We start from the raw sequence: 56223 nt of genomic DNA on the forward strand, positions 1-56223 counted from the left end.
CGGCATCGACGAGGTCGGGCGGCGCCGCTCGGCGCATCAGGCTCCGCAGGTCGACGTGGTCGCCCAGCGCTTCGTCGGCTGACCCGGCTCGCCGGGCCGCGCGTCCGTCAGCGGTTCTTCGGGGGCCTGTTGGTCTGCGCCCGGCGCGCCTCTTCCTTCTCCTTCACGCGGACGGCCTCGCGCTGCACCTCCGCGTAGTTCTCGCGTTCGGCCTTCAGCCAGTCCGGTTCCTCGGCGGACAGCGCGTCGATCTCGGCCTGCGTCATCGAGTCGGACACGTCGTTGCGCGCCAGTGCGGTGTTGGTGACGCCGAGTTTGCGCGCCACGACGTCGCGGGGGAACGGCCCCGCCGTCCACAGATCGCTCAACCACTGCGGCGGATTCTGGCGCAGAGCCTCGAGGTCGCCTCGCGTGATGGGCTGGGAGCGGAACTCCTCCGGCGCCGCCGGCAGGAAGATCCCGAGCTTGGCAGCAGCCGTCAGAGGCTTCATCGTCTGGGCGTTCAGGTCCTGGCTCACCGCGCCAGCGTAGCGCCCGCACGGCCGACCACGGCCGACCACGGCCGAGCGCAGCGGGAAGTCTGCCGAGCGCAGCGGGAAGTCGGCCGAGCGCAGCGGGGACTACGCTGGCCCGGTGAACGATGTGACCGTCCTGCGCTGGTACATCGAGGTCGCCGAGACGCTCGCGTTCGGGCGCGCGGCGAAGGCGCTGAACATCTCCCGGCTCCGACTGAGTGCCGCGGTCAAGGAACTCCAGGACGAGGTCGGCGAACCCCTGTTCGTTCCGGGCGACGGGCCCACCGAACTCACCGAGGCCGGACGGGCTCTGCTCGACCGGGCCCGCGACATCGTGGCGGAGGACGATCGCCGCCGCGCCGAGGAGGCTGCGGCAGCGCCGGCGCGGCCGACGCTGCGGGTCGGTTTCGTTCCGGGAGTGACAGTCACGAAATGGACCCGGATCTGGGCGGATCGCCACCCCGGCACCGACCTGCAGACGGTCGTCGTCGAGGAGTCGGACCAGCTCCACGCGCTGCGGACGGGTGTGGTCGACATGTGCTTCGTGCGGGAGCCCGCCGAGCGGGAGGGGCTGCACTGCGTCCCGCTGTACTCCGAGGTCGCCGTCGTGGTGGTGCCCAAGGACCATCCGGCCGCGGCCTACGACGCCGTCACGCTCGGTGATCTCGAGGGCGAGTCGCTGCAGGACGGCTCCGACCGATCCGAGGCGACGCTGCCGACGACGCTCGAGATGGTGGCCGCAGGTGTCGGCCCGGTGCTCGTGCCGCACTCGTTGGCCCGACTGCACAGTCGCAAGGACCTGCTCTACCGGCCCGTCACCGACGCGGACCCCACCCGGATCTTCCTGGCCTGGCCCACATCGGTCGCCGCACCCGAGGAGGGAACACTCGACCTGCCGCAGGAGTTCCTGGGGGTGGTGCGCGGACGGGCCGCGCACAGCTCGCGTACCGAGTCCGAACGCGGGACACCGCCGAGGAAGAAGAAGAAGGCAGCTGCTCCGGGGCCGGCCGCCAAGCGAAGTCAGGTGCCCCGCCGACGACGCTGACATACTGTCGCCGTCGTGACGAGTGGAAAGGCGGGTTCGTGAGCGACCCAGCTCCCCGAAGTTCGGCCGGCGCGAGCAAGCCGGCCATCCTCACCGTGGACGACGATCCCGGGGTGTCCCGCGCCGTCGCCCGCGATCTGCGGCGCAAGTACGGCGAGAAGTACCGCATCATCCGGGCGGAGTCCGGCGAGTCCGCCCTGGAGGCGTTGCGAGAGATCGCGTTGCGCGGTGACCAGGTCGCGGTATTGCTCGCGGACTACCGCATGCCGTCGATGAGCGGTCTCGAGTTCCTCGAGCACGCCATGGACATCTTCCCGTTCGCGCGCCGCGTGCTCCTCACGGCGTACGCGGACACCGACGCCGCCATCGAGGCGATCAATGTAGTCGACCTCGACTACTACCTGCTCAAGCCGTGGGATCCGCCGGAGGAGAAGCTGTACCCGGTGGTGGACACGCTGCTCGACGCGTGGCACGCCGCCGACATCCGGCCCATCCTGGAGACCAAGATCATCGCGGGTCGGTGGGCGTCTCGATCGTCGGAGATGCGCGAGTTCCTCGCCCGCAACCGGCTGCCGTACCGGTGGTTCCTCGCGGACGAGCCCGAGGGAGCGCGTCTGTTGGCGGCGGCGGGTCACGACGATCGCACGCTGCCGGTGGTGGTGTGCGCGGACGGGTCGTGTCTGCTCGACCCCACCGACACCGAGTTGGCCGAGTACTTCGGTCTGGGCACCACGCCGACGGAGGACTTCTACGACCTCGTCGTCGTGGGCGGCGGGCCCGCCGGCCTGGGCGCGGCCGTCTACGGCGCGTCCGAGGGTCTCCGGACGGTCCTCGTCGAGCGCACCGCGACGGGTGGGCAGGCGGGCCAGAGCTCGCGCATCGAGAACTACCTCGGTTTCCCGGACGGGGTGTCCGGCGCACAGCTGGCCGAGCGTGCACGTCGGCAGGCCGAGAAGTTCGGCGCCGAACTCGTCACCACCCGCGAGGTCGCGGGTGTCGAGGTCGACGGGCCGGCGCGCGTGGTGCGTCTGACCGACGGCAGTGCGATCGCCGCGCACTCGATCATCCTCGCCACGGGTGTCTCCTATCGACGGCATCCGGCGCCGGGGGTCGACGAGTTCGCCGGTCGCGGCGTCTTCTACGGCTCCGCGGTCACCGAGGCGGTCGGCTGTACCGATCAGGACGTGTACATCGTGGGCGGCGCGAACTCCGCCGGTCAGGCAGCGATGTACCTGTCCAAGTGGGCGCGGTCGGTGACCATCGTGGTGCGCGCCGAGTCGCTGGAGGCCTCCATGTCGTACTACCTCGTGCAGCAGATCGAGAAGAATCCCGTCATCTCCGTCCGCCCCTGCACCGAGGTGACCGCCGCGCACGGCGACGGCCACCTCGAACAGATCACCCTGCGCGACAAGGTCTCCGGCGACGAGGAGACCGTCGACACGGGCTACCTGTTCCTCTTCATCGGGGCGGCGCCGCGGACCGAGTGGCTGGACGGCGTGGTGGTGCGCGACCGCCACGGCTTCGTCGTCTCGGGTCAGGACCTCACGGTCGACGGGGCCCGCCCGCCGGGCTGGTCGGTCGACCGCGCACCGCACCATCTCGAGACCAGCGTGCCCGGCATCTTCGCGGCGGGCGACGTGCGCGCGGACTCCGCCAAGCGCGTCGCGTCGGCCGTCGGTGAGGGTGCGATGGCCGTCATGCTCGTCCACCGCTATCTCGCCCAACCCTGACCACCGCACGCGTCCCGGAAGCTGGATCATCATGACCGAACTCGACTGCAGCACCGAGGAACTGAAGACGCTGTTCCTCTTCGAGTCGCTCGACGACGAGCAGCTCGAGCAACTGTGTGCCAACGGGCACGTGGAGATGATCGAGGCCGGTCCCGTGTTCGCGGAGGGCGACGACGCCACGTGCTTCTACGTGCTCCTCGACGGGGAACTGGTGCTGACCAAGATGTCCGGCGGCGAGAAGATCGAGGTGAACCGCACGTCGTCGCGGGGCGTCTACGCGGGTGCGTGGCAGGCGTACCTCGGGGACCGCGCCCCGCAGAAGTACATGTCGGGCATGGACGTGACGCGTCCGTCCCGGTTCTTCGTGCTCGACGCCGAGCGGTTCGGAGACCTGGTTCGAGAGTGGTTCCCCATGGCGGTCCACATGCTCGAGGGACTGTTCTTCGGTCAGCAGAGCAGCAAGCAGGTCATCGACCAGCGGGAGCGGTTGCTGGCGCTGGGGTCGCTGTCGGCCGGTCTGACACATGAGCTGAACAACCCGGCCGCCGCGGCGGTCCGTGCGACGGCGGCGCTGCGGGACCGGGTGTCGCACATGCGCCGCAAACTCGGCGTCATCGCGTCGGGCGTCTACGACACCGACTCCCTGACGGGTCTGATCCGCCTGCAGGACGAGGCTGCCGAACTGGTGGGCAAGGCGCCGGAGCTCACTCCCATGGAGGCCTCCGACCGGGAGGACGCGCTGGGGGAGTGGTTCGAGGACCACGGCATCTCCGACGGGTGGGACCTCGCCCCGACCTTCGTGCAGGCCGGCATCGAGGCCGACTGGCTCGAGCGCGTCGCCGCGGACACGGGGGCGGAGCTTCTCGAGAGCACGATCCGCTGGCTGAACTACACCATCGAGACCGAACTGCTCATGAACGAGATCTCCGACTCCACCACACGGGTGTCGACGCTGGTCAACGCCGCGAAGCAGTACTCGCAGATGGACCGTGCGCCGTTCCAGAAGGTGGATCTGCGAGTCCTCCTCAAGAGCACCCTGGTGATGCTCGGCCGCAAGATCGGCGACGACATCACGGTGGTCAAGGACTTCGACCCGGCGCTGCCTCCCGTCGCGGCGTACGCCGCGGAGCTCAACCAGGTGTGGACCAACCTCATCGACAACGCCGTACAGGCCATGGACGGCCGAGGAACGCTCACTCTGCGCACCGCGCGGGAGAACGACACGGCCCTCATCGAGATCGGGGACACCGGCCCGGGCGTTCCCGAGGCGATCCGGTCCCGCATCTTCGAACCGTTCTTCACCACCAAGCCCGTGGGCGAGGGCACCGGTCTGGGCCTCGACATCTCGTGGCGGATCGTGGTGAAGAAGCACGGCGGCGACCTACGGTTGCTGTCGGAGCCGGGAGACACCCGGTTCCAGGTACGGATACCGATCGACGGCCCGGCCGGGGCGCCCATGCCGATCGCAGAGGAGGAAGTCGGATGAGCACGAACGGAATCGACACCGCGGTACCGCCCAGCGGCACGGGCTGCGTGGAGTGCGACGCCACCGACGGGTGGTGGGTGCACCTGCGTCGGTGCGCTCAGTGCGGCCACGTCGGATGCTGTGACTCCTCACCGTCGCAGCACGCGAGTGCCCATGCCGCGACCAGCGGTCATCCCGTCGTGCAGTCGTTCGAACCCGGGGAGACGTGGTTCTGGAACTACGTCACCGAGGAGGGCTTCGACGGTCCCGAACTTGCTGCGCCGCAGCATCATCCGATGGACCAGACGGTGCCCGGACCGTCGTCTCGGGTCCCCTGGGACTGGCAGCGCCACGTCCGCTGAACCCAACATCGAATCGTTATGGAGTTACCCGCCGGTAGGGACGAGCGGGCGGTAAGGTCTGCGGTGCATTGCACGATGCATTCTCTCGCACAGCCTCAGGAGCCGTCCGTGTCGTTCATCCCCACCTCGTCCTTCTTCTCCAACGCCACGCGCTCGGATCGAAGTTCCTCTCGTGCAACGCGATTCGGCGCAGCCGTCGCGGTCGGCGCCACCATCGCCGCAGGGGCGATCCTCGGTACCGGGGTGGCGTCCGCGGCTCCGGTCACCTGCGTGTCCCCGCCCGCGGCCAACGACATCCAGGTGAGCGACACGGCCAGCTGCGGAGCCAAGGCCACCGGCGCCGGCGTCGCCACGTCGTCGGCGTCCGAGAGCGGTACCGCGGTCAGCGTCGCCGACGGCGGGCGCTCGACGTCGAACGCCACCGGCTTCGGCACCGCGCTGAGTGCCGTTCTGGGAGCTGGTACCTCGTACTCGTACTCCCTCGGTGGCGGCATCTCGCAGTCCTTCGCCACGAACGGAGCCACCTCCGTCGCCATCGCCGGGTACGGCGGCGGCGCGACGGCCAGCACGGTCACGGGCGTGAACTGCGCCGGTCTCAACTCCTTCGCTCTCGACCTCTCCACCGGGCGGTCCTGCATCGCCGGTCTGTAACCGTCGTGAACGCCACCGTCCTGGCGGTGCTCTGCGCCGTCGGGGCGGCGGTGTGCATCGCTGTCGGTACCGTCGTCCGCCAGCGGTCGGCGGCGTCGATTCCCGACGAGTCCGTCGGTCGGCTGGGACCCATCACCACGCTGATCCGCGAGCCGCTGTGGTGGATCGGCACGGTCGTCGGCATCGGCGGCTACGGCCTGCAGGCGGCGGCGTTGGGGCTCGGATCCCTTCTCCTGGTGCAGCCGCTCCTCGTGTTGTCCCTGCTGTTCGCGCTGCCGCTGGGTGCTCGGTTCTCCGGCCGCACCGTGTCGGCGAAGGACTGGCTGTGGGCTGCCGCGCTGACGGCGGCCATCGCGGTCCTCGTCGTCGTGGGCGATCCGCGGCCCGGCGTGGAACGCGCCGAGACGCGGCACTGGGTCGTCGTTCTCTGCGTCGGAATCCCGTTCGTTCTCGCCTGTGTTCTCGGCGCGCGCAGCGGCTCCCGGTCCCGGCGCGCCCTGCTGCTGGGACTGGCCGGCGGTGCGCTGTTCGGCGTCGCGGCCGTGCTGACGAAGAGTGTCGTCCACCTCGCCGGACGCGGACCGCAGCCGCTGCTGACCTCGTTCGAGCCGTACGCGCTCGTGGCCGTGGCCGTGGTCGCGATCTCGCTGCAGCAGTCGGCCTTCCAGGTGGGTGCGTTGCAGGCCTCTCTGCCCGCGACGACCGTGATGGAACCGATGGTCGCGTCGCTGCTGGGATTCGTCGTGCTGGGCGAGTACCTCGACGCCGATCGTGAGGTCACGGTGGTGCTGGTCGCCGCCCTGATTCTCGTGGTGGTCTCGGCGGTGGCCCTGGCCCGGTCCGCGGGCGCGGCCGAGAACGTCGAACCCGCCCATCCTGCCCCGAACCCGTAGCGGCACTAGGCTCGTCGCATGAGTCCGATCGGTGGGGTGCTGTTCGACATCGACGGTGTGCTCATGACCAGTTGGCGTCCCGTGCCCGGGGCCGCGGAGACGGTGAGCACGCTGCGCAGCAACGACGTGGCGTGCGCGTTCCTGACCAACACCACGTCGAAGACGCGGGAGCAGATCTCCGACGCGCTCACCGATGCGGGCATCGAGGTGCACGCCGACGAGATCGTCACCGCGGCCACTCTCACCGCCGACCACCTGCGGACGCGGTACCCCGGTGCACGGTGCGTCCTCCTCAACAGCGGCCGGATCGCCGACGATCTGCCCGGCGTGGAGTGGGTCGACAGCGATCCGGACGTGGTGGTGCTCGGCGGCGCCGGCGAGCAGTTCACCCACGAGGCGCTCAGCCGGGTCTACGACTGGATGTGTCAGGGCGTGCCCGTCGTCGCGATGCACCGCAGCCTCATGTGGACCACGGCCGAGGGGCTGCGCATCGACACGGGCATGTATCTGACGGGCATGGAATCGGCGTCCGGCCGCACGGCGACGGCCGTCGGCAAGCCGGCGCCGCTCGGTTTCCAGACGTCGGCGGAACGCATGGGCGTCGATCCGGACCTGGTGGTGATGGTCGGGGACGATCTCGACAACGACGTGCTCGCCGCCCAGGTCGTCGGCATGCGCGGCATGTTGGTCCGCACGGGCAAGTTCCGTCAGGAACGCCTCGACCGGCACGCACGCGACCAGTACGCGATGCAACCGGCGTTCGTCGTCGACTCCGTCGCGGACCTGCCGGCGGTGCTGGAGATCGGTCGGTAGTGGTCCTGCGGCCGGGATCCGAGTTCGCGGGGTTCCGCGTCGAGAGACTGCTCGGTCACGGCGGCACCGCCGAGGTGTATCTCGCCCGACGTGGATCGGCACCGCCGGAGACCCTGAAGATCCTGCGTGCGGACGCCCCGCGGGACGCGTTCGCGGCCGAGGTGCGGATCGGGGCCCTGCTGCAGCACCCGAACATCGTCGCGGCGCACGATCACGGCGAGTTCCGCGGGCGGCCGTGGATGTCGATGCCCCACGTCGACGGGTACAGCGCCGCCCGCCTCGTCGCGCGCGGACAGATCCCACTGGACGTCCACCGAGCCGCCCGCATCGTCGACGGCGTGGCGAGAGCCCTCGATCACGCGCACGGGCTCGGGATCGTCCACCGGGACGTCAAGCCGGCCAACGTCCTGCTCGCGAGTGTCGCCGATGCGGACACCCGGGAGCAGGTTCTGCTGTCCGACTGGGGAATCGCGCGGCTGACGACCTCGCCGACACCGCTGGTGTCGGACGACGGGATGGTGCTGACATCGATCGGCTACGCGGCACCCGAACTGCTGCGGGGCGGCACGCTCACCGCCCGCACCGACATCTACGCGCTCGGTGCCACCCTCGTCGAACTGCTCACGGGACGGCCGCCGTTCCCGCTGGCCACTCCGTTCGCCGTCATGGACGCCCAGCTGAGGCGGACCCCGCCGTCCGTCAGCTCGCGTCGGGCCGACCTGCCGACCCGCCTCGACGCCGTCGTGCAGCGCGCGCTGGCCAAGGAGCCGCCGGACCGGTTCGCGTCGTGCCACGACCTGAGCGTGGCGGTGGCGCGGGCCCTGAGGGACCACACGCCACCTGAGCCCGGCCGGCCTCCGGCCTCCCCGCCACCTGAGCCCGGCCGGCCCTGGTACCGACGTCGCTAGTCGCTCGGCGTCTCGGGATCCGTCGGCCGGTTCGCGACGACGGGGTACTTGCCCGTGTAGCCCATCCGCTCCTCGGCGACGCTGAGGACGCGGGCCCGGACGAGGAACCAGCCGCCGATGAGCATCGGCACGATGACGACGAGTGTGGCGACGGTCCACGTCCCGATCGGCGCGTCGAGCGCCATGAGCACCAGCACCGCAGCGAGGAACGCGAGCGTCGCGTAGCTCGTGTACGGCGCCCCGAAGAGCCGGAACGACGGCCGTTCGAGGATGCCCTTGCGGCTCCACCGGTAGAGCTGCAGCTGGCAGAGCACAATGGTCGCCCACGAGGCGATGATGCCGAGGGCCGACATGTTGAGCACGATCTCGAACGCCTCGCCGGGCTTGAACGCGTTGAGCGCCACGCCGAGCAGTGTCAGGGCGCCGGTGAGCAGGATGCCGCCGTAGGGGACACCGTTCCGGCTCATCCGCGCCGTGAACGACGGCGCGCTGCCGTTCATCGCCATCGACCGCAGGATGCGGCCCGTCGAGTACAGCCCGGCGTTGAGGCTGGACAGCGCCGCGGTGACCACGACGATGTTCATGATCGTCCCGGCGCCGTCGACGCCGATGCGGGAGAAGAACGTGACGAAGGGGCTCTCCCCGGCCCGGTAGGTCGTGTACGGCAACAGCAGCGCCAGCAGGATCAGCGATCCCACGTAGAACACCGCGATGCGGAAGATGACGGAGTTGATGGCCCGCGGCATGACCTTCGCCGGGTTCTCGGTCTCTCCGGCCGCGGTCCCGACCAGCTCGACGGCCGCGTAGGCGAAGACGACACCCGACGTGACGATGACCAGCGGCCACGCCCCGGTGGGGAAGAGGCCGCCGTTGCCCGAGATGACGCCGAAGCCGGTCGACTGGCCGTCGACGTCGAAACGACCGGCGAGGAAGACGGTGCCGACGACCAGGAAGGTCACCAGCGCCGCGACCTTGATCATGGCCGCCCAGAACTCCATCTCGCCGAACCACTTCACCGACACCAGGTTCACGGCGAGCACGATGGCCAGTGCGATCAGGGCGATGGTCCATTGCGGGATGCCCTTGAAGGCGCCCCAGTAGTGCATGTACGTCGCGACGGCCGTGACGTCGACGATCGCCGTCATCGCCCAGTTGAGGAAGTACATCCACCCGGCCGCGTAGGCGGCCTTCTCGCCGTAGAACTCGCGGGCGTAGGAGACGAACGATCCGGAGGACGGGCGGTGGAGCACCAGCTCGCCGAGCGCTCGGAGGATGAAGAAGACGAAGACGCCGCAGACGGCGTAGATGATGAACAGGCCCGGGCCCGCGGACTCGAGGCGGCCGCCCGCGCCGAGGAACAGGCCGGTGCCGATCGCGCCGCCGATGGCGATCATCTGCAGTTGCCGAGGCTTCAGGCCCTTGTCGTAGCCCTCCTCCTCGTGTGCCATCGCCGAGTTGTCGTAACCGGTGTCGACTGCATCGGACACGATGTGGTCCTTTCGTCCGCAGGGGTGGGCGGGTGTATATGTCCGATTCGCGTGGATTCTGTTGTGGCGCGCGACAACTGGTCGCGTCACACATTCTTCTCACGCGTGAGTCGGTCGTCGTTCCGGCACGTGAACACCGTGTGAATCGCGACCGCTCGACGACGACCTTGCACTCGACCACCTCGACTGCTAGAAATCTGGTTGGCACTCGCGTACTGTGAGTGCCAGGTCGAAGAGGTGAGATCGGGAATCATCGACACCCCTGGTCGTCCGTCGCGGGCACCGACTCGGCCGGATGTGGAAAGGGAGCGACCCACCCGCGGTCGCTTCGTGTGTCACCCCCAATCCGGAGGATCACTTCGCAATGGCCAAGATCATCGCGTTCGACGAAGAGGCACGCCGTGGCCTCGAACGGGGCTTGAACAGCCTCGCCGACGCAGTCAAGGTGACGTTGGGCCCCAAGGGTCGCAACGTCGTACTCGAGAAGAAGTGGGGCGCCCCCACGATCACCAACGATGGTGTGTCCATCGCCAAGGAGATCGAGCTGGAGGACCCGTACGAGAAGATCGGCGCAGAGCTGGTCAAAGAGGTCGCCAAGAAGACCGACGACGTCGCAGGTGACGGCACCACCACCGCGACCGTTCTCGCTCAGGCACTCGTCCGCGAAGGCCTGCGCAACGTCGCAGCCGGCGCGAACCCGCTCGGCCTCAAGCGCGGCATCGAGGCAGCCGTCGCCGCTGTCACCGAGTCCCTGCTGAAGTCCGCCAAGGAGATCGACACCAAGGAGCAGATCGCTGCGACCGCTGGTATCTCCGCAGGCGACGCGTCCATCGGCGAGCTCATCGCCGAGGCCATGGACAAGGTCGGCAAGGAAGGCGTCATCACGGTCGAGGAGTCCAACACCTTCGGCCTGCAGCTCGAGCTCACCGAGGGCATGCGCTTCGACAAGGGCTACATCTCGGGATACTTCGTCACCGACGCCGAGCGTCAGGAAGCCGTCCTCGAAGACGCGTACATCCTGCTCGTCAGCTCGAAGGTCTCCACCGTCAAGGACCTGCTGCCCCTGCTGGAGAAGGTCATCCAGTCCGGCAAGCCGCTCCTGATCATCGCCGAGGACGTCGAGGGCGAAGCGCTCTCCACCCTCGTCGTGAACAAGATCCGTGGCACCTTCAAGTCCGTCGCCGTCAAGGCACCGGGCTTCGGTGACCGTCGCAAGGCGCAGCTCGCCGACATCGCCATCCTCACCGGTGGCGAGGTCATCAGCGAAGAGGTCGGCCTCTCCCTCGAGGGTGCCGGACTCGAGCTGCTCGGCCAGGCTCGCAAGGTCGTCGTGACCAAGGACGAGACCACCATCATCGAGGGCTCCGGCGACGCCGACGCCATCGCGGGTCGTGTCTCGCAGATCCGTTCCGAGATCGAGAACTCCGACTCGGACTACGACCGTGAGAAGCTGCAGGAGCGCCTGGCCAAGCTGGCCGGTGGCGTTGCAGTCATCAAGGCCGGTGCCGCCACCGAGGTCGAGCTCAAGGAGCGCAAGCACCGCATCGAAGATGCCGTGCGCAACGCCAAGGCAGCTGTCGAGGAGGGCATCGTCGCCGGCGGTGGCGTCGCGCTGCTGCAGTCGGCTCCCGCACTCGAGAACCTCAACCTCACGGGCGACGAGGCCACCGGCGCGAACATCGTTCGCGTCGCCCTCGAGGCACCGCTGAAGCAGATCGCGTTCAACGCCGGCCTCGAGCCCGGCGTCGTCGCGGAGAAGGTGCGCAACCTCCCCCTCGGCCACGGCCTCAACGCCGCGACCAACGAGTACGAGGACCTGCTCGCCGCCGGCATCAACGACCCGGTCAAGGTCACCCGCTCGGCACTGCAGAACGCAGCGTCGATCGCGGCTCTGTTCCTCACCACCGAGGCCGTCGTCGCCGACAAGCCGGAGAAGGCCGGAGCGCCCGCGGGCGATCCGACCGGCGGCATGGGCGGCATGGACTTCTGAGTCCCGCTCCCTGATCGCACGAGAGCCGGTCACCCTCACGGGTGGCCGGCTCTCGGCGTTCCGCGGTGAGTTCCGGCGCCCCGTCGAGTCGGTATCGGTATGACGAGACTGCTGTTCGTCCACGGCGCCGGCGGCGAGGACGACGACGAGCCACTGGCGGAGGAGTTCGGCGCGCTGCTCGGCGCGACGGTCGACATGCCCCGCATCCCGAGCGACGACATGAGCGTCGAGGCGTGGGCGAGACCGATACGCCGCGGCCTCGAGGCGAGTCCCGACGTCGTGATCGCCCACTCCTTCGGCGCCACCGTCCTGCTGCACGTGCTCGCTTCGGTCCCGGTTCCCGCCGCCACGTTGCTCGCGATGCCCGACTGGAGTGCCGCGGGCTGGGACGTCCACCAGTACGAGTGGCCGACCGTCCCGCCGGAGGTCTCCCTGACGCTGCACCACTGCCGCGACGACGACGTGGTCCCCTTCTCGCACCTGGCACTGGCCTCCGCGCGGCTCCCGGGCGCTCGGGTGGTCGAGCACCAGCGGGGTGGGCACCAGTTCGAGGGTGCCGTCGGGGAGGTGGTGGCGTCGATGCGGCTGTAGCCACACGATCGTCGACGATTCCGCGCATCCGCAGAATCACCGGTGATCGTGTGTGCTCACCCTCGCGCGAGCGATCGTCGTCGGCGTACCGTCTGAACGATCTCGTCCGCGACTGCAGCCACGCTCGCCTTCACCGTGGCAGCGGAGTACCGCAGAACCAGCCAGTCGTCCAACACCAGTGCGTTCTGTCGGCGACGATCGCTGGTGAAGACGTCTGCAGCCGTGTGGAACTCACGCCCATCGATCTCCACCACCACGCGAGCTCGCCGATCCACCAGATCTCCGTAGTACGGGCCGACCTTGCCATTGATCTCCAGGTGCATGTTGCGGGCGGTGAGAGCTCGCGCCACCATGCGCTCGGGTTCGGACAGTGTGTGCGGGCAGGCTCGACGCAACTGGTCACGCAGCATCCGCATGCCGGTCATCCCCTTCGCCTTGTCGCACAGCTGAGCCAGGGAACGCCAGCTCACCGCTCGTGAGAGCGCACTGTCGATCACCTCTTCGAACTGCGGCCGGGTCAACGTGCCGGCGACGTCGAGGATCGCGTGTTCGAGGGACACGACAGGTATGTCCCCCAACCATCTGACGTTCGTCAGAGCCCGGCGATGAACACGCACCCAGTTCGGGCCACCCGCGTACCCCGTCGGCGGCACCGTCACGTGGACCATGGAGGGTTCCGCGGGCAGCAGCCCCCAGATCCAGGCTGCGGTGTCGTGACTTGCGACGGCGTGCGGTTTCCACAGTCGGACCGCCGCACACCTGTCCTCGTACGTGGGTGGTTCGGTGGAGTACACGCCGGGCAGCAGTCGGTGCAGTTCGCCGCGCGCTGCTCTGCGATCGACGGTCGCGCCGCTGATGCCCCCGGCGATCAGCTGTCGTCTGGTGTGGACTCCCATCGGCCGAGTGTGAGTTGCTCGCGTGCTGTCGAGGTCTGGCGGTGGTCCGCGCCTGTTGACGAAGCGCTCGTTCGTGCACAACGAGATCCACCACCTTGCGTGTGGAGCCACACGATGATGATCGATGTCGCGGTTCTGCACAATCGAGGGCGATTCCGACGACTCAGCCTCAGCGCCCGGGAACGTAGTGCCGCGGGTTCTGCCGACGACCCGCGGGCGGGAGGTTGCGGTCCGGGGTCTCGACCAGCGGGGCGGTAGGGGGGATCCGGCCGGCGGCGCGGTCCAGTCCGGCGCGCGCACGCGGATGCTTGCGCCGCCGCGCCGGCACGGCCCGGAACGCCACGTTCACCAGGAAACCCAGCCGCCGCAGCCAGCGCTCGTCCCGATCGGTCCAGGTGTAGCCCAGCAGGTCTCGGACCGCCGGGTCGTAGAGCCCGACGGTGATGCGCCGGAAGGTGCGGTCGACGACCGGGCGCATCCGGGCCCACAGCCACTCGGGTAGTGGCAGGAACGGTGGCACCGGCACGGACGACATGTCGAGGACCAGGCGCGCGGCCGGGGTGTCCTCCAGAACGGTGCGGCACATCCGGTCCCAGTACGCCTGGAAGTCGGACCACGTCTCGGGCACGGGGCGCATGCTCATGCCGTACAGGCCGTACCACCGTCGGTGCTCGTCGAACAGTTGCTCTCGCTCGGCCTCGGTGATGCCGCCCATGAAGTACTCGGCGGTGCGCATGGTGCCCACGAAGAACGTGGCGTGCGCCCAGTAGAAGATGTCGGGATCGAGGGCGTGGTAGGGCCGCCCGTGAGCATCGAGACCGCTGATGTCGTTGTGGTAGCGCCTGATTCGTTCCGCGGTCTCGGGTGCGCGGTCACCGTCGAACACGACGCCGCCGATGGGATAGAGCGAGCGCATGACGCGCTCCCAGCGCTCGACCTCGAACGTCGAGTGCTCGCTGACGGCCGCGCCGAGACCCGGGTGCATGTTCTGCATCGAGCCGGCCCACGGTCCCTGCAGGATCCCGCGCCAGTCCCCGAACCATCGCCAGGTGAGGGAGTCGGGGCCGAGCGTTTGACTACGCATGTTGTCACCGTAGAGTCGAGCGAGCACGGCAGTCAACAGTGAGGTGTCATCGACGTGACCACGCTCGAGGCGCGACGCGAGCAGCGGCGCGCGGCACTGCTCACGGCCGGGATCGATCTGCTGGGAGCGGTCGGTGGTCCCGCTGTGAGTGTGCGGGCGGTGTGCTCGCGGGCGTCGTTGACCGAGCGCTACTTCTACGAGAACTTCGGCGACCGTGACTCGTTCGTCCGCACGGTGTACACCGCGGTGGCCGAGGAGGGGCGCGATGCACTGGTCCGCGCGGTGGGTCAGGCCCGCCGCCCGGAGGAGCGCGCACGCCGCGCCGTCACCGCGTTCGTCGAGCTCATGATCGACCGTCCCGAACACGGCCGAGTGCTGTTGTCGGCGCCGTTCGCCGATCCGGCGCTGAGTACCTGGGGGCGGCGCACCATGCCGATCTTCGTCGCGCTCATCGGCGACAACCTGCCCGCCGAGTCGAACGACGTCGACCGCCTGCTGACTGCGACCGGTGTCGTCGGGTCGCTGACCGCCCTGTTCACGGCGTACCTCGACGGCGAGATCGAGGTGGAACGGCAGCACTTCGTCGACCACTGCACGGCCGTGGTGCTGTCTGCGAGCAACCGACGCACGGCATGATGGCGGGCATGGAGCTGGTGCGCGCAGGAGTGCTCGACGTGGGCGTCGAGCGGTACGGAGACCCGAGCGGCCCGTCGGTCGTGTTGCTGCACGGGTTCCCGTACGACACCCGGTCCTACGACGACGTCGCCCGACTGCTGGCCGACACGGGTGCCGACGTGGTGGTGCCGTACCTGCGCGGCTTCGGGCCCACGCGGTTCGTCGAGGACTCCACGATGCGGTCGGGAGAGCAGGCCGCGTTGGCGCACGATCTGCACGACCTCATCGGGGCGATGGCACTCGACCGTCCGATCGTCGCCGGCTACGACTGGGGTGGCCGCGCGGCGTGCGCGGTGGCGGCGCTGTGGCCCGAGTCGGTGTCGGGTCTGGTCAGCGTGTCCGGCTACCTGGTGCAGGACATCGAGGCTGCCGTGACGACGCCGGCACCGCCGCACCTCGAGAAGCGGTACTGGTACCAGTACTACCTGCACTCGGAGCGCGGCCGCGCCGGCCTCGCTGCCTACCGCGCCGAGATCGCGCAGACGTTGTGGACCGACTGGTCGCCGACGTGGCGGTTCGGAGACTCCGAATTCGCCGCCACCGCAGCATCGTTCGACAACCCGGACTTCGTCGACGTCGCGGTGCACTCGTATCGACACCGGTACGGACTCGCGGCGGGGGACCCGCGGTACGCGGCCACGCAGGACGCGCTCGCCGGGCAGCCGTCGATCACGGTGCCGACCGTCGTCCTCGATCCGACGGAGGACACGGTCGCCGCCCTGTACGGATCGCCCGACCACGGCGCGCACTTCACGGATCTCGTCGACGTGCGTGCGGTCGACGCCGGCCACAACCCGCCGCAGGAACTGCCGGGGGTGTTCGCCGACGCCGTCCGCACGCTCGCCGAGATCGTGGACGCGCGGAACTAGACCGCGAGTTCGCCGAGCTCCGACCAGTCGGTGCCCTCCACCTCGGTGCTGACGATCTTCGGAGTCTCCTGCAGGTACGGCGGGAGATCCTTCTGCGCCTGCTTGAAGTGGTCCGACTGCACGTGTGTCGCACCGGCATCCGGGTCGCGGAAGGCCTCGACGAGGACGTACTCGGTGGGATCGTCGAGTGTGCGCGACCAGAAGTACCAGAGGCATCCCTCCTCCGCCTGGCAGGCCTCGGTGAAGGCTCGCGAGATCTCGGGCCAGTCGTCCGCGTGCTCTGCCTTCACTCGGAACTTGGCGGTGATGAAGATCAAGGGGTGCTCCTTCGCTCGTACGAACTCCGACGTGTTCCTGTGTACCCCCTCGGGCCGCACTAGTATCGCGTCATGGCAGCCACGTCACCGGCGATCGAACTCGAGGTCAGCGGACGCACGGTGCGGGTGTCCAACCCCGACCGCGTGTACTTCCCGGCGAGCGGAGCCACCAAGCGTGATCTCGTCGAGTACTACCTGTCTGTCGGCGACGGCATCGTGCGCGCGCTGCGGGAGCGGCCCTGCATGATGCACCGGTTCCCCGACGGTCTCGCCGGGGAGAAGGTGCACCAGAAGCGGTTGCCGAAAGGCGCTCCGGACTGGATGGAGACGGTGCGGGTCACCTTCCCGCGCTACAACCGCACCGCGGACGAACTCTGCGTCACCGAGCTGGCGCACGTGATCTGGGCCGTGCAGATGTCGACGGTGGAGTTCCATCCGTGGAACAGCCGGCGCGCCGACGTGGAGAGTCCGGACGAGTGGCGCATCGATCTGGATCCGATGCCGGACTGCTCCTTCGACCGGGTGCGCCGGGTGGCGGCGGTGACGCGCGAGGTGCTCGACGAACTCGGTGCCGTCGGGTGGCCGAAGACGTCGGGCGGCAACGGGTTGCACGTGTACGTGCGTATCGCGCCGGAGCAGGGCTTCGCCGATGTCCGCAGGGCCGCACTGGCGTTCGCTCGGGAAGTGGAGCGGCGCGCGCCGGACGACGTGACCACGACGTGGTGGCGCAAGGACCGCGACCCGACGAAGTTGTTCGTCGACTACAACCAGAACGCCCGCGACCACACCATCGCGAGCGCGTACTCCGTGCGCGGCAATCAGGACGCGACGGTGTCGACGCCGATCACGTGGGACGAGATCGTCGACGTGGAGCCGCGAGACCTCACCATGTACACCGTGCCGTCCCGATTCGCGGATCTCGGTGATCTGCACGCAGGAATCGACGATGCCGTGTACTCGATCGCCCCGCTGATCGAGTGGGCCGAGCGCGACGAGCGGGCGGGGCTCACCGAACCGGAGGAGTGACCGGATCGTTCCCTGTGGCCCGTGTGTTCTCACAACACGCAGCGGAGGTGAGATGTAGTTCGAGCGAATGATTTGGAGCCGGAAACCGGCACAGGGTCTTTTTCTGTGGCAGAATACGTGCAAATCGTACAAAGCAGCGCGTTCGGTCCACCCCGTCGGCGGGGCCCGACACGGACGCGCGGCCTGCCAGTGAGGAATGCTCATGCACTGCCGTCTCTGCGGATCCGCCGACCTCGAGAGTGTCCTCGACCTGGGCGCGACACCGCCGTGCGAATCGTTCCTCACCGCAGCGCAGCTCGACGATCCGGAGCCCACCTTCCCCCTGCACCTGCGTCTCTGCCGAGAGTGCCTGCTGTTGCAGATTCCGGCTCTCGTGTCGCCGGCCGAGACGTTCACCGAGTACGCGTACTTCTCGTCGTTCTCGAGCAGCTGGGTCGACCATGCCCGGACGTTCGTGCAGGAGTCCGTGCGCCGCCTGGATCTGTCCGACGAGTCGTTCGTGGTCGAGGTGGCGAGCAACGACGGCTATCTCCTGCAGCACGTCGTGGACGCCGGAATCCGCTGCCTCGGTATCGAGCCGAGCGTGAACGTCGGTGCGGCAGCGCGTGAGTCCGGTGTTCCGACGGAGACAGCGTTCCTCGATCCGACGACCGCGGCGCAGGTGCGTGCCGCGCACGGGCCGGCGGACCTCGTCGTCGCGAACAACGTGTACGCCCACATCCCGGACGTCGCGGGATTCACCGAGGGGCTGCGCACGCTGGTGTCGGACCACGGCATGGTCAGCATCGAGGTGCACCACGCCCTCCACCTGGTGGCCGACGCACAGTTCGACACGGTCTACCACGAGCACTTCCAGTACTGGACGGTCCTGACGGCGACGAGGGCGCTCGCCCGAGGCGACCTGACCGTCGTGGACGTCGAGGAACTGTCCACCCACGGTGGTTCCATCCGGATCTGGGCGACACCGTCCGCGAACGCCGGCCCGCCCAGCGAGCGCACCCTCGACCTGCTCGCGGCCGAGCAGCGCGCGGGGCTGCATCACGTGGTCGGCTATCGCGGGCTCGAGAAGGCGGCGCGCGGGGTCCGAGCGACGTTGCTCGAGTTCCTCCTCGACTGTCGCCGGCGGGGTGAACGCGTGGTCGGATACGGCGCGCCGGGCAAGGGCAACACCCTGCTCAACTACTGCGGCATCCGAACGGACCTGGTGGAGTACACCGTCGATCGCAATCCCTACAAGCACGGTCGGTTCACACCGGGGACGCGAATCCCGGTGCACCATCCCGATCGCATCGCGGCGGATCGTCCGGACGTGGTCCTGGTCCTGCCGTGGAATCTCGAGAGCGAGCTCACCGAGCAGCTGAGCTACGTCGCCGAGTGGGGTGGGCGCGTTGTGTTCCCACTCCCCGTTCTCCACACCGCCGACATCGGGCGGCTCGACACATCGGAGGCTCTGGCATGAAGGTCGTACTGTTCTGTGGCGGTTACGGAATGCGCATGCGCAACGACCGCAACGACGACATCCCGAAGCCCTTGCAGATGGTCGGGCCCCGTCCGCTCCTCTGGCACATCATGAAGTACTACGCACACTACGGCCACAAGGACTTCGTGCTGTGCCTCGGCTACGGCGCGGCAGCGATCAAGCAGTTCTTCCTGGACTATCACGAGGAGCAGTCCAACGACTTCGTCATGCGCGACGGCAAGGTCGAGTTGCTGAGCACGGACATGAGCGACTGGTCGATCACGTTCGTGGACACCGGCGTCGAGTCGCCCATCGGCGAGAGGTTGCGGCGCGTCCGTGACCACCTTGACGGCGATCCGTACTTCCTCGCCAACTACTCGGACGTGTTGACCGACGCCCCGCTGGACACGATGATCGAGCGTTATCACGAGTCGGGCGCCGTGGCGTCCATGCTGGTGGTGCCGCCGCAGTCGAGCTTCCACTGCGTGGACGTGTCGGAGGCCGGCGAGATCAAGGACATCGTTCCGGTGAGCCGCTTTCCCATCTGGGAGAACGGCGGGTACTTCGTGCTCAGTCAGGAGGTCTTCGACCACATTCCGGAGGGGGGCGATCTGGTCGGCGATGCGTGTATGACACTGGCGGGCCGCGGGGAACTGTTCGGATACCGGCACGAGGGATTCTGGAAGCCGGCCGACACCTTCAAGGAGCGTGCGGAACTCGACAACGACTACGGGCGCGGCATTCGCCCGTGGGCGGTGTGGGAGGGCGATCGGAATCGACCGCCACTGTCGAGCGTCGTCGCGTGATTGGCCTGTCCCCCAGCCGTATCCGCTCGGTGGCGGTGCTCGGGGCGCATCCGGACGACATCGCCATCGGCGCCGGAGGAACGCTCCTCGACCTCACCCGTGGGGGAGATGTCGAGGTGCACGCTCTGGTGTTGTCGGGCGGCGGCACCGAGCGGGAAGCCGAGGAGCGAAAGGCACTGTCGGACTTCTGTTCGGACGGACCGGTGTCGCTCACCGTGCTCGACGTGCCGGACGGCCGCTCCCCTGATCACTGGAGCGCGGTGAAGAACGGACTCGAACAGTTCCGGCGTACGTGCGAGCCCGACGTCGTACTCGCACCGCAGCGGCGCGACGCGCACCAGGATCACCGCCTGCTGGCGGAGCTGGTTCCCACCGTCTTTCGCGACCATCTGGTGCTGGGCTACGAGATCGTCAAGTGGGAGTCCGATCTTCCGACACCCGGTCTCTATTATCCGCTCGCCGACGACGTGGCGGTGCACAAGGCGGAGCTGCTGTCGCGGCACTACCCCTCGCAGCATCACCACGACTGGTACGACTCCGAGACCTTTCTCGGGCTGGCGCGCGTGCGAGGGGTGCAGTGCCGCAGCAGATATGCCGAGGCGTTCGTCGTGGAGAAGATACTCCTGCACACGGAGAACCTGCGGTCGGACCGTCCGGCACCGCAGACGAAAGGGTCGTGAACAGCATGCGTGTACTCGTCACCGGACACCAGGGATACCTCGGTACCGTCATGGTTCCGCTCCTGCAGGAGCGTGGTCACACCGTGGTGGGGCTCGACAGCGGCCTGTTCGCGGACTGCGTTCTCGGTGACGCACCCGCGGATCCGGTCACCCTGGCCACGGATCTGCGCGACGTCGTAGCCGCCGATCTCACGGGTGTCGACGCGGTGGTGCACCTCGCCGCACTGTCGAACGATCCGCTCGGCACGCTGGCGCCGGAGATCACGCACGACATCAATCACCATGCCTCCGTGCGTCTCGCACGTGCCGCGAAGGATGCGGGGGTGGGCCGGTTCCTGTACGCGTCCACCTGTTCGGTCTACGGCGCCGCCGGTCAGGACGCGGTCACGGAGGACGCGGTGCTGAGGCCCCTCACCCCCTACGCCTTGAGCAAGGTGCGCGTCGAGGACGACGTCGCGGCCATGGCGGACGACAGCTTCGCGCCGGTGTTCCTCCGCAACGCGACGGCCTTCGGCTACTCACCGCGGCTGCGGGCGGACATCGTGGTCAACGATCTCACGGCGTCGGCGTTCCTCACCGGACGCATCGTCGTCAAGTCCGACGGCACGCCGTGGCGACCCCTCGTGCACGCGCGAGACATCGCGTACGCCTTCGCGGCCGCGCTCGAGGCGCCGGTCGACCGAATTCGGAACCGGGCGTTGAACATCGGCACCGAGGCGAACAACGTGACGGTGCGCGACATCGCCGAGACGGTCGCCGACGTGACGGGTGCCGAGGTGGTGGTCACCGGAGAATACGGCGCCGACCCGCGGTCTTACCGCGTCGACTTCTCCGCGGCGCGAGAGGTGTTGCCCGCCTTCGTCCCCGAGTGGAGTGTCCGAGCCGGCGCTGAAGAGCTGGTCGCCGCATACGCCCGCCACGGTCTCACCGCGGACGCACTGGCGCAGCGCTTCACGCGTCTGGCCCGCGTCACCGAGCTCCAGCGGACCGGCGCGATCGACGAGAACCTCCGCAGGACGCGGGTGGGTGTCGGCAGTGCGTGAGAGATCACCCGCCGGCGACGAGGTCGCGCCAGGACCGCGCTGCCGCGTCCCGGTCGCTCACGATGCTCGGCGTCCCGCGCCAGCGGATCGCCAGATCCGCGTCGTCCCAGCGGACGCCCACGTCCTCGGAGGGTTCGTGCGGACGGTCGATCCGGTAGCACACGTCTGCGGTCTCGCCCAGGGTGAGGAAGCCGTGCAGGAAGCCGGGGGGCACGAACAGGTGCGCGCACTCCACGTCGTCGAGCACGACGTCGAACCACTGACCGAAGGTGGGCGACTCCGTTCTGGTGTCCACCAGGACGTCCTGGACGGCGCCGCGGGCGCACCGCACCAACTTGGCCTCGCCTCGGCCTCCTCGCCCGTGCAGGCCACGCAGAACGCCGCCGGCGGAACGGGACTGGGAGTCCTGACGGAAATCAGCGGCTCTCGTGGACAGGGTCGTGTGCTCGGCGATCGCCGCGTCGAAGATCTCGGTGTCGAAGGTCCTCGTGAAGAAACCCCGATCGTCGCGATGCGGGGTGGGCAGGAAGAGCAGGACGTCTCGCAGAGGTGTGGTCTCGACGCGCATGAGTCCAGTGTCGCCGACGGGTGCTCCCCGCGTACGACGAGCCGGAGAATCTCATGAGTTCGTGCAGAGCCTGCGCCTCGGCGACGGTGTCCACGGTGCTCGATCTCGGTCTCGTGCCGGCCGCGGACAGTTTCCCGACGGCCGAGTCCTCTCCCGAGGGCGACGAGATGCATGCTCTCGCGATGGGCCTGTGCACGACGTGCGGCCTGGCACAGCTCCTGGACGACGACACCCGCGCGAATGAGCCGCGTGGAGTGGAGCCGGAGGCGTTGACGCGAGCCGCTTCTCGGGCGATGGACGAGATCGTGCGACGCGGGTGGCTCCCCGACGGCGCCGTGGTCCGCGAGTACGGAAGCCCCCACGGTGGGTCCTGGATCCCCGACGTGAGATCCCGTGGCGTCGCGGATGCCGTTCCGGCCGTGGCGGGTTCGCGCTCCGCCGACCTCGTCGTCGACGGTTTCGGGCTGATGCACGAGCCGGACCAGGCGGCCGCTCTGCGTGAACGTCGGGCGCTGCTCGGCGACGGCGGCGTACTGGTGCTGCAGGTCCACTCCTTCATGACCATCGTGCGGGATCGCCAGTGGACGGCGCTCCGCCACGGACACTTCGCCTACTGGTCGTCGACCGCGCTCGAGACCGCTCTGTGGGCAGCGGGTCTGATGCCCACCGGGTGTTGGGAGTCGGACCTCTACGGCGGGACTCTCCTGGTCTCGGCGATGCGCGACGACTCGGTGCGCCTCCCGGTGTGGGAGGACGACCTCGTGACGGCACGGCGCGTGCGGGAAGCCGAGGCTGCCGCCGCCGTCACCGATCCCACCGTCGTGTCGTCCCTCGGAGCAGCCGCCGTCGCCGAGGTCGAGGCGGTGCGGGCGAGACTCGGCGCGTCGTCTCGCGCGGGTGTGACGCTCGCCGCGTACGGAGCGGCGTCGCGCGCGGTCGCTCTGTTCGCGATGGCGGGGGTGACCACGGAGACGGTCGGCGCGGTCGTCGATGCGTCCCCGGCGAAATGGGGCCGCCGCATGCCGGGTACGGACGTTCCCATCGTCGGCCCGGAATGGCTGTACACCCATCGTCCCGACCGTGTGGTGGTGACCGTCCCGGATCTCCTCCCGGAAGTCGCTGCGGCACATCCGGAGATGTCGTTCGTCGATCTCGACTCGGCCACGGAAGGACTCCGCTCATGACCGCTCCGCTCTCGGTGTGCATCCCGGCCTACGAGGCCGCGCGCACCCTGGAGACCACACTGGCCTCCGTCCTGGACCAGGACGAGGACATGGAGGTCCTGGTGCTCGACAACGCGAGCACCGACGCGACCGGCGACATCGCCCGCTCCTTCCGCGACGAGCGCGTCCGGATCGTGCGGAACGACCGGGTGCTCGCCATCGGGGACAACTGGAACGCGGCCGTGCGGGCCTCGACGGGCCGGCTCGTCAAGGTGGTGTGCGCCGACGACGTGCTCCGTCCCGGTGCGCTGGCGGGACAGCAGGCCGTACTGGACGATCCCGGGATCGCGGTGGTCTCGTCCAAGTTCGAGGTGATCGACGAGCAGGGGTCGGTGAAGGAGACCGGGCTCGGCCTCCCCGGCCTGCTCGGTCGACGCCCGGGCAAGGACCTCGCGGGCATCATCGTGCGCCGCGGTCCCGCCGAGTTCGGGCCGACCGCGGCCACCACCTTCCGCAGGGATCTGTTCGACCGGGTCGGCGGTTTCCGCGGCGACCTGGTGTTCCCGATGGACGTCGATCTATTCGCTCGCATGGGCGCTCACGGGGACTTCCACGGCGTCTCCACCATCGACGCAGCGTGGCGCGACTCGACCTTCAACCTGTGCAGCCGGACGTCGAGCTACAGCAAGCTCAGCGAGTCGGTCCGGCTGCATCACCGTCTCGCACGCGAACTCCCGGCTCTGGTCTCCACCGGCGACGTCCTCGCCGGAGACGGACGCATTCTCGGCGCCGTGCTCACCCGGTTACGTGCGCGAGCCGGCGACGTGGCCGACCGCCTCCTGCGGCGCTGATGCTGCGGCTCGCCCGAGACGTCCTGCTCGTGGGCTTCGGCACCTACGGTCAGTTCCTCGTCACGCTCGTCACCCTGCCGCTGACAGCCCGGCTGCTCGGAACCGAAGGAGTCGGGCTCGTCGCGGTGGGGATGTCGGCGTACTTCCTCGGCTCGGTTCTCGTCGATCTCGGTGCCACGCAGTACTTCGCTGCGCGCGTCGACGACCCCGACATCACGCAGGTGCGTGGCGCGTATGCGGTGGTGCGGTGCGGCCTCTTCGCCGTGCTCGCCGTCGCGGCGCTGGTCGGGTGGGCCGCCGGTGTGGACGGGGCCGCCCGGATGATCCTGCTCGGGGCGGTCGCCGGGGGTGTCTGGTCACTGTCGGAGGACTGGCTGCTGATCGGTCGTGGCCGCTTCGGTGCCTCCACCGCGTACCAGGCCGCCGGACGTGTGGCATACCTGGTGGCGCTGGTCGTTCTGCTGCCGCAGTTCCCGTCGCCCGAGGTCGCGCTGGCCTGTCTGGGCGGTTCGTCCATCGTGACCGTGATCGCCACCGGCGTGGACGCCGACCGGCACTTCGGACGCCTCGTTCCCTCGTGGCGAGTCGGTGACACTCTGAGAACGGCGGCACCGGTGCTCGCGTCGCGGCTCCTGCTGACCGGCTACGGACAGGGCGGCGCGGCGGCGTACTCCACGGTGCTCGACGCGGTCTCCCTGGGCCTGTTCTCGGCCGCGGACCGGCTGGTCCGAGCGGGACAGTCGGTTCTCGATCCGATCGGGTTCGCGCTGCTCCCGCGGATGACCCGAATTCGGGACGGCCAGGCCTTCCGGGCGCGGACGATGCAGGGTGCGGCGGGGTGTCTCGCACTCGCGGTCGTCGCCGCGGCAGGGCTGACGCTCGTGGCCCCCCTGGTGATCCGCATCGTCTACGGCACCGAGTTCGCCGAGGCGACCGACCTGTTGCGCATCCTCGCCTGGATCCTCCCAGCCACCACGCTCACGTCCTACGTCACCACCGCCGTGCTGCCGGCGCAGGGTCGGACGTCCACGGTCCTCGGCGGCGCCGTCCTCGGCGTCATCCTCGCGGCGTCGGCTCTGCTGATCACCTCGGTCACCGGATCGGTCGTGACCATGGTCGTCGGGGTGCTCGTCTCCGAGTGGGCGGTGGCGCTGTGGTTCGTCGCCACGACCGCGCGGACCGTCCTGCGGCGCGAGGCGGACCACCCTGACGTCACCCGTCCCTCCCACGACGACCGCCGAGAGGCCACGCGATGACACACGAGAGATCCTCGGAACTCCAGGAACGTCTGCACCGCCTCGTCCCCGGTGGAAGCCACACGTACGCACGGGGTTCGGATCAGTACCCGGAGCACCTCACCCCGATCCTCACGCACGGCGTCGGCGCCCGTGTGTGGGACGTCGACGACAACGAGTACGTCGAGTACGGGAGTGGTCTGCGCTCGGTCACACTGGGACACGGGTACCGTCCCGTGGTCGACGCCGTGGCGGACGCGGTCGCCAGGGGAACCAACTTCTCGAGGCCGACCGAGCTCGAAGTGCTCGCGGCGGAGGACTTCCTGAGGACCGTTCCCACCGCGGAGATGGTGAAGTTCGCGAAGAACGGCTCCGATGCGACCACCGCGGCCGTCCGCCTGTCGCGCGCGGTCACCGGCCGTACCGAGATCGCGGTCTGTGCGCAGCCCTTCTTCTCGGTCGACGACTGGTTCATCGGGACGACGGAGATGAACGCGGGAATCCCGCACGGCGCGGTGCATCGGTTCCCGTTCGACGACACCCCTGCGCTGGAACGGATCCTGGCCGATCACGACATCGCGTGCGTCGTCATGGAGGCAGCCGGTGCGCTGGCCGAACCGTCACCGGGGTATCTCGAGGCCGTCCGCGCAGCCTGTGATCGACACGGGACCGTTCTCGTGTTCGACGAGATGATCACCGGGTTCCGATGGTCGTCCGCGGGTGCGCAGGGTGTGTACGGCGTGACTCCCGATCTGTCGTGTTGGGGCAAGGCCATGGGCAACGGACTCCCGCTGTCCGCGCTCGCCGGCCGCCGCGATCTGATGGAACTCGGCGGTCTGCGCACGGACTCCGACCGAGTCTTCCTGCTGTCGACGACGCACGGACCGGAGACGACGGGGCTCGCCGCGTTTCGTGCCGTCGTCCGGGCGTACGAGACGGAGGACCCCGTGGGCGCCATGGAGCGCGCCGGCGCCCGGTTGCGTGACGCCGTGACCGAGGTGGCATTCGATGCCGGTGTCGGGGAACACCTTCGGGTCCTCGGACGCCCCAGCTGCCTGGTGTTCGCCACCGCGGATGCCGACGGGGTTCCCTCGCAGTCCTACCGGACTCTCTTCCTGCAGGAGATGCTGTCCCGCGGTGTCCTCGGTCAGTCGTTCGTCGTGTCCGCGGCGCACACGGACTCGGACATCGACCACACGGTCGATGCTGTGCGGGAGGCGGTCCTCGTCTACCGGAAGGCCCTCGAGGCGGGCACCACCGAGGGGCTTCTCCGAGGCCGACCGGTGGCACCGGCTCTGCGTCGGCTCGCGGCACCACGGAGGCTGCCCGATCTCAGACGGTCCCACCTCGAGACGTAGTCAGGATCTCACGCGCCGCTCGCCGGCCAGAGCGCACGGCCCCGTCGAGGTAGCCGGGCCAGCGATCGGCGAGATCCGTTCCTGCCCAGTGCACGCGGTCCGCGGTCAGGTCCTGATGGTGGAAGACGCCTCCGTACGGCGGGATCGCGGTGGGCGCCCCACCCAGCCAGGGTTGCGCCGACCAGGTGATGTCGTCGACACGACGAGGTGACCGCGCCCGAGGGCCGAACAGCCGCACCAGCTCGGCGACGACGATGTCACGGCGATCGGTGCGGGAGAACAGGTCTGCGGCGGCTCGACCGCCACTGAAGGCGACCAGGATGCCGGGCGAGTCCCCTCCGGCGTTGCCGTCGACGATCATCTGGACCGGGCCGTCGACGTCGAGTGCCGTTCCGGTGAGTCCGTTCTCGCGCCACCACGGACTGTCGTACACGACGATGGTCTTCGCGTACTCGCCCATGCGGGAGGTGCGCATCCGGTCCCCGAGTCCGGCGGGGAGCGCGCCGTCGATGTCGGCGGCGCGGGGGAGGGGAACCGCGAGAACCACCGAGGATGCGCGGACTGTGCCGTCCGCGGTGACCACGTCGACTCCGGAGGTGTCCGGCCGGATCGCGATGACGGGTCGAGACGTCTCCGGCGGGGCGGAGAGGTGCTGTGCCACTGCTGATATCAGCGATGCGGTGCCGCCCACGAAGTAGCGTTCCTGCGCTCCGTCACGCACCTCGGCGATCGCCCGCAGGCTGCCGGCCGCGCGCAGGTACTCGAGTGCGGCTCGGGCGGGGACCTCGTCCGGGTCGGCGCCGAAGATCAACCGGAAGAAGCACGTGAGGATGTCGCGGCCGTAGGCGGAGGGAAACATCCGACGCGCGAGAACGTCGGACATCTCGTGATCTCCGGGCCGCCAGGTCGACAGCAGCGGCACCGTGCGGTCGACGGCGCGGACCGCCAGGTCGAGTCGCGCGATACCCGAACCGACGGGGAGCCACTCGCGAACGGGGATGCGCGGCACCTGCCCGTGATATCGGTGGACGCGGCCGGCGGCAGCGAACACTTCGTCCGCACCGCGTCGCCGTCGCGGTTCGGGAGCCGTGTCGACACCGAACTCGGCGGCGAGTGCGCGCACCGCGGTCTGGTCTCCACCGATCCAGTGGGCGCCGTGATCGACGTGGTGACCTTCGGTGTCGACGGTGAGAACCTTGCCGCCGATCCGGTCGGCGGCCTCGAGGACGATGACCGAGCGCCCCGCCCTGGTCAGGTCGAGTGCTGCCACCAACCCGCTGAGCCCCGCCCCGATCACGACCACGTCCCCCGACATATGCCCACCCTACGGGTGGGCATATGTCCTCAGGTCACATCGTGCGTGTCAGCCTCTCCGCCAACAACTTCGCGAACGACGCCGGGTCGTCCAGCTCGCCACCCTCGGCGAGCAGGGCTGTGCCGTAGAGCAGCTTGGCGGTCTCGGCCAGCGCCATCTCGTCCTTCTTCTCCGCATGGGCCTTCTCCAGCGCGGTGACCAGCGCGTGGTCCGGGTTGAGCTCGAGGATGCGCTTGGTCTTGGGGACCGGCTGGCCGGAGGCGCGGTACATCTTCTCGAGCTGCGGGCTCAGGGAGAAGTCGTCGCCCACGATGCACGCGGGTGAGGTGGTCAGGCGTGAGGACAGGCGGACCTCCTTCACGTCGTCGGACAGCGTCTCGGCCATCCACGAGGTGAGGTCGGCGAACTGCGCCTTTCGTGCGTCCTTCTCCTCGGTCTCCGCCTCGTCGTCACCCAGGTCCACGGCACCCTTCGCGATGGAGCGGAACGGCTTCCCGTCGAACTCGGGGACGGACCCGGTCCACATCTCGTCGACGGCGTCGGTGAGGATCAGCACCTCGAGCCCCTTGGCGGTGAACGCCTCCATGTGCGGAGAGTTCTCCACCTGCTGACGCGACTCACCGGTCATGTAGTAGATCGCGTCCTGGCCGTCCTTCATGCGAGAGACATACTCCGCCAACGTGGTCGGCTTCTCGTCGCTCTGCGTCGTTGCGAAGGACGACAGCCCGAGGATGGTCTCCTGGTTGTCGTGGTCGGACAGCAGCCCTTCTTTGAGGGCACGGCCGAACTCGGTCCAGAACGTGCTGTACTTCTCCGGCTCGTTCGCCTGGAGATCCTTGACTGTGCTCAGCACCTTCTTGGTCAGGCGGCGACGGATGGCGCGGATCTGGCGGTCCTGCTGCAGGATCTCGCGAGAGACGTTCAGCGACAGATCGGCTGCGTCGACGACACCCTTGACGAAGCGCAGGTACTCGGGCACGAGTTCCTCGCAGTCGTCCATGATGAAGACGCGCTTGACGTACAGCTGGATACCGATCTTCGATTCGCGCATGAACAGGTCGAACGGCGCACGCGACGGAATGAACAGCAGCGCTTGGTATTCGAAGGTGCCCTCGGCCTTCATGGGAATGACCTCGAGCGGCTCGTCCCATGCATGGCTGACGTGGCGGTAGAACTCGGTGTACTCGTCCTCTGAGACGTCGTCCTTCGACCGCGTCCAGAGCGCCTTCATCGAGTTGACGGTCTCGTCCTCGAGCACCGTCGTGGCGTCGTCGCCCTCGCCGGTGGTCTTCTCGACCTGCATACGGATGGGCCATGCGATGAAGTCGGAGTAGCGCTTGACCAGCTCGCGGATCTTGTGCTCGGACGTGTAGTCGTAGAGGTGATCCTCGTCGTCGGCCGGCTTCAGGTGCAGGGTCACGGCGCTGCCCTGAGGCGCGTCGGACACCTCCTCGATGGTGTACGTGCCCTCACCGCTGGACTCCCAGCGCGTCGCGGTGTCCTCACCCGCGCGCCGGGTCACGAGGGTGACCTTGTCGGCCACCATGAACGTGGAGTAGAAGCCGATGCCGAACTGGCCGATGAGCTCCTCGGACGCGGCCGCGTCCTTCGCTTCCTTCAGCTTCGCGCGGACCTCGGCGGTGCCCGACTTCGCGAGCGTGCCGATGAGATCGACGACCTCGTCGCGCGACATGCCGATGCCGTTGTCCCGCACGGTGAGGGTGCGGGTTTCCTTGTCGATCTCCAGGTCGATGTGAAGATCGGAGGTGTCGGCGCCGAGATCCTTGTTCTGGAACGACTCGAGTCGCAGCTTGTCCAGCGCGTCCGACGAGTTGGACACCAACTCGCGGAGGAACGAGTCCTTGTTGGAGTAGACCGAGTGGATCATCAGATCCAACAGCTGCCGGGTCTCGGCCTGGAACTGCATTTCTTCGACGTGCGCGGTCACGTGACTCCCCTGATCGAAACAAGTGCCTGGTGGACCCTCGTATTTTACGGCAACCGTGCCTGCGTTCCCGCATGCCTCTTCCCCCGTAACAGTCCGCACGGTACGGTTTTCGAAGGCCGGGGCTCTCCCATCGGAAGGTGTGTGTCATGGTGCGAATCGGACTACGGCGAGTGGTCGGTGGAGTGCTCGCCGCCGGAGCCGTCACGGCGGGATCGGTGCTGGCAGGGGCGGGAACCGCCTCCGCGGAGCCGACCTACGTCGGGCCGCTGTACTACGAGGTGGTGCCGGGGATCTTCCCCACGTGTCCGGACGTCGCTGCTGCGGAGCGCGCCAAGGGCACCACGATCCTGGTCGACTGCATTCGCTGGTTCGGACCTCAGCGTGGTTTCTCGCTGACTCCGTACCAACTCATCGCCGGCATCGCACCCCTCGACGGCAGTTAGCCGGCTCGTGTCCTGATCGTGACGTGAGTACAGGTAACGACGCCACGAAAGAGACCGATGGGTATGTCAGAGGGGGCGGCGACCGGCCGGCTCCGGACAGGAGTCGACATGTCGTTCTCGATGAGCACACGGGCCGCCGTCGCGGCCGCCCTGGTCGCCGGCGCCGCGGTGCTGGGGGCATGTTCGGCTCCGGACCAGGTGACGTCGGCGACGGCGGTTCCGGCGCCCGCTGACACCTCAATCGTGACGCCGACGGGGACATCGGTCGTTGCGCCGACGGGAACACCGGTCACGGCCCCGATCGAGCCGCCCACCGGTGCCGCGTCGGATCAGCCCGACGCCGAGGAACCGTCGGCCGAGCAGCCGCAGTCCACCGTGCGATCAGGAGAGTCGGCAGGGTCGGCGGACGCACTCCCGCGTCCGGGGTCGCAGGAGGTGTCGGTGGATCCCGAGCTCTTCCGCGACAGTGGCGGGGCGGGTGAGGGGTACTACTTCCGGACACCGTCGGGGAACGTGTCGTGCGGGCTCTTCCCGAACGGAACCTCGGTCGGATTCCTGGGATGCCAGGCCGTGTCCAGTGTCGCTCCCGACGAGGGCGAGGTCTGCTCGAACGGTGCCACCAGCAGGTACGCCGTCCGCGTGGAGAGCACCGGGCCGATCCACTACTGCACGAATCAGGGCTATTTCACCGGCTCGGAGAACATCCGCACACTGCAGTACGGCGAGGTGATCAACACGGGGCAGAGCTTCTGCGTCTCTCGGGAGGACGGAGTCGCGTGCGCCCGCGTCGGCTCGAACGCGTTCTTCCTCTCCCGTGACGAGAACACCACCCTGCGGTGACCTCGGTCAGCGGTGGTCGATCGTCGTGCGTATCCGCGTCGTCGACGGGGCCGCGGGTGTGGACCCGAATCCGAACCGCACCGGCGGCTCCACCGGCGACAGGTGTCCCAAATCGTCGCCCTTCCACGATGCCGTCGCGCCGACGATGCTGCGCTGCCCTCGCGCTCCGTAGTATTCGCGCCGCCCACCGCCGGCGGTGCCCCTGGTCCGCACGCCGCGCATCACGACCCGCGCGATCGGGTCGCTCACCGTACAGAACCAGGGTGCGGTGACCACCGACGTCGGTGCGAGGGTGAGCAGTCGACCCAGCAGGGTCGGGCCGCCGATCTGGAACGACACCTCGAGATCACCCGCGGAGACGCCGACTCGGTCACCTCGGCGGTGATACGAGACGTCGGTGATGGTCGTCGTGTCGAAGTGGTAGGTCGCGGTGACGAACTCGCGGACCGCGTCGGACGGTGCCAGCAGAAGGCGCTCGCCGTCCGCGAACTCGACCATGACATCGGTGAAGTCGCCCAGCGGCGACGACGTCCAGTGGCCGACGACGATCCTGGTTCCGCTGGAGGTCCCGAGACCGGCGATGTCGCCGTCGAAGATCGATCGTGTCACCGGCTCGACAGTAGCGTCGACGCGGCACTGTGAGGCGATCGAGGTTCGGGGGAGCCCCCGACTGGGCATCATGGAGGCATGGCTGACACTGCGACATCCGAATCCGGCGGGGCTCCGACCATCTTCGTGCTCTTCGGGGCGACGGGAGACCTTGCCAAGCGCATGGTGCTGCCGGCGTTCTACGAACTTGCGCAGGAAGGACTGCTGCCCGAGCAGTGGGCGTTGGTGGGCAACGGTCGAGGTGAGAAGACCGACGACGAGTTCCGCGAGCACATCCGCGCGGCGCTCGAGGAGTTCGGTCCCGGGGAGGGTGTCGACAGCATCGACGAGAAGGTGTGGTCGTCGTTCGCGGACCGTGTTCGCTTCGCGGGCAACGGATTCACCGCCGACGATCCGGGTGACCTGCCGTCGGTCATCGGAGACGTGAAGGACGAGCTGGGCGGCGACGTGCAGCTCGTGCACTACATCGCGCTGCCGCCCTCGACCTTCATCGACTACACCGAGGCGCTCGGCGCACACGATCTCGCCGAGGGCGCGCGGGTGGTCTACGAGAAGCCGTTCGGCACGTCGCAGGAGAACTTCGAGAAGCTCGACGAGGCGGTCCATGCCATCGTCGACGAGAAGCAGGTCTATCGGATCGACCACTTCCTCGGCAAGGAGAACACCCAGAACCTGCACATCCTGCGCTTCGCGAACGGGATGATCGAGGGGATCTGGAACCGGGAACACGTGGAGCAGGTGCAGATCGACGTGCCGGAGACGCTGGACATCGACGACCGTGCCGAGTTCTACGACGCCACGGGTGCCGTGCTCGACATGTTGGTGACGCACCTGTTCCAGGTCGCGGCGGAGGTGGCCATGGAGCCCCCACTCAGCCTCGGTGCGGACGACCTGCAGACTGCCCGCGAGTCGGTCATCGCGGCGTTCCGCCCGCTCGACACGTCCGAGGTGGTCCTCGGTCAGTACCGCGGCTACCAGGACGTCGAGGGGATCGCGGACGATTCGTCGACCGACACGTTCGTCGCCGCACGCATGTGGGTCGACACCGACCGGTGGCGCGACGTTCCCTTCGTCCTGCGCACCGGCAAGATGCTGGGAACCAGCACGCAGCGGGTGTCGCTGGTGTTCCGTCGCCCCGAGGGACCGGTGAAGCACCTGCCGGCCGACGGCGCCGTGCTGACGTTCGACCTGTCGGGCGACGGCCGAGTGGACATCGCCATGACGGTCAAGGAGCCCGGCCCCGGCGAGGACCTCGGGATCGGTCGGATGTCGCTCGACCTGTCGACGGTGTCGGACGCCGAGCCGCTGTCGCCCTATTCACGACTCATTCTCGACGTACTCGACGGTGACCGGTCGTTGTTCACCCGTCCCGACGGACTGGCTCACGTGTGGGAGGTCGCCGCACCGTTGTTGACCTCTCCGCCGGCCGTGCTCCCGTACGAGCCCGGCTCGATGGGACCCGAGGCAGCGAACGACTTGGCCTCTCCCTGTGGTTGGTTGGTGACCGGAGGCAAGTGACCGAACTCGCGATGGTCATGCTCGGGGAACGAGCATGACCATCGCGAGGTAGAGCAGGGCGACGGTGCCGAACGAGACGAGGGCGCCGACCACGGTGAGGGCGCGCACCAGGCTGGGATCCCATCCGGTGTACGCGGCGACACCGCCGCAGACCCCGGCGATCCAGGCGTCGTCTCGGCTTCGCGTCAGCTGCGTGGTGTGGTTCGGGTTCGGGTGGACGGTGGAGTTGCTCTCGTGGAATGTCATGTCTCCATCCTGAGTTCCGCCCGGGCGCTGCACCATCGGTGACCACCCCGAGACGTACCCTGAAACTCCGCCTGTCACGGCATCTGCTGTTCACCCCGTGATCACCGTCCCGTCTCCGGCGGCTCGTAGGTTCCTGGCGTGACCGCTCTCGATGACTTCGCCCTGTCCCGGATCGTGGACCTCTCGGACACCTCGTCGTTCAGCGTGCGGGACGACGACGACGACGACCCCGTGTTGCTGACCGGTGACGGAGTCCCGGTGGACACCTGGCGCCAGGCGTACCCGTACGACGAACGGATGCCGCGCGCGGAATACGAAGGTACGAAACGTCTTCTGCAGATCGAGTTGCTGAAGCTGCAGATGTGGATCAAGGAGACCGGTGGCCGCCACGTCATCGTCTTCGAAGGTCGCGACGCCGCCGGCAAGGGCGGCACGATCAAGCGCTTCATGGAGCATCTCAACCCTCGCGGTGCGCGGGTGGTGGCACTCGAGAAGCCGTCGCCACGCGAGTCGACGGAGTGGTACTTCCAGAGGTACGTCACCCACCTACCGGCTGCCGGAGAGCTGGTCCTGTTCGACCGCTCCTGGTACAACCGGGCCGGCGTGGAACGTGTGATGGGATTCTGCAGCGACGAGCAGTATCACCGATTCCTGCACCAGGCACCGTTGTTCGAGCAGATGCTCGTCGACGACGGAGTGCAGCTGACCAAGTTCTGGTTCTCGGTGTCCCAGCTCGAACAGCGGACGCGCTTCGCCATCCGCCAGGTCGATCCGGTACGGCAGTGGAAGCTCTCGCCCATGGACCTCGCCTCCCTGGACAAGTGGGACGCGTACACGAGGGCCAAGGAGGACATGATCCGGTTCACCCACACCGATCACGCCCCCTGGACGACGGTGAAGAGCAACGACAAGAAACGCGCCCGCCTCGAGGCGATGCGCTTCGTGCTGAACAGCTTCGACTACTCGAACAAGGACCACGAGGTGGTGGGGCGCCCGGATCCGTCCATCGTCGGACTTGCGGAACCGGACACCGACTGACCTAGCGGGTACCGCCCCCGAGCGTCCGCCACAGGAACGTGTACGCCAGCGCGGACTTGAATGCGGCCTGCGCGTTGTCGGCCGCACCGCCGTGGCCGCCCTCGATGTTCTCGTAGTAGGAGACGTCGTACCCGTACTCCTCGAGGAGGGCGTCCATCTTGCGCGCGTGCCCGGGGTGCACACGGTCGTCCCTCGTCGACGTCGTGATGAGGATCGGCGGATACACACCGATCGAGTTCCCCGGCGGTGAGACGTTCTGGTACGGGCTGTACTCGGAGATGAAGGCCCACTCGTCGGGATCGTCGGGATCTCCGTACTCGGCCATCCACGACGCCCCGGCCAGCAGGCGGTGATACCGCTTCATGTCCAGGAGCGGCACCTGACACACGATGGCGCCGAACGACTCCGGGTACTTGGTGAGCATGATGCCCATGAGCAGGCCGCCGTTGCTGCCGCCCTGCGCGCCCAACTGGTCCGGGGTGGTGATGCCGCGCTCCACCAGATCGCTCGCGACCGCCGCGAAGTCCTCGTGCACCTTGTGTCGACCGGACTTCAGCACCTCGGTGTGCCACGACGGCCCGTACTCGCCGCCGCCGCGGATGTTCGCCACCACGTAGGTACCGCCCCGAGCCAGCCAGGCCGCGCCGACCACGCCGCTGTAGGAGGGGGTGAGTGAGACCTCGAAACCGCCGTATCCGTAGAGGAGGGTGGGGCCTGCGGCCGTCGGACGGTCCTGCGTTCCGGGGTTCCGTACGACGAAGTAGGGCACGCGTGTGCCGTCGAGTGAGGTGGCGAAGTACTGCTCGACCGCGAGGCCCGTGGTGTCGAAGAACGCGGGAGCGGACTTCAGGGCCTCGGGTTCGGTCCCGACGGTGCCCACCAGAAGAGTGGACGGAGTGAGGTGGCCGCTCGCGTCGAGGAAGTATTCGTCACCGCCGAACTCGGGGTCGGTGCCGATGACGGTGACGTCGACGGCGTCCGGGAGCCCCTGCAGGCGTTCGGAGGTGACCGTGTCGCCCAGCGTCACCACGTGCACGCTGGAGCGGACGTCCTCGAGCAGCACCATCAGCAGATGGTTCTCGGTCCACGCGTACTGGTGCAGCGACGTGCGGGCGTCGGGAGCGAAGACGACGACCAGATCCCTTGCACCGGAGAGGAACTCGTCGATCTTCGCGGCCACCAGCGACCCTGCGGCGTACTCGGTGCCGTCGACGGTCCATGCGGTCGTCAGGCGAACGGTCAACCAGTTCTCGTGCAGGGACACCGAGGCATCGGTGGGCACGTCGAGGACCGTGGTCGATCCGTCGTCGTGAAGAATGGAGGTGACGGCATTGAAGAAGTCGGTGGCGCGCTGGACCAGGCTGCGCTCGAAGCCGGGCGTCGCATCGTGCGAGGCGGACACCGCGACGTCGGTCTGCTCACCCTCGTACACGACGGGAGCCTCTGCGAGAGGAGTTCCACGGAGCCACCGGTGTGCGCGCCGGGGGTACCCGGAATCGGTGAGCGACCCGGGTCCGAGATCCGTGCCGACGAAGACCGTGTCCGCGTCGATCCAGTCGATGTCCGTCTTGGCCTCGGGGACGACGAAGCCACCCTCGTCGGGTGCGACGAAGGAGCGGGACGTGAGCGAGTACTCGCGGATCACCGATGCGTCCGCGCCGCCGCGCGACAGGGAGATCAGCGCGCGGTCGAACGACGGACGGAGCACCTGCGCGCTCTTCCACACCCAGTTCTCGCCCTCGGCCTCGGCGAGAGCATCGAGATCGATGATGACGTCCCAGGCGGGACTGTCCTTCCGGTACTCCTTCATGGTGGTGCGCCGCCACAGCCCGCGGGGGTGCGACGCGTCCTTCCAGAAGTTGTAGAGGTGGTCGCCGCGCTTGCGCGCGTACGGGATGCGCGCGTCGGTGTCGAGAATGCTCCGGATGTCGGTCTCGAGCGTCCGGAACTCGTCGTTCGCGGTGAACTCGTCGACCGTGCGCTCGTTACGGGCACGCACCCACTCGAGGGCGGCGTCGCCGGTCACGTCTTCGAGCCACTCGTACTTGTCGGTCACACGCACCATTCTGCCCGTGGGGCGACACCGCCGCCGCGTGCGGAAACAGCGCGTGGAGGAATCGTAGTGGCATCAAAACAAGATCACGGTATGTTTATAGGGTAGTATCATGCCACAAAGGACGGAAAGAGTCCGTATTCGGTCGGGGAGACCATCACAGGGAGTGGATGATGACCGTGTCGATCCAGAGCGACGGCGTCGGAGCCGTGACGAACCACGATGTGGCGGGCCACGGTGTGACGGGTTCCAGGAGCCGTGTCCACGGCACCTCGGCTCGGGGAACCGACTACGCCGGCGTGCACGTCGTGTACCTCGGTCACCGATCGGCGGTGGTCACGGCAGCGATGCGCCTGATCCTGCCCGGCGCCGAGGTGACCTTCGTCGAGGCGGATCGTCTGCACGAGCTGTCCGTCGACGGTGAGGCGATCGTCCTGATGGACGGGTCGCACGACCCGGCCGACGTCCCCGCTCTCCTCGAGGCCGCGGCGCGCCGCAGTGTCGGCATGGTGGTGGGATCGCGCAGCACGACGGGTGGTCGAGACGGATCGTCCGCGCTGCGTCGCGTGGGCACGAGAGTGGCGAACGCGCTGATCCGGCACACCGCAGACCTGCCGCTGCGCGATGTCACCTCCAGCTTCCGCGTGTACACGGGCGACGCCTGGCGATCTATCGACGGCGCCGCGGCGCTTCGCGGAGGTCTCCTCCCGTCCCTCGTCACCTCCGCCCACGCCGTGCACCATCAGCGCTGGATCATTGCCGAGGTGCCGGTGAGCACGCGGCCGCTGTCGGGCACTGCGCGACCGAACGTCGGATCACTCCTGCGCACGGTCGTCGTTCTCGCGAGGCGCCGCCGGGCCTAGAGTCGTCCGGGTGACCGAACCCGACACCGAGGTGCGCTCTCAGCAGGGGCTGGACCGCATCGTGTTCTTCTCCGACGCGGTGGTGGCGATCGCCATCACGCTCGTCGTGCTCCCCCTCGTGGACAGTGCCCGGGACACCCCGGAGGGTGCGGGAGCGTTCCTGCGGGAGAACGGCTACGCACTCGTGGCCGCGGGCATCAGTTTCGCGGTCATCGCGGGGTTCTGGCGCGATCATCACGCGCTCTTCACTCGTGTCACGGGGTACGACGATGTCGTCGTGCGGCTCAACCTCCTGTGGCTCGCCGGCATCGTACTTATGCCCGTGGCGACCGTGCTGGAGGTCGCGGCTCCCCACGGGGACCCGTTGTCGGTGGGGCTGTACCTCGGGGTCATCGCCGTGACCATGATCGTGTCCCGTCTCCTCGCAGCACGCGTGCGCGCTGCGGGCTTCCTGCGTGGAGATCTGCGTCCCGGCGCGCGCGGCGCGGCGGTGCCCTGGGTTCCGGTCGTTCTGTTCCTGGTGGTCTCCGCGGTGGCGCTGCTCGTCCCGTCGGTGGGCCTCTACGCACTGCTCGCGATGCTGTTCGCCCCGTTGCTCTCTCGCGCGCTGGCCGGGGGTGCGCGGTGACAGCGCTGTGGGAGCAGCACACCTGCCTGCCGCTGTACGCGGACACCGACATCACCGAACTGGCGCGGTACGAGGCGGGGAGTTACCTCTCCGTCAACGTCGGCTACTCGCCCCACACGAAGGCGTCGGCGACGGAGTTGGCCACGACGTGGAGTGCGCGGGCACTCGCGGACGGTCGCTTCCTTCCGGCCCGGAGCGTGGCCGACATCGACGAGGCCCGACGACGGGGACTGCGTGCCCTCGCCTTCGACCTCGAGGACTCCGCTCCTCTGGACGGCGACCTCGACAACGTGCGCTACTTCGTCGAACTGGGCGTGCGCTCGATGCTGCCCACCTACAACCATGCGAACGCCGCGGGATGCGGATGCCTCGACGCCGTCGACACGGGTCTCACCGCCCACGGACGCGACCTGATCCGGGCGATGAACGAGGCGGGCATGGCAGCGGACGGGTCGCACTGTTCCCGGCGGACGGGGCTCGACATCGCCGCGACGACGTCCCGGCCGATGATCTACAGTCACTCCAATTTCGCTGCGCTGTGGGAACATCCGCGGAACATCACCGACGAGCAGGCGCGTGCGTGCGCCGACACCGGCGGCGTGGTCGGCATCAACGGGGTGGGCATCTTCCTCGGCGTCAACGAACCCGAACGTCGCGCGGATCGGGTGCGCGCCATGGCCGACCACGTCGAGTACGGAGTCGACCTTGTCGGGATCGATCACATCGGTGTCGGCAGCGACTACTCCTTCGACCACGAGGACTTCAACACCGAGTTGGCACTCCACCCCGAGGCGTTCTCCGAGGAGTACACGAGATACGGGGCACTACAATGGGTTCCGCCCGAGGACACCCACACGCTCCCGGCCGTGCTCGCCGAGCGCGGCTGGGACGAGAGTGCGGTGGCAGCTGTGTTCGGCGGCAACTTCCGCCGCGTGGCCGACGCCGTGTGGACCTGACGCCGGCTGGACCCGACCCTGTCAGGCGGGCGTCAGGCGGAAGATCGGAAACTGTCGCCCCTCCGCCGTCGTCGTGTACTCGAGGAAGCCGGGGGACGCCGAGGTGAACTTCGCCCAGTGAGTCTCCCATTCGTCGTCGGGCACCTCGGTGACGTCGACGGCGATGGTGCGTACGGTCGCGTCGTCGCCGGGGACCTCCATGTCGATGCGTGGGTGAGCCCGGAGGTTGTGCACCCATGCGGGATCCTTCACCGCCCCCGCCGCGGAGCCCACCACCAACCAGGTGCCGTTCTCGGAGATCGCGAAGAGCGGGTTGAGCCGCACCTCGCCGCTGCGTGCACCGATCGAGTGCAGCACCACGAGGTTGTCGCCGAACCCGGCTGTCGCCACGTGTCCACCGTTGTCGCGGAACTCCGCGATGACCATCGAGTTGAAGTCGCTCATGGTGGTCATTCTGGTGTCCTCGTCGTCGCGACGACCATCGATCCGGAATAACGATTCGACACACCCGTTGCACCAGAGGAGCGGGGCGCCCGCGGGTGGCTTCACCCACCCCGTCCTGGGGTACTCCGCGCACACGAGCACGAACTCGGATCACGAACAACGAACAGGAGTTCACGCACATGAGCCACGTTCCTTCCCTCTCCCTCAACGACGGCCGGTCCATCCCCCAGCTGGGTTTCGGCGTCTTTCAGATCGAGCCGAAGAAGACCGCCGATGCCGTCCGCACCGCGATCGAGGTGGGCTACCGCCACCTGGACACCGCGCAGATGTACGGCAACGAGAAGGAGACCGGCCAGGGAGTGAAGGACTCGGGCGTCTCCCGTGACGACGTCTGGATCACCAGCAAGCTGAACAACGGCTTCCACCGCCCCGACGACGCCCGTCGCTCGTTCGACGAGACACTCGAGAAGTTGGGCACCGACTACATCGACCTGTTCCTCATCCACTGGCCGCTGCCGACGCAGTACGACGGTGACTACGTCTCCACCTGGAAGGTGCTCGAGGAGTTCACGAAGGACGGACGGGCGCGCAGCATCGGTGTCTCGAACTTCCAGGTGCCGCACCTCGAGAAGTTGGCGCAGGAGACCGAGACCGTCCCGTCGGTCAACCAGATCGAGGTCCACCCGTACTTCTCGAACTACCAGGTGCGCGCGTACGGCGCGGAGCACGGCATCGCCACCGAGGCGTGGTCACCCATCGCGCAGGGCAAGGTTCTCGGTGACCCCGAGCTCGAGCGCATCGCGAAGGACGTCGGCAAGACCACCGCGCAGGTCACCCTCCGCTGGCACATCCAGCGCGGCGACATCATCTTCCCGAAGTCGGTCACGCGCGAGCGCGTCGAGGCGAACTTCGACATCTTCGACTTCGAACTCGACGACCGTCAGATCGCCGACATCTCGGCGCTGGACAAGGGTGAGGACGGCCGCACCGGCCCGAACCCCGACACGTTCGACATGATCCCCGACTGAGTAGAGCCGCTGAAATAAAGACACGAAAGGTCCGGTTACCAGCCAGTAGCCGGACCTTTCGATGTGTGTCCGGATCGACGGGACTAAGGTGGACAACCGTGACCTCACACTATGACGTCGTCGTTCTCGGAGCCGGACCCGGTGGGTACGTCGCAGCCATCCGCGCGGCGCAGCTGGGCCTGAAAACCGCCATCATCGAGCAGAAGTACTGGGGCGGTGTCTGCCTCAACGTGGGCTGCATCCCGTCCAAGGCTCTGCTGCGCAACGCCGAACTGGCGCACCTGTTCACCAAGGAAGCCAAGCAGTTCGGCATCTCCGGTGACGTGTCGTTCGACTTCGGCGCTGCCTACGATCGCAGCCGCAAGGTCGCGGACGGTCGCGTCAAGGGCATCCACTTCCTGATGAAGAAGAACAAGATCGACCAGCTCGACGGCAAGGGGTCGTTCACCGACGCCAACACCATCGAGGTGGAGTTGACGAAGGGTGGCAGTGAGACCGTCACCTTCGACAACGCGATCATCTCCACCGGCAGCACCACGAAGCTGCTGCCCGGAACGTCGCTGAGCGAGAACGTCGTGACGTACGAGGAGCAGATCATGACGAAGGAGCTCCCGGGCTCCATCCTCATCGTCGGCGCGGGCGCCATCGGCATGGAGTTCGGGTACGTCCTGAAGAATTACGGCGTCGACGTCACCATCGTCGAGTTCCTCGATCGCGCGCTCCCGAACGAGGACGAGGACGTCTCCAAGGAGATCGCCAAGCAGTACAAGAAGCTCGGCGTGAAGATCATGACCGGCGCCGCGGTGCAGAGCATCGACGACGACGGCAGCAAGGTCACCGTCGCGATCAAGAACAACAAGAGCGGCGAGACCGAGACGGTCACCGTCGACAAGGTCATGCAGTCCGTCGGATTCGCTCCTCGTGTCGAGGGATTCGGGCTCGACAAGACGGGCGTCGAGGTCACCGATCGCGGGGCCATCGCCATCGACTCGGTCATGCGCACCAACGTGCCGCACATCTACGCGATCGGTGACGTGACGGCGAAGCTGCAGCTCGCCCACGTCGCCGAGGCACAGGGTGTCGTGGCGGCCGAGACCATCGGCGGCGCCGAGACGCTTCCCATCGACGATTACCGCTTCATGCCGCGCGCGACCTTCTGCCAGCCCCAGGTGGCCAGCTTCGGTCTCACCGAGCAGCAGGCCAAGGACGCCGGCCACGACATCAAGGTCGCGACGTTCCCCATGACGGCGAACGGCAAGGCACACGGACTCGGCGATCCCACCGGCTTCGTCAAGCTCATCGCCGACACGAAGCACGGCGAGCTGCTCGGCGGGCACCTCATCGGACCCGACGTCTCGGAGCTCCTCCCGGAGCTGACGCTCGCGCAGAAGTGGGATCTGACGGCCACCGAACTCGCGCGCAACGTGCACACGCACCCGACGCTGTCCGAGGCACTGCAGGAGGCCATCCACGGCCTCGCAGGGCACATGATCAACTTCTGATCTTCCGACGAGAACACCCCGGCCGCTCACGAGCGACCGGGGTGTTCTCGTCTGTGCAGCTACTGGTAGTCGCGGGGGATGCGCAGTGTCGTGATCGTGGTGGCGAGTCCGTCGTACTGGGTCACCAGCAGCACGAACTCGATGAGCGATCGGGACGACCAGACGGTCGTCAGCTCGGTCCACGTGGCGTCGGACAGATCGCGCGTCGACACCAGCTCGTCCACCGCCCGCAGGATCAGGGCGGTCCGACTGTCGAGACCCGGAGCGTCGGGACCGGCGGCGATGGCGTCGGCGAGGGCGTCGTCGATGCCGGCGCGCGCGCCCAGACGGAGGTGATGGTCCTGTTCGTACCGGCAGTCGCGGAGTGCGGCGACCCGCAGGATCACCGTCTCGGTGTCCTTGCGGGGCAACCCACCGAACGGCATCAGGCGGCCGCTGTAGAACAGCCAGGCGCGGAACAGGCCGCCCGTCTGTCCCAGAGTGGAGAACAGGTGCATGTCGCCGGTGCGGGTGACCGCGCCGGCCAGTCGGGCGATGCCCCAGTTGACGGGACGCAGCGAGCGGAGGGTGGCCGGAGGGGTGCGGTGTCCTGTCACGTCGCTGAGGCTAACACCCGAGTCGTCCGCCTCTCGGTGATCTGATGTCAAGAAGTCTTGACACCTAATGACAAGTGGAGTTGACTCGGATCATGGTCGTGACGAACCGGGTGCGGGAGTTCCGTAAGTCGTCGCGCCTGACCCAGGCGGAACTGGGGCGGGCGTGCGGAGTGAGCCGGCAGTCGATCGTCTCGGTCGAGGGTGGCGACTATTCGCCCAGCGTGTACCTGGCCCTGAAGCTGGCGGGAGCGCTCGACTCGACGGTCGAGGATCTCTTCCCGCTCACCCCCGATGATCGGCTCGAACCTGAGGAGGAATCGACATGAGCATCTTCACCTCGTCAATGCGAATGGTCGGCGATCTGGACAGCGAGTTCTATGACGACGAGCGTCAGAGAGACGTGTGGAACGAGGCAGCCGCCGTGGGTCTGCAATTGCACATCTTCGGCGGGCTGATCGCCGCCGCCGTCCTCCCATGGGTTGCCGGTCCGACAGGTGCGTGGATCGCGTTGGGCATCATCGTCTTCGGTGCGGTCGTGAACTACGCGACCATCGGGTACGCCAAGTCCAAGAACGTCGACCTGTTCGCAGAGTCGCGGTGGTTCACGGCGCGTGCCAACGTGACTGCCGCGTTGATGCTCGTCGCATTCGTCGGCATCGGCGTGACGCTCGCTCCCGACAAGTACCTGCCGAGCCGCGCGGGAGCCGACACGTGGGCGGGCCTGGTGGTCGGGGGGATCGTCGGCGGCGGAGCGGTGGCGCTGATGATCCGGCGCAGCCGCCGTCGCAAGCAGCAGTTCGAGACCGAAGAGGACTGAGTCAGCGAATGGTGTACGGCGACACCGAGCTTCGATGTTCGTCGATGTCGAGTTCCTTGCCCAGCGGCGGGAACGCACGCTGCGGGCAGTGGGCACGCTCGCACACGCGGCATCCGGCGCCGATCGGCGTCGCCACGGAGGATCCGTCCAACTCCAGGCCGTCGGCGTAGACCAACCGATTTCCGTGACGCACTTCGCATCCCAGACCGATGGCGAAGGTCTTGCCGGGTTCGCCGTAGCGCGCCGCTCGCCGCTCCACCGTGCGCGCGATCCACAGGTAGCGCCGACCGTCGGGCATCTCGGCGATCTGGGTCATGATCTTGCCCGGGTAGGCGAACGTCTCGTACACGTTCCACAGCGGGCACGTGCCGCCGCTCGACGAGAAGTGGAACCCGGTGGCCGACTGGCGTTTGGACATGTTGCCGGCACGGTCGACCCGGACGAACGAGAACGGGACCCCGCGGAGCGACGGCCGCTGCAGCGTCGAGAGCCGGTGACAGATGGTCTCGTAACTCACCGCGTAGTAGGCGGAGAGTCGTTCGATGTCGTACCGGAAATCCTCCGCCACCTCGTGGAAGCGCGCGTACGGAAGCACGGTCGCCGCGGCGAAGTAGTTGGCGAAGCCGAGTCGTGCGAGTGCCCGCGACTCCGCGCCGGTGAAGCCCCCGTCCTCGACCATGCTGCGGATCAGGTCGCCGTTCTCCAGGTACGCGAGTTCGGCCGCGAAGCGGAACACCTTCTGGCCGGCCGACAGTCGCGGGGAGATCTCGAGAACACGGGTCCGCGCGTCGAAGCGGTGCAGGACGTTCTCGCCCAGGTCGATGCGCTCGATGACCTGGACGTCGTACAGATTGCGGAGCCGTTTGGCTATCTCGGCCGCGACGTCCGCCCGGTGGAAACGCAATCGGTTCGCCAGGTCCTCGGCCGCACGATCGAGTGCGTCGAGGTAGTTCTGGCGTTGGTAGAAGTAGTCGCGGACCTCCTCGTGCGGTTTCGAGATGGATCCGCTGCCGCTGCCGTCGGCGAAGCGGTCCTCGGTCGCCGCCGCGAGTTGGGCGGTGGTGTTGCGGTACCGGCGATGCATGGTGACCATCGCTCGCGCCATCGCCGGGTGGTCGGCCACGAGTTCGGCCAGCTCGTCGATGTCCGCGTCGACTCCGACGTCCTGGTCCAGGGTCACCTCGCGGAGTTCGGCGACGAGCCTCGTGTCGTCCTGGGTGGAGAAGAACGTGGTGTCGACTCCGAACACTGCGGTGATGCGCGTCAACACCGCTGACGACAGCGGTCGGACGTCGTGCTCGATCTGGTTGAGGTAGCTGGCCGAGATCGCGAGCTGCTTGGCGAGCGCCGCTTGGCTCAACCCTCGCTCGACCCTCAGTTGGCGAAGCCGGCCGCCGACGTAGGTCCGTGCCATGCGGACAGTCTAGGACGCCCCCGGCATTACCCCGTCTTTGCCAGGTCCTTGCAGGTGAGACGGGTTTCAGGTCTGGTCTGTCACACACGGGCGCGCCGGGGAAGACGGGCGCACACTGGGCGTTGCAGGGGGCAGATGTGCAGTGCACGTGAGAGACGACTGTGAGGAGAAGCGAGATGGCCCACTCGGTACGACAGGAAATCGCCCGCGACGCGGTGGTGCTGGTGGCAGGCACCGTTCTGGTGTTGTCGACGCTCTGGCTCCCGGTGCCCCACCGCAGCGAGGTGGCCGGCGCCATCCTCGTGCTGGGTCTGCTGGCGGCATTCTCGGCGCTGTGGGCCATGGGCAGTGCATCGCGCTCGAGCCATTGGGCCCACGTCGTACTCGGTGTCGTGCTGGCGACGTCACCCGTCGTCCTCGCATTCCCCGCCGGTGCGAGCACGGCGGACTACTACGCGCTCGTCGGCGGCGTCGTGATCGCGGCGATGGGTGTCCTGGGAGTGCTGACCGAGCGTCGTCGGGTCGCCGCGACAGCCTGACGCACCAGAAAACAGTACGAACGTACGGTGACGGTGGTCACAGCCGGCCGCGGGCGACGCCGGGAGTGAGCGTGTCGCACGGCGATCTCGTCGGTGTTCGGCATTGCGTGCATTTCGTTCCCGAACTGCGGTTATCAGGTTACTGACGGGTACGGAGCCGCCACGACACTCGCGATGTTCTTCGCAATATTCGCAGAACGCGCGTACTGCTTAGCGTAGATTTACAGTCTCAGCAGGTAGACACCACTTTTTCTCTGTGCCATCGTGGGGTCGTACATCCGATATGCCTGGCAAGCCTGCGAAGCACGAGCACGCTGCCGACGCAGACGCAACAGAGACGGAGCTTTTCGATGTCGACCACCGGCACACCGAAGACCACGGAAGAGATCCAGAAGGACTGGGACACCAATCCCCGCTGGAAGGGCGTCACCCGCAACTTCACCGCACAGCAGGTGTCCGACCTGCAGGGCAGCGTCGTGGAGGAAGCCACGCTCGCGCGTCGCGGCTCGGAGATCCTCTGGGATCTCGTGAACAACGAGGACTACATCAACTCGCTGGGCGCCCTCACCGGCAACCAGGCCGTGCAGCAGGTGCGCGCCGGCCTCCAGGCCATCTACCTCTCCGGCTGGCAGGTCGCCGGTGATGCCAACCTCTCCGGCCACACCTACCCGGACCAGAGCCTCTACCCGGCCAACTCGGTTCCGAGCGTCGTGCGCCGCATCAACAACGCTCTTCTGCGCGCCGACGAGATCGCCAAGGTCGAGGGTGACTCGTCCGTGAAGAACTGGCTCGCGCCCGTCGTCGCGGACGCCGAGGCCGGCTTCGGTGGCGCGCTCAACGCCTACGAGCTGCAGAAGGCCATGATCGCGGCCGGCGCCGCAGGCGTGCACTGGGAGGACCAGCTCGCCTCGGAGAAGAAGTGCGGCCACCTCGGTGGCAAGGTGCTCATCCCCACCCAGCAGCACATCCGCACCCTGACCTCCGCGCGTCTCGCGTCGGACGTGGCCGACGTGCCGTCCGTCATCATCGCCCGCACCGACGCCGAGGCAGCCACGCTGATCACCTCGGACGTCGACGAGCGCGACCAGGAGTTCCTGGACGGAACCCGCACCGCCGAGGGCTTCTTCGGCGTGAAGAACGGCATCGAGCCCTGCATCGCCCGTGCGAAGGCCTACGCCCCGTACGCCGACCTCATCTGGATGGAGACCGGCGTGCCGGATCTCGAGGTCGCCAAGAAGTTCTCCGAGTCGGTCCGCAGCGAGTTCCCCGACCAGCTGCTCGCCTACAACTGCTCGCCCTCCTTCAACTGGAAGGCGCACCTGGACGACGCGACCATCGCGAAGTTCCAGAAGGAGCTCGGCGCGATGGGCTTCAAGTTCCAGTTCATCACCCTCGCCGGCTTCCACTCGCTCAACTACGGCATGTTCGATCTGGCGCACGGCTACGCCCGCGAGGGCATGACGGCGTTCGTCGACCTGCAGGAGCGCGAGTTCAAGGCAGCCGAGGAGCGGGGCTTCACCGCCATCAAGCACCAGCGTGAGGTCGGCGCCGGCTACTTCGACCGTATCGCCACCACCGTCGACCCCAACACGTCGACCGCAGCCCTGAAGGGCTCCACCGAAGAGGGCCAGTTTCATTAACCCCCACTCGGCGCTTTCTGCGCACTAGTCAGGCGGCTCGCAGCTTTCGTTGCGGGCCGCCTGTCTCGTATCTGCGGGCTTCGCCCGTGCCTGAGCAGAGTTACCCCCGTCTCACCCTCTCGCGTTGTCGCGCAGGGAGTCCCATTTCGAAGGAGTTTTCGTGGCCGTGGACAAGATCGAACGTGTCGGGATCGTCGGCGCCGGACAGATGGGGGCCGGAATCGCCGAGGTGTGCGCACGCGCCCACGTCGACGTGATCGTGTTCGAGCAGACACGGGAACTGGCTGCCGCGGGCAAGGCGCGCATCCTGAAGTCGCTCGACCGCGGCGTCAGCAGCGGCAAGATCACCGAGCGCGAACGTGAGCAGGCCGCCGCACGGTTGACCTTCACGTCCCAGCTGTCCGACTTCGCCGATCGCGAGATCGTCGTCGAGGCCGTGCTCGAGGACGAGGGGATCAAGACGGCCCTCTTCGTCGAGCTCGACAGGGTGGTCACGGATCCCGACGCGGTGCTCGCCTCCAACACCTCGTCGATCCCGATCATGAAGCTCGGCGTGGCCACGACCCGCCCCGAGCGGGTCATCGGCATGCACTTCTTCAACCCGGTGCCGGTTCTGCCTCTCGTGGAACTCATCTCGTCGCTGAAGACGTCCGATGCCGTCCTGGCACGCGCGGAACGTTTCGCGGCGGACGTCCTCGGCAAGCAGGTCGTCCGCGCGGCGGACAGGTCCGGCTTCGTCGTCAACGCTCTGCTGGTGCCGTACCTCCTCTCGGCGATCCGCATGGTCGAGTCGGGCTTCGCCACGCGCGACGACATCGACAAGGCCACGGTGCTGGGCCTCGCGCATCCCATGGGCCCGCTCGCACTGTCGGACCTCATCGGGCTCGACACCGTGAAGTCGATCGCCGACTCGATGTACGCCGAGTACAAGGAACCGCTGTACGCGCCGCCGCCTCTCCTGCTCCGCATGGTCGAGGCCGGCCTGCTGGGCAAGAAGACCAGTGCCGGGTTCTACGAGTACGTCAACGGTCGCATCGCGACCTAGTCCGGGGCCCGATGTTTGTCAGGCGTCACTGAACTCCCGAGAAACCGACTCGATCCCCGTTCTGCCGCGCTAGTTTTCAGCGCGGCGCACCACCTGCGTCCGACTGACTCGAGACGTACGGGGGGATCGACATGGCGCGCAGCATGCCGCTCGTCTCCCGCGTCACCACCGGCACCCGCACGCTGGGTCGTTTCGCCGACCTCGTGGTCGCTGCGTTCGGCCACCTGGTGCGGGACCTGGTGGGCCTGCGCTTCGCCTGGCGCGAGTTCCTCGACCAGGCGTGGTTCATGGTCACGGTCACCGTGCTTCCCGCCGTTCTCGTCTCGGTGCCGTTCGGCGTCATCGTCTCGGTCCAGGTGGGCAGCCTGACCAATCAGATCGGTGCCACGTCCATCGCGGGCGCCGCGGGCGGCCTCGGAGTCATCCGCCAGGGAGCGCCCATCGTGACCGCGCTGTTGCTGGGCGGCGCAGCAGGATCCGCGATCGCGGCCGATCTCGGTGCCCGCACGGTGCGCGAGGAGATCGACGCGATGCGCGTCATGGGCATCGACCCGGTGCGTCGGCTCGCGACTCCCCGGCTCGCCGCCATGCTCGTCGTCGCACCGCTGCTGTGCTCGCTGGTCATCTTCATGGGTCTGGTGTCCGGGTACGTCGTCAACGTCGGGTTCCAGGGCGGTACGCCGGGCAGCTACCTGTCCTCCTTCGCGTCCTTCGCCTCGACCACCGATCTGGTCGTCGCGATGGTGAAGGCCGAGATCTTCGGCATCATCGTGGTTCTCGTCGCGTGCCAGCGCGGATTCGAGGCCACGTCGGGCCCTCGCGGTGTCGCGAACGCGGTGAACGCCTCGGTCGTCGTCGGTGTGCTGTCGGCCTTCATCGTCAACGTCCTCGCCACCCAGTTGGTGTCGATGTTCCTTCCGCAGCGGCTCGGGTGACGCCATGACCGTCGCCCGCTACACCCCGCCCGGCACCGCGCCGCTCGTCCGCGGCGGCAAGCGCATCGCTCGCGTACCGCTCGGGCTGGTCGAGCACCTCGGGCATCAGCTCACCTTCGTGTGGCAGGTGCTCGTCGCGATCCCGCACACCCTGCGTGCCTACCGGCGCCAGACCATGATCGTGCTCACCGACATCACCTGGGGCAGCGGTAATCTCGTGGTCGGCGGCGGTACCGTCTCGGTGCTGGTCATCCTCGGCGTGGCCGTGGGGTCGTCCATCGGGATCGAGGGTTACAACGCCCTGAATCTCGTCGGCATGGGTCCTCTCACGGGCTTCATCTCGGCCTACGCCAGCACGCGGGAACTCGCCCCGATGATCGCCGCGATCGGGTTCGCCTCCCAGGCGGGATGCCGCATGACGGCGGAGATCGGTGCGATGCGCATCTCCGAGGAGATCGACGCGCTCGAGGTGGTGGGGATCCGCTCGATCCCGTTCGTCGTCACCACGCGCGTCATCGCCGGCGTGGTCACGATCATCCCGCTGTACCTGCTCACGCTGATCCTGAGCTACGTCTCGTGTGCGTTCATCGTCGCCGCGTTCGGCGATCAGTCGTCGGGGACGTACGACCACTACTTCTCGGCGTTCCTGCAGCCGTCGGATTTGCTGTACTCGCTGCTCAAGGCCACCATCTTCGTCGGCGCCGTCATCATGATCCACGGCTACCAGGGCTACTACGCGACGGGCGGACCCGAGGGTGTCGGCCGTGCGTCTGGCCGCGCGATCCGCGCGTCGCTCATCGTCATCGTCGTCCTCGACATGATCCTCACCGTGGTCATCTGGGGAGTCGACGTCGGCATCAGGATCTCGGGGTAGGGGATCATGGCAGTCTTCGACGATCTGTCCCGCAGATCCGCGGGCCCTCGCTCGCTCCGGGTACGTGGCCTCGTGGTGGCCGTCGTGCTCGTGGTCCTCGGCGTGGTGCTCGGCAAGTACGCCACCGGTGACTTCGAGTCCCGTTTCGATCTCACGATCGACAGCACCGCCGTCGGTGACGGCCTCGCGGTCGGGTCGGACATCAAGTACCGCGGACTCCCCATAGGCCGTGTCGACGAGATCGAGCCGCTCGGGTTCGGATCGCAGCGAGTGCACGCCCACATCGAGCCGGCCGTCGCCTCGGTCCTGACCGACGACGTCACCGCGCGGTTCTCCTCCGCGACGGTCTTCGGAGCGACGGTCATCGAATTGTACTCGGAGGGAGAGGGATCCCCGCTGCGCGAGGACACCGTCCTGGCGCTGGGCGACGACACCGAGACGGCGACGGTCACCGGCGTCTTCCGCCGACTCGCCGATCTGACCGACGTGCTGGACGCGGACAACACCGAGCGGGTGCTCGACCTGGCGTCGCGCGTGTCGTCGGAGTTCGGCGACAGCCTGAAGCCCTTCTTCGACACCGCGCAGATGATGGCCGAGACCCAGCGTGCGCCGCTCGCCTGGAAGCTGCACCGCGGTGGTGAGTTGGCGGACGGGCTGGGCGCCTCCATCGGACCGGTCACCGACGTGATCGACCAGGTCGTCACCAGCAGTGAGTACTTCGAGAATCCGGAGAACAGTGCGCGGGCGATCAAGGCCATGTCCGGACTCGGATCCGGCCTCTCGATCCCACTGGGAGATCTGTTGCGCGACAACGGTCCGTACCTCCGCCCGCTGCTCGACACCCTGCTGGACGTGTTGCTGCCGGTGGCGCTCTCGGCGGGAACGCTCGCGCCGGCATACCAGCGTGTGCCCGACGTGATCTCCGGCGTCGAGGACGCTTTCCCGAACGTCGACGGCCGGACCCAGCTGCAACTTCAGGTGATCGTGAAGAACATGCCCGCCATGGCCGGTCCGGCGGAAGCCTTCGCGGCGCGACTGGGCGGTGTGCTGTGACGCGCTCGTCGGTGGTGGGGACGCCGGTGGCGACCCTGGTGAAGCTCGGTGCGTTCGCGCTCGTGGCCGTGTTGTGTCTCGTCCTCGTGGGCGGCGCGCTGAACAACGGCGGCGGCGACGACCGGTCGACGTTCGACGCGCGTTTCGACGACGTCTCCGGTCTCTACGCCGGTGACGACGTCCGCCTCTCGGGCGTGCTCGTGGGGTCGGTGAACGACATCGAACTCGACGGGAACCGGGCCAGGGTGTCCTTCGAGGTCGACTCCGACCGGCCGGTGCTCACGACCACGAAAGCTGCTGTGCGCTACCAGAACCTGCTGGGTCAGCGGTATCTCGAGCTCATCAGCACCGACGACTCGGGATCCGAGTTGGCACCGGGGTCCTCGCTGGCGGACGACATGACCGTGCCGTCGTTCGACATCACGACGCTCTTCGACGGGTTCCAGCCCATCTTCGAGACCATCGACACCGACCAGGTGAACCGGTTCGCGCAGAACGTACTCGATCTCGTGCAGGGCGACGGGTCGGGCCTCGGGCCGGTCCTGCGCGACCTGGACGGGCTGACCACCTATGCCTCGCAGCGCGAGGACCTCATCGTGCTCCTCATCCGCAACCTGGGCGCCATCTCCGGTGTGGTGGCCGAGCGCTCGGAGCAACTGGGTCGACTGTTCGCCGAACTCGACCGCGTGGTGTCGACGTTCGCCGACAGGGCCGACACCCTGCTCTCGTCCGTCGACGACATCAATTCCGGTCAGGGACCGTTCATCTCGATCGGAGAGCAGTTGCGCGACACCTACGACTCCGAGTATGGCCCGGTGGATTCGGCGTTCAGGCGGCTCGTACCGGGAGCTCAGCAACTGGTGGACCTGCTCGCGATGGTGCCCAGTCTGCTGCGCGGTGTCGGCCAGACGGTGCGCAACGCCCCCGAGGGGCAGGTCTCCGCGTGCTCGGCCGGCGACACCGAGATTCCCGGCATCGGCTCGGTCGTGCTCGGAACCCAGCGCCTGGTGGTGTGCCGATGAGCTCCGTGCGTCAGGGAAGCCAGACCGTCTGGGGAATCGTGGGCGTGCTCGCGCTCGTCGTCGCCGTGGTGGCCGCCGTCGTCGTGTACTCGCTTCCCATCGGGCATCGCACGTACACAGCGGCATTCGAGACGACCGGCGGAGCGCACGCCGGGGACGACGTCCGCATCGCCGGTATCTCGGTGGGATCGGTGACGTCGATGAAGCTGGACGGCGACCACGTCCAGGTGGCCTTCGAGGTGGACGAGAACGTCGAACTGGGCGACGCGACGTCGCTCGGGGTGCGCCTGCTGACGCCGGTGGGGGGCCACTACTTCTCGCTGACTCCCGGCGGTACCGGAGAGCTGCAGGACGGGGAGATCCCGCTCGAGCACACCCGCGTGCCGTTCTCGCTGTCCGACACGGTCGAGGCGGCGACACCGATCCTCCGCGATCTGGACGGAACGTCGTTGCGGCAGAACATCGCCGAGATCGATCGGGCCGTGCAGGCTCAGCCGGAGTCGATCCGTGACATCACCACGACCCTGACGTCCATGACCGGTGCGATCGCCGATCGCCAGGACGATCTCGACCGGAGCCTCGACGTGGCCGACGAGTACATCGGCGAACTGGCGACCGATCGCGAGATCCTGCTGGGGCTGCTGAAGCAGATCGGCATCATCACCTCCAAGCTGGGCGCGAAGCGCGCCGACGTCGCCGCGGCCGCCGACAAGCTCTACCGGCTGTTCTCGCTCCTGCACCGACCGATCATGGCGCTCGACGAGGGGCTCGGCCCCACGATCGACGAGGTCGAGAATCTCGTGGCGTCGCTGAAGGAGCGCACGGGGTCCATCGACGACGCGATCTCCGCGGGCCGCGAGTTCTCCGAGTCCATGGCCGGCCTTCTCGACACCGGCGCCGGGCCCGTCATCGACCGCAGTGCCGCCGTCGTCACCGGATCGACGCTGTGTGTCCCGGTTCCCGGAAAGGTGTGCTGACGTGGCCGCTCGCAGCAAGGTGGTGGCAGTGGCCGTCGCCGCCGTCGTCCTGGTCGGCGCCGGGACCGCGGCGTCGTCCGCAGCCCAGCTCGTCGGGACCCCGCGCTCGGATCTGTGCGCCGAGATGACCGATTCGGTCGGTCTCTACGAGGGGAACGACGTCACGCTCCTCGGCATCCCCGTGGGCGAGGTGACCGGCATCGAGCCTCGCGGCGACCACGTCCGGGTCACGATGTCCGTCGAGGACTCGCTCACGTTGCCGGCCGACGTGGGTGCGGTGACGATGTCGGACTCCATCGTCACCGATCGCCGGCTCGAACTGACCACGCCGTATCGCGACGGCGTGCCCCTCGATCGCGACGAGTGCATCCCGCTCGAGCGCACCCGCACCCCCATCGGGATCAGCGACACCCTCGAGGCGGTGAACAAGCTCGGCGCGGAGCTTCTCGGAACGACGTCGACGACCGATCCGGACAACCCGCGGCCGCCGGACGAGGAGATTCTCGGCGACACCCTGCGCTCGCTCGACACCGCACTCGACGGCAGCGGGGAGCAACTCGGGACCGCGCTGTCCCAGGTCTCCGATCTGGTCGGCAATCCGGCGAACAAGGACACCCAGGTGCGCCGCATGGTCGACAACGTCGACACGCTGACGGCGACCCTGGTGGACCGGTGGCCGGACATCACCCTGCTGATCGAGAACCTGAAGCAGGGGCTCGGGGCCGCGGGCGACTTCTCGGAGCGGTTCGCCCAGGCGATCGACCTGACGGTCGAGTTTCTCCCCGTCCTCGAGAAGACGCTGCCGAAGTTCGCACCCACGCTCTACCGCGTGCTCGACGTCGTCGTCCCGATCGTGGCGATCATCGTCAGCAGAGTCGGCGACATCGCGAGCATCCTGTCGCGGGTGCCGAAGCAGACGGAACAGCTCGCCTCCCTCCAGGATCCCGACACGCAGGCCGCCCGGCTGACGTTCGCACCTCCGCAGTTCGCGGTGCCCGTCGCGGGTGGGTCCACCGTGAACGTCGATCTGGTCCCGCTCGTGCTCGGATCGGCAGGGTCCCGGTGAAGCGGCTCCTGGCGGCGCTGACCGTGGCGGCCGCGGCAGTGACGGCGTCGGGCTGCGGTGCCTCGATCGCCGACCTGCCCGTGCCGGGCAGTTACGTTCCGGGCCCGACCTACCGGGTCGACATCGAGTTCTCGAGTGTGCTGAATCTGCCGGCGCGGGCCAAGGTGGTCCTCGACGGTGTGGACGTCGGGCTCCTGGAGTCGGTCACCCTCACCGGCTCGACCGCCGTCGCCGCCGTGAACGTCGATCGCACCGTCGCACTGCCGGCGCTCACGCGAGCGGAACTGCGCCAGGGCACGATCCTGGGCGAGATCTACGTCGCGTTGCAGCGTCCGGAGGACGGATCCGACACCTCGGGTGCCACCCTGCAGGACGGCGACGTCATCCCGCTCGAGCGGACGACGCCGGCGGACAACGTCGAAGACGTGCTGCGCGGGCTCTCCGAGGTGGTGGCCGGCGGGCACATCGTCGACTTCCAACGGTCCATCGATCGGTTCAACCGGGCGATCCCGCCGGATCCGGCGACGGTCGACCTGATCAACGACAAGGCCCGAGAGGCGTTGCGGGACCTGGCGACCAACACGACGGAGCTCGACCGCATCCTGGGCGGCGCCGAGGCGGTGACCCGGTCGTTCGCCGAGAAGACGGACACGCTCGACACCATCCTGACGAGTGGTCCGGAACGTGTCGCGGGACTCGCGGACGCCCTGCTGGTCGTGGTAGACGCGCTGATCGATCTGGGGTACATGTCGCGCAACATCGGTGCCGTGATCAACCCGGTGGCGGGAGATCTGCACGACGTGATCGCCACTCTGCAGCCCATGATCCGCACTCTCGCCACGGCCGACCTGACGGCGCCGATGCTGGCGTCCCGCATGGACGCCCTGCTGCGCGAGAAGCTGGTGCCGTTCTTCACGTCGTCGCCGAACGTCCGCATCGCCTCCGTCTCGGGCGACACGCCGGGAGAAGCGCCCGACGGCCTCGATCGGGCCGACGAGATGATTCAGGTTCTGCGATCGATCGGATTCGTGCGATGAGGGGTTCGATCCTGTCCGCGACGGCGCTCGCGGCGGTCGCCGTGCTGGGTGTCGGATACCTGTCGTTGAACGTCCTGGACATCGATCCGCGACGCGACCACGCCGAGATCACCGTGCCGCTCACGACGTCCGGCGGCCTGATCGACACCTCTCAGGTGACGTTGCGAGGATTCGCCATCGGCAGGGTCGAGCGGATCGACGTCGAGGGCGGTGGACTCCGTGCCGTCGTCAGAGTGGATGCCGCGCAGAAGATTCCGGTCGACACCGAGGTGCGGGTCTCGAATCTCTCCGCGGCGGGCGAACAGTTCCTCGACTTCCGTCCGCACTCGGACTCCGGGCCGTACCTGGCGGACGGGGACGTGGTGGACGCGGCGGACGTCTCGGCCGCTCCCAGCGTCAGCGACACCCTCGCGGTCGCCGAGGCACTCACGCGCGAGATCGACACCGATGCGCTGGGCGGCATCGTCGACACGGTCGACACCGCCACGCGGGGCCGGGAGTCGGACATCGACAACGTCGTCGAGGTGCTGCGGCTGCTGTCCCTCACGTTGGCCGACAAGAAGGACGAGATCCGGCGGCTGTATCGCAACCTGCAGGTGCTCGGCGAGAACGCGTACGCCGATGCGCTGGGCCCGCGGCTCGCGGACGCGGTTCCCGAACTGAACGCCTCCGGAGCAGGTCTCGACCACCTGATCGGTTCGTACCAGGACTACTCGTACGTCGGCGAGACCGTGTGGGACGGCGAACTGGCCCGGTTGGTGCCCAAGATCGACGAGTACCTGAGTCAGTTGTCGCCGGACCTCGGCTTCATCGCCACCGTGCTGCGCCCGGTCACACAGCCGATCCGCCCGCTCCGGGTCGATGCCGGCGCCCTGGTGACGATGCTCGAGCAGGTCTTCCCGCGCGGCGGACCGGCTCGGGTGGCCGTGACCCTGCCCGGCAACTGACGTACCCCTCCTGCATCAGACGGACGACGAGAAGGCCATCATGACAACAGAACTCGACACCACCTCGGCCGAGGACGACGCGGCGCCGGACACGGCGGTGCCCGCGGTGTCGTCCCGGACGCGCCTCGTGGCGATCGTCGCCACCGCGGTCGCCGTGCTCGCGACCGTCGCTGCCGTGGTGGCAGGGGTGCAGTGGCAGTCCGCCCACTCCGCCCTGGCCGCGGAACGCGGAGCCGATGCCGACCGCGCCACCGCCGAGAACACGGCGCGGGCGTACACGGAGCGGTCGTTGACCTACGACCACACGGACATCGACGGCTTCTTCGGGGGCGTCGAGGAGGGCACCACCG

General features: G+C 68.0%; 59 protein-coding genes (2 of these 59 running past the window's edge). 45 read left to right on the top strand and 14 right to left on the bottom strand.

Annotated elements, in window-relative coordinates:
- Window positions 1-82 carry the 3' end of a hypothetical protein gene (locus ASG69_RS06715; RefSeq protein WP_155957051.1) on the top strand. The gene continues 248 nt to the left of window position 1, outside the view, so 82 of the gene's 330 nt are visible here — the last part of the coding sequence; its start codon lies beyond the left edge, outside the window; the stop codon is at window positions 80-82.
- Window positions 83-107: 25 nt separating this feature from the next.
- Here ASG69_RS06715 and ASG69_RS06720 read toward each other — a convergent pair whose 3' ends face one another.
- Window positions 108-518 (bottom strand): DUF5997 family protein, encoded by a 411-nt coding sequence (locus tag ASG69_RS06720; RefSeq protein WP_056441446.1) that lies wholly within the window; start codon window positions 516-518, stop codon window positions 108-110.
- A gap of 115 nt (window positions 519-633) precedes the next feature.
- Between ASG69_RS06720 and ASG69_RS06725 the strand changes: the two genes are divergently transcribed.
- From ASG69_RS06725 to ASG69_RS06760, 8 genes are all read left to right on the top strand, one after another.
- Window positions 634-1560, top strand: coding sequence for a LysR family transcriptional regulator (locus ASG69_RS06725; protein ID WP_056441449.1), 927 nt, complete (start codon window positions 634-636; stop codon window positions 1558-1560).
- A gap of 38 nt (window positions 1561-1598) precedes the next feature.
- A complete protein-coding gene (locus tag ASG69_RS06730; protein ID WP_056441452.1) occupies window positions 1599-3290 on the top strand; it encodes an FAD-dependent oxidoreductase in 1692 nt (563 codons plus the stop codon).
- A gap of 31 nt (window positions 3291-3321) precedes the next feature.
- Window positions 3322-4776 (top strand): ATP-binding protein, encoded by a 1455-nt coding sequence (locus tag ASG69_RS06735; RefSeq protein ID WP_056441456.1) that lies wholly within the window; start codon window positions 3322-3324, stop codon window positions 4774-4776.
- Window positions 4773-5117, top strand: coding sequence for a UBP-type zinc finger domain-containing protein (locus ASG69_RS06740; protein ID WP_056441460.1), 345 nt, complete (start codon window positions 4773-4775; stop codon window positions 5115-5117). The genes ASG69_RS06735 and ASG69_RS06740 overlap by 4 nt, the downstream gene beginning before the upstream one ends.
- 75 nt (window positions 5118-5192) lie before the next feature.
- A complete protein-coding gene (locus ASG69_RS06745) occupies window positions 5193-5768 on the top strand; it encodes a DUF6764 family protein (RefSeq protein WP_037186116.1) in 576 nt (191 codons plus the stop codon).
- A gap of 5 nt (window positions 5769-5773) precedes the next feature.
- The gene (locus tag ASG69_RS06750) at window positions 5774-6661 is read left to right on the top strand and encodes a DMT family transporter (protein ID WP_056441462.1); all 888 of its coding nucleotides are present in this window, start codon (window positions 5774-5776) and stop codon (window positions 6659-6661) included.
- Window positions 6662-6679: 18 nt separating this feature from the next.
- Window positions 6680-7474, top strand: a complete 795-nt coding sequence (locus tag ASG69_RS06755; protein ID WP_027506272.1) for an HAD-IIA family hydrolase — start codon at window positions 6680-6682, stop codon at window positions 7472-7474.
- Entirely contained in the window at window positions 7474-8382 is a 909-nt protein-coding gene (locus ASG69_RS06760; protein ID WP_056441465.1) for a serine/threonine-protein kinase, read from the top strand. Before ASG69_RS06755 ends, ASG69_RS06760 begins: the two co-directional genes overlap by 1 nt.
- On the opposite strand, the gene ASG69_RS06765 is transcribed toward ASG69_RS06760, so the two are convergent.
- A complete protein-coding gene (locus tag ASG69_RS06765; RefSeq protein WP_197027817.1) occupies window positions 8379-9830 on the bottom strand; it encodes an amino acid permease in 1452 nt (483 codons plus the stop codon). The two genes, ASG69_RS06760 and ASG69_RS06765, sit on opposite strands and share 4 nt — an antisense overlap.
- Window positions 9831-10233: 403 nt before the next feature.
- Here ASG69_RS06765 and groL point away from each other — a divergent pair, with 403 nt between their 5' ends.
- Together groL and ASG69_RS06775 are read left to right on the top strand one after the other, a co-directional pair.
- Window positions 10234-11859 carry a chaperonin GroEL gene (gene groL / locus ASG69_RS06770; protein ID WP_027506274.1) on the top strand — a complete coding sequence of 542 codons (1626 nt, stop codon included), beginning with the start codon at window positions 10234-10236 and terminating at the stop codon, window positions 11857-11859.
- Window positions 11860-11958: 99 nt separating this feature from the next.
- Window positions 11959-12450 carry an alpha/beta hydrolase gene (locus ASG69_RS06775; protein ID WP_056441468.1) on the top strand — a complete coding sequence of 164 codons (492 nt, stop codon included), beginning with the start codon at window positions 11959-11961 and terminating at the stop codon, window positions 12448-12450.
- 56 nt (window positions 12451-12506) lie between these two features.
- Here the strand turns inward: ASG69_RS06775 and ASG69_RS06780 are convergent, their stop codons facing one another.
- Together ASG69_RS06780 and ASG69_RS06785 are read right to left on the bottom strand one after the other, a co-directional pair.
- Window positions 12507-13346, bottom strand: coding sequence for a DUF559 domain-containing protein (locus ASG69_RS06780; RefSeq protein ID WP_056441471.1), 840 nt, complete (start codon window positions 13344-13346; stop codon window positions 12507-12509).
- 169 nt (window positions 13347-13515) lie between these two features.
- Window positions 13516-14430, bottom strand: a complete 915-nt coding sequence (locus ASG69_RS06785; RefSeq protein ID WP_056442271.1) for an oxygenase MpaB family protein — start codon at window positions 14428-14430, stop codon at window positions 13516-13518.
- Between the two features lie 54 nt (window positions 14431-14484).
- On the opposite strand from ASG69_RS06785, the gene ASG69_RS06790 reads away from it, so the two are divergent.
- Both ASG69_RS06790 and ASG69_RS06795 read left to right on the top strand, forming a co-directional pair.
- Entirely contained in the window at window positions 14485-15066 is a 582-nt protein-coding gene (locus ASG69_RS06790; RefSeq protein ID WP_082544299.1) for a TetR/AcrR family transcriptional regulator, read from the top strand.
- An 8-nt stretch (window positions 15067-15074) separates the two neighbouring features.
- Complete coding sequence (locus ASG69_RS06795) at window positions 15075-15974, top strand: alpha/beta fold hydrolase (protein WP_200933793.1); 900 nt, start codon at window positions 15075-15077, stop codon at window positions 15972-15974.
- Here ASG69_RS06795 and ASG69_RS06800 read toward each other — a convergent pair.
- The gene (locus ASG69_RS06800; protein WP_027506279.1) at window positions 15971-16291 is read right to left on the bottom strand and encodes a putative quinol monooxygenase; all 321 of its coding nucleotides are present in this window, start codon (window positions 16289-16291) and stop codon (window positions 15971-15973) included. The two genes, ASG69_RS06795 and ASG69_RS06800, sit on opposite strands and share 4 nt — an antisense overlap.
- Before the next feature lie 72 nt (window positions 16292-16363).
- Between ASG69_RS06800 and ligD the strand changes: the two genes are divergently transcribed.
- From ligD to ASG69_RS06825, 5 genes are all read left to right on the top strand, one after another.
- Complete coding sequence (gene ligD / locus ASG69_RS06805; RefSeq protein ID WP_056441480.1) at window positions 16364-17317, top strand: non-homologous end-joining DNA ligase; 954 nt, start codon at window positions 16364-16366, stop codon at window positions 17315-17317.
- A 202-nt stretch (window positions 17318-17519) separates the two neighbouring features.
- The gene (locus ASG69_RS06810) at window positions 17520-18776 is read left to right on the top strand and encodes a class I SAM-dependent methyltransferase (protein ID WP_056442274.1); all 1257 of its coding nucleotides are present in this window, start codon (window positions 17520-17522) and stop codon (window positions 18774-18776) included.
- Window positions 18773-19582, top strand: coding sequence for a glucose-1-phosphate cytidylyltransferase (locus tag ASG69_RS06815; protein WP_027506282.1), 810 nt, complete (start codon window positions 18773-18775; stop codon window positions 19580-19582). Before ASG69_RS06810 ends, ASG69_RS06815 begins: the two co-directional genes overlap by 4 nt.
- Complete coding sequence (locus ASG69_RS06820) at window positions 19579-20262, top strand: PIG-L deacetylase family protein (protein WP_056441483.1); 684 nt, start codon at window positions 19579-19581, stop codon at window positions 20260-20262. The genes ASG69_RS06815 and ASG69_RS06820 overlap by 4 nt, the downstream gene beginning before the upstream one ends.
- A gap of 5 nt (window positions 20263-20267) precedes the next feature.
- Entirely contained in the window at window positions 20268-21305 is a 1038-nt protein-coding gene (locus ASG69_RS06825; RefSeq protein ID WP_056442278.1) for an NAD-dependent epimerase/dehydratase family protein, read from the top strand.
- A gap of 4 nt (window positions 21306-21309) precedes the next feature.
- Here ASG69_RS06825 and ASG69_RS06830 read toward each other — a convergent pair whose 3' ends face one another.
- The gene (locus ASG69_RS06830) at window positions 21310-21873 is read right to left on the bottom strand and encodes a dTDP-4-dehydrorhamnose 3,5-epimerase family protein (RefSeq protein ID WP_027506284.1); all 564 of its coding nucleotides are present in this window, start codon (window positions 21871-21873) and stop codon (window positions 21310-21312) included.
- 53 nt (window positions 21874-21926) lie between these two features.
- Here ASG69_RS06830 and ASG69_RS06835 point away from each other — a divergent pair, with 53 nt between their 5' ends.
- From ASG69_RS06835 to ASG69_RS06850, 4 genes are read left to right on the top strand one after another with little or no spacing between them, the layout of a single operon-like run.
- Window positions 21927-23057: a class I SAM-dependent methyltransferase gene (locus ASG69_RS06835; RefSeq protein WP_056442282.1), complete on the top strand. Its 1131-nt coding sequence runs from the start codon at window positions 21927-21929 to the stop codon at window positions 23055-23057.
- Window positions 23054-23887, top strand: coding sequence for a glycosyltransferase family 2 protein (locus ASG69_RS06840; RefSeq protein WP_056441485.1), 834 nt, complete (start codon window positions 23054-23056; stop codon window positions 23885-23887). The genes ASG69_RS06835 and ASG69_RS06840 overlap by 4 nt, the downstream gene beginning before the upstream one ends.
- A complete protein-coding gene (locus ASG69_RS06845) occupies window positions 23887-25143 on the top strand; it encodes a lipopolysaccharide biosynthesis protein (RefSeq protein WP_056441488.1) in 1257 nt (418 codons plus the stop codon). Before ASG69_RS06840 ends, ASG69_RS06845 begins: the two co-directional genes overlap by 1 nt.
- The gene (locus tag ASG69_RS06850) at window positions 25140-26480 is read left to right on the top strand and encodes a glutamate-1-semialdehyde 2,1-aminomutase (RefSeq protein WP_056441491.1); all 1341 of its coding nucleotides are present in this window, start codon (window positions 25140-25142) and stop codon (window positions 26478-26480) included. Before ASG69_RS06845 ends, ASG69_RS06850 begins: the two co-directional genes overlap by 4 nt.
- Here ASG69_RS06850 and ASG69_RS06855 read toward each other — a convergent pair.
- Complete coding sequence (locus tag ASG69_RS06855) at window positions 26455-27795, bottom strand: flavin monoamine oxidase family protein (RefSeq protein ID WP_056441494.1); 1341 nt, start codon at window positions 27793-27795, stop codon at window positions 26455-26457. The two genes, ASG69_RS06850 and ASG69_RS06855, sit on opposite strands and share 26 nt — an antisense overlap.
- Before the next feature lie 34 nt (window positions 27796-27829).
- Complete coding sequence (htpG, locus tag ASG69_RS06860; protein WP_414891291.1) at window positions 27830-29722, bottom strand: molecular chaperone HtpG; 1893 nt, start codon at window positions 29720-29722, stop codon at window positions 27830-27832.
- Window positions 29723-29889: 167 nt separating this feature from the next.
- Between htpG and ASG69_RS06865 the strand changes: the two genes are divergently transcribed.
- A complete protein-coding gene (locus ASG69_RS06865) occupies window positions 29890-30186 on the top strand; it encodes a hypothetical protein (protein WP_056441499.1) in 297 nt (98 codons plus the stop codon).
- 108 nt (window positions 30187-30294) lie between these two features.
- A complete protein-coding gene (locus ASG69_RS06870; RefSeq protein ID WP_056441502.1) occupies window positions 30295-31026 on the top strand; it encodes a hypothetical protein in 732 nt (243 codons plus the stop codon).
- Between the two features lie 6 nt (window positions 31027-31032).
- Here ASG69_RS06870 and ASG69_RS06875 read toward each other — a convergent pair whose 3' ends face one another.
- Window positions 31033-31635: a hypothetical protein gene (locus tag ASG69_RS06875; RefSeq protein WP_027506292.1), complete on the bottom strand. Its 603-nt coding sequence runs from the start codon at window positions 31633-31635 to the stop codon at window positions 31033-31035.
- Window positions 31636-31713: 78 nt separating this feature from the next.
- On the opposite strand from ASG69_RS06875, the gene ASG69_RS06880 reads away from it, so the two are divergent.
- Window positions 31714-33153, top strand: a complete 1440-nt coding sequence (locus ASG69_RS06880) for a glucose-6-phosphate dehydrogenase (RefSeq protein ID WP_056441505.1) — start codon at window positions 31714-31716, stop codon at window positions 33151-33153.
- A gap of 15 nt (window positions 33154-33168) precedes the next feature.
- Here the strand turns inward: ASG69_RS06880 and ASG69_RS06885 are convergent, their stop codons facing one another.
- Entirely contained in the window at window positions 33169-33399 is a 231-nt protein-coding gene (locus ASG69_RS06885; protein ID WP_037186123.1) for a PspC domain-containing protein, read from the bottom strand.
- A 171-nt stretch (window positions 33400-33570) separates the two neighbouring features.
- Here ASG69_RS06885 and ppk2 point away from each other — a divergent pair, with 171 nt between their 5' ends.
- Window positions 33571-34437, top strand: a complete 867-nt coding sequence (gene ppk2 / locus ASG69_RS06890) for a polyphosphate kinase 2 (protein WP_027506294.1) — start codon at window positions 33571-33573, stop codon at window positions 34435-34437.
- Between the two features lies 1 nt (window position 34438).
- Here the strand turns inward: ppk2 and ASG69_RS06895 are convergent, their stop codons facing one another.
- Window positions 34439-36502: a prolyl oligopeptidase family serine peptidase gene (locus ASG69_RS06895; RefSeq protein WP_056441509.1), complete on the bottom strand. Its 2064-nt coding sequence runs from the start codon at window positions 36500-36502 to the stop codon at window positions 34439-34441.
- A gap of 161 nt (window positions 36503-36663) precedes the next feature.
- Between ASG69_RS06895 and ASG69_RS06900 the strand changes: the two genes are divergently transcribed.
- From ASG69_RS06900 to ASG69_RS06910, 3 genes are read left to right on the top strand one after another with little or no spacing between them, the layout of a single operon-like run.
- On the top strand, window positions 36664-37353 hold the full coding sequence (locus ASG69_RS06900) for a hypothetical protein (RefSeq protein WP_155957054.1): 690 nt from the start codon (window positions 36664-36666) through the stop codon (window positions 37351-37353).
- Between the two features lie 10 nt (window positions 37354-37363).
- A complete protein-coding gene (locus ASG69_RS06905) occupies window positions 37364-37981 on the top strand; it encodes a TMEM175 family protein (RefSeq protein WP_056441512.1) in 618 nt (205 codons plus the stop codon).
- Entirely contained in the window at window positions 37978-38937 is a 960-nt protein-coding gene (locus ASG69_RS06910; RefSeq protein ID WP_027506297.1) for a dipeptidase, read from the top strand. The genes ASG69_RS06905 and ASG69_RS06910 overlap by 4 nt, the downstream gene beginning before the upstream one ends.
- A 21-nt stretch (window positions 38938-38958) precedes the next feature.
- On the opposite strand, the gene ASG69_RS06915 is transcribed toward ASG69_RS06910, so the two are convergent.
- Entirely contained in the window at window positions 38959-39381 is a 423-nt protein-coding gene (locus ASG69_RS06915; RefSeq protein ID WP_027506298.1) for a nitroreductase/quinone reductase family protein, read from the bottom strand.
- A 179-nt stretch (window positions 39382-39560) separates the two neighbouring features.
- Between ASG69_RS06915 and ASG69_RS06920 the strand changes: the two genes are divergently transcribed.
- A complete protein-coding gene (locus ASG69_RS06920; protein WP_056441514.1) occupies window positions 39561-40409 on the top strand; it encodes an aldo/keto reductase in 849 nt (282 codons plus the stop codon).
- A 98-nt stretch (window positions 40410-40507) separates the two neighbouring features.
- On the top strand, window positions 40508-41911 hold the full coding sequence (gene lpdA / locus ASG69_RS06925; RefSeq protein ID WP_027506300.1) for a dihydrolipoyl dehydrogenase: 1404 nt from the start codon (window positions 40508-40510) through the stop codon (window positions 41909-41911).
- Window positions 41912-41970: 59 nt separating this feature from the next.
- Here the strand turns inward: lpdA and ASG69_RS06930 are convergent, their stop codons facing one another.
- On the bottom strand, window positions 41971-42507 hold the full coding sequence (locus tag ASG69_RS06930; protein WP_027506301.1) for a carboxymuconolactone decarboxylase family protein: 537 nt from the start codon (window positions 42505-42507) through the stop codon (window positions 41971-41973).
- Between the two features lie 92 nt (window positions 42508-42599).
- On the opposite strand from ASG69_RS06930, the gene ASG69_RS06935 reads away from it, so the two are divergent.
- Both ASG69_RS06935 and ASG69_RS06940 read left to right on the top strand, forming a co-directional pair.
- Entirely contained in the window at window positions 42600-42833 is a 234-nt protein-coding gene (locus tag ASG69_RS06935) for a helix-turn-helix transcriptional regulator (protein ID WP_027506302.1), read from the top strand.
- Window positions 42830-43324, top strand: a complete 495-nt coding sequence (locus ASG69_RS06940) for a hypothetical protein (RefSeq protein ID WP_027506303.1) — start codon at window positions 42830-42832, stop codon at window positions 43322-43324. The genes ASG69_RS06935 and ASG69_RS06940 overlap by 4 nt, the downstream gene beginning before the upstream one ends.
- Window position 43325: 1 nt before the next feature.
- Here ASG69_RS06940 and ramB read toward each other — a convergent pair whose 3' ends face one another.
- On the bottom strand, window positions 43326-44738 hold the full coding sequence (gene ramB, locus ASG69_RS06945) for an acetate metabolism transcriptional regulator RamB (RefSeq protein WP_027506304.1): 1413 nt from the start codon (window positions 44736-44738) through the stop codon (window positions 43326-43328).
- 176 nt (window positions 44739-44914) lie between these two features.
- Here ramB and ASG69_RS06950 point away from each other — a divergent pair, with 176 nt between their 5' ends.
- The 12 genes from ASG69_RS06950 to ASG69_RS07005 all read left to right on the top strand — a co-directional run.
- Complete coding sequence (locus ASG69_RS06950; RefSeq protein WP_037186125.1) at window positions 44915-45277, top strand: SPW repeat domain-containing protein; 363 nt, start codon at window positions 44915-44917, stop codon at window positions 45275-45277.
- A gap of 350 nt (window positions 45278-45627) precedes the next feature.
- Window positions 45628-46917, top strand: coding sequence for an isocitrate lyase (gene aceA / locus ASG69_RS06955; protein ID WP_027506305.1), 1290 nt, complete (start codon window positions 45628-45630; stop codon window positions 46915-46917).
- A 160-nt stretch (window positions 46918-47077) separates the two neighbouring features.
- Entirely contained in the window at window positions 47078-47962 is an 885-nt protein-coding gene (locus tag ASG69_RS06960) for a 3-hydroxybutyryl-CoA dehydrogenase (protein WP_082544301.1), read from the top strand.
- 131 nt (window positions 47963-48093) lie between these two features.
- Complete coding sequence (locus tag ASG69_RS06965; RefSeq protein ID WP_051613460.1) at window positions 48094-48897, top strand: MlaE family ABC transporter permease; 804 nt, start codon at window positions 48094-48096, stop codon at window positions 48895-48897.
- A gap of 4 nt (window positions 48898-48901) precedes the next feature.
- Complete coding sequence (locus tag ASG69_RS06970; RefSeq protein ID WP_056441517.1) at window positions 48902-49771, top strand: MlaE family ABC transporter permease; 870 nt, start codon at window positions 48902-48904, stop codon at window positions 49769-49771.
- A 6-nt stretch (window positions 49772-49777) separates the two neighbouring features.
- Window positions 49778-50824: an MlaD family protein gene (locus ASG69_RS06975; RefSeq protein ID WP_056441520.1), complete on the top strand. Its 1047-nt coding sequence runs from the start codon at window positions 49778-49780 to the stop codon at window positions 50822-50824.
- Entirely contained in the window at window positions 50821-51846 is a 1026-nt protein-coding gene (locus tag ASG69_RS06980) for an MCE family protein (protein ID WP_235578873.1), read from the top strand. Before ASG69_RS06975 ends, ASG69_RS06980 begins: the two co-directional genes overlap by 4 nt.
- Window positions 51843-52823 (top strand): MlaD family protein, encoded by a 981-nt coding sequence (locus ASG69_RS06985; protein ID WP_156380447.1) that lies wholly within the window; start codon window positions 51843-51845, stop codon window positions 52821-52823. The genes ASG69_RS06980 and ASG69_RS06985 overlap by 4 nt, the downstream gene beginning before the upstream one ends.
- 1 nt (window position 52824) lies before the next feature.
- Window positions 52825-53889 carry an MCE family protein gene (locus ASG69_RS06990; protein WP_056441526.1) on the top strand — a complete coding sequence of 355 codons (1065 nt, stop codon included), beginning with the start codon at window positions 52825-52827 and terminating at the stop codon, window positions 53887-53889.
- Window positions 53886-54926 (top strand): MlaD family protein, encoded by a 1041-nt coding sequence (locus ASG69_RS06995; protein WP_056441530.1) that lies wholly within the window; start codon window positions 53886-53888, stop codon window positions 54924-54926. Before ASG69_RS06990 ends, ASG69_RS06995 begins: the two co-directional genes overlap by 4 nt.
- Entirely contained in the window at window positions 54923-55873 is a 951-nt protein-coding gene (locus ASG69_RS07000) for an MlaD family protein (RefSeq protein WP_056441533.1), read from the top strand. Before ASG69_RS06995 ends, ASG69_RS07000 begins: the two co-directional genes overlap by 4 nt.
- A 40-nt stretch (window positions 55874-55913) precedes the next feature.
- Window positions 55914-56223 carry the 5' portion of a hypothetical protein gene (locus tag ASG69_RS07005; RefSeq protein ID WP_056441535.1) on the top strand. The gene runs 272 nt beyond the window's last position, so 310 of the gene's 582 nt are visible here — the first part of the coding sequence; it begins with the start codon at window positions 55914-55916; the stop codon falls past the right edge of the window.

Source organism: Rhodococcus sp. Leaf225 (genome assembly GCF_001426145.1).
Taxonomy (GTDB): domain Bacteria; phylum Actinomycetota; class Actinomycetes; order Mycobacteriales; family Mycobacteriaceae; genus Rhodococcoides.

Coding starts and splice junctions, on each gene's coding strand:
- ASG69_RS06735 (WP_056441456.1), top strand. CDS start 3,322: ATGACCGAACTCGACTGCAGCACCGAGGAACTGAAGACGCTGTTCCTC.
- ASG69_RS06740 (WP_056441460.1), top strand. CDS start 4,773: ATGAGCACGAACGGAATCGACACCGCGGTACCGCCCAGCGGCACGGGC.
- ASG69_RS06745 (WP_037186116.1), top strand. CDS start 5,193: ATGCATTCTCTCGCACAGCCTCAGGAGCCGTCCGTGTCGTTCATCCCC.
- ASG69_RS06755 (WP_027506272.1), top strand. CDS start 6,680: ATGAGTCCGATCGGTGGGGTGCTGTTCGACATCGACGGTGTGCTCATG.
- ASG69_RS06765 (WP_197027817.1), bottom strand. CDS start 9,830: ATGGCACACGAGGAGGAGGGCTACGACAAGGGCCTGAAGCCTCGGCAA.
- groL (WP_027506274.1), top strand. CDS start 10,234: ATGGCCAAGATCATCGCGTTCGACGAAGAGGCACGCCGTGGCCTCGAA.
- ASG69_RS06775 (WP_056441468.1), top strand. CDS start 11,959: ATGACGAGACTGCTGTTCGTCCACGGCGCCGGCGGCGAGGACGACGAC.
- ASG69_RS06780 (WP_056441471.1), bottom strand. CDS start 13,346: ATGGGAGTCCACACCAGACGACAGCTGATCGCCGGGGGCATCAGCGGC.
- ASG69_RS06785 (WP_056442271.1), bottom strand. CDS start 14,430: ATGCGTAGTCAAACGCTCGGCCCCGACTCCCTCACCTGGCGATGGTTC.
- ASG69_RS06795 (WP_200933793.1), top strand. CDS start 15,075: ATGGAGCTGGTGCGCGCAGGAGTGCTCGACGTGGGCGTCGAGCGGTAC.
- ligD (WP_056441480.1), top strand. CDS start 16,364: ATGGCAGCCACGTCACCGGCGATCGAACTCGAGGTCAGCGGACGCACG.
- ASG69_RS06810 (WP_056442274.1), top strand. CDS start 17,520: ATGCACTGCCGTCTCTGCGGATCCGCCGACCTCGAGAGTGTCCTCGAC.
- ASG69_RS06815 (WP_027506282.1), top strand. CDS start 18,773: ATGAAGGTCGTACTGTTCTGTGGCGGTTACGGAATGCGCATGCGCAAC.
- ASG69_RS06825 (WP_056442278.1), top strand. CDS start 20,268: ATGCGTGTACTCGTCACCGGACACCAGGGATACCTCGGTACCGTCATG.
- ASG69_RS06830 (WP_027506284.1), bottom strand. CDS start 21,873: ATGCGCGTCGAGACCACACCTCTGCGAGACGTCCTGCTCTTCCTGCCC.
- ASG69_RS06835 (WP_056442282.1), top strand. CDS start 21,927: ATGAGTTCGTGCAGAGCCTGCGCCTCGGCGACGGTGTCCACGGTGCTC.
- ASG69_RS06840 (WP_056441485.1), top strand. CDS start 23,054: ATGACCGCTCCGCTCTCGGTGTGCATCCCGGCCTACGAGGCCGCGCGC.
- ASG69_RS06845 (WP_056441488.1), top strand. CDS start 23,887: ATGCTGCGGCTCGCCCGAGACGTCCTGCTCGTGGGCTTCGGCACCTAC.
- ASG69_RS06850 (WP_056441491.1), top strand. CDS start 25,140: ATGACACACGAGAGATCCTCGGAACTCCAGGAACGTCTGCACCGCCTC.
- ASG69_RS06855 (WP_056441494.1), bottom strand. CDS start 27,795: ATGTCGGGGGACGTGGTCGTGATCGGGGCGGGGCTCAGCGGGTTGGTG.
- htpG (WP_414891291.1), bottom strand. CDS start 29,722: ATGCAGTTCCAGGCCGAGACCCGGCAGCTGTTGGATCTGATGATCCAC.
- ASG69_RS06865 (WP_056441499.1), top strand. CDS start 29,890: ATGGTGCGAATCGGACTACGGCGAGTGGTCGGTGGAGTGCTCGCCGCC.
- ASG69_RS06870 (WP_056441502.1), top strand. CDS start 30,295: ATGTCGTTCTCGATGAGCACACGGGCCGCCGTCGCGGCCGCCCTGGTC.
- ASG69_RS06880 (WP_056441505.1), top strand. CDS start 31,714: ATGGCTGACACTGCGACATCCGAATCCGGCGGGGCTCCGACCATCTTC.
- ASG69_RS06885 (WP_037186123.1), bottom strand. CDS start 33,399: ATGACATTCCACGAGAGCAACTCCACCGTCCACCCGAACCCGAACCAC.
- ASG69_RS06895 (WP_056441509.1), bottom strand. CDS start 36,502: ATGGTGCGTGTGACCGACAAGTACGAGTGGCTCGAAGACGTGACCGGC.
- ASG69_RS06900 (WP_155957054.1), top strand. CDS start 36,664: ATGACCGTGTCGATCCAGAGCGACGGCGTCGGAGCCGTGACGAACCAC.
- ASG69_RS06915 (WP_027506298.1), bottom strand. CDS start 39,381: ATGAGCGACTTCAACTCGATGGTCATCGCGGAGTTCCGCGACAACGGT.
- ASG69_RS06920 (WP_056441514.1), top strand. CDS start 39,561: ATGAGCCACGTTCCTTCCCTCTCCCTCAACGACGGCCGGTCCATCCCC.
- ASG69_RS06935 (WP_027506302.1), top strand. CDS start 42,600: ATGGTCGTGACGAACCGGGTGCGGGAGTTCCGTAAGTCGTCGCGCCTG.
- ASG69_RS06940 (WP_027506303.1), top strand. CDS start 42,830: ATGAGCATCTTCACCTCGTCAATGCGAATGGTCGGCGATCTGGACAGC.
- ramB (WP_027506304.1), bottom strand. CDS start 44,738: ATGGCACGGACCTACGTCGGCGGCCGGCTTCGCCAACTGAGGGTCGAG.
- ASG69_RS06950 (WP_037186125.1), top strand. CDS start 44,915: ATGGCCCACTCGGTACGACAGGAAATCGCCCGCGACGCGGTGGTGCTG.
- aceA (WP_027506305.1), top strand. CDS start 45,628: ATGTCGACCACCGGCACACCGAAGACCACGGAAGAGATCCAGAAGGAC.
- ASG69_RS06965 (WP_051613460.1), top strand. CDS start 48,094: ATGGCGCGCAGCATGCCGCTCGTCTCCCGCGTCACCACCGGCACCCGC.
- ASG69_RS06970 (WP_056441517.1), top strand. CDS start 48,902: ATGACCGTCGCCCGCTACACCCCGCCCGGCACCGCGCCGCTCGTCCGC.
- ASG69_RS06975 (WP_056441520.1), top strand. CDS start 49,778: ATGGCAGTCTTCGACGATCTGTCCCGCAGATCCGCGGGCCCTCGCTCG.
- ASG69_RS06985 (WP_156380447.1), top strand. CDS start 51,843: ATGAGCTCCGTGCGTCAGGGAAGCCAGACCGTCTGGGGAATCGTGGGC.
- ASG69_RS07000 (WP_056441533.1), top strand. CDS start 54,923: ATGAGGGGTTCGATCCTGTCCGCGACGGCGCTCGCGGCGGTCGCCGTG.